The organism is Brevibacterium sp. CT2-23B, assembly GCF_013168765.1.
GTDB lineage: Bacteria > Actinomycetota > Actinomycetes > Actinomycetales > Brevibacteriaceae > Brevibacterium > Brevibacterium sediminis.
Genome location: NZ_JABBYK010000004.1, coordinates 115,343 through 173,013, shown reverse-complemented (window position 1 = coordinate 173,013; position 57,671 = coordinate 115,343). Strand labels below are relative to the sequence as shown.

Annotated in this window: 44 protein-coding genes and 2 riboswitches (1 of these 46 cut by a window edge); of the genes, 27 read left to right on the top strand and 17 right to left on the bottom strand. The window is 65.7% G+C overall.

Translation table 11 applies throughout. The features are described 5' to 3' along the window. Both HIM68_RS11785 and HIM68_RS11780 read left to right on the top strand, forming a co-directional pair. Positions 1-1,135, top strand: the 3' portion of a protein-coding gene (locus tag HIM68_RS11785) for an amidohydrolase (protein WP_172172405.1). The gene continues 740 nt to the left of window position 1, outside the view; 1,135 of the gene's 1,875 nt are visible here — the last part of the coding sequence; its start codon lies beyond the left edge, outside the window; it ends in the stop codon at positions 1,133-1,135. A 99-nt stretch (positions 1,136-1,234) separates the two neighbouring features. After that, positions 1,235-2,548, top strand: a complete 1,314-nt coding sequence (locus HIM68_RS11780) for an acyltransferase family protein (RefSeq protein ID WP_172172403.1) — start codon at positions 1,235-1,237, stop codon at positions 2,546-2,548. A gap of 214 nt (positions 2,549-2,762) precedes the next feature. Here HIM68_RS11780 and fabG read toward each other — a convergent pair whose 3' ends face one another. From fabG to HIM68_RS11765, 3 genes are all read right to left on the bottom strand, one after another. Further along, complete coding sequence (gene fabG, locus HIM68_RS11775; protein WP_172172401.1) at positions 2,763-3,572, bottom strand: 3-oxoacyl-ACP reductase FabG; 810 nt, start codon at positions 3,570-3,572, stop codon at positions 2,763-2,765. A gap of 35 nt (positions 3,573-3,607) precedes the next feature. Beyond that, positions 3,608-4,771, bottom strand: a complete 1,164-nt coding sequence (locus HIM68_RS11770; RefSeq protein ID WP_172172399.1) for an acyl-CoA dehydrogenase family protein — start codon at positions 4,769-4,771, stop codon at positions 3,608-3,610. Positions 4,772-4,863: 92 nt separating this feature from the next. Continuing rightward, on the bottom strand, positions 4,864-6,099 hold the full coding sequence (locus tag HIM68_RS11765; RefSeq protein ID WP_172172397.1) for a CaiB/BaiF CoA-transferase family protein: 1,236 nt from the start codon (positions 6,097-6,099) through the stop codon (positions 4,864-4,866). Positions 6,100-6,316: 217 nt separating this feature from the next. On the opposite strand from HIM68_RS11765, the gene HIM68_RS11760 reads away from it, so the two are divergent. After that, positions 6,317-7,213: a LysR substrate-binding domain-containing protein gene (locus HIM68_RS11760; protein ID WP_172172395.1), complete on the top strand. Its 897-nt coding sequence runs from the start codon at positions 6,317-6,319 to the stop codon at positions 7,211-7,213. An 18-nt stretch (positions 7,214-7,231) separates the two neighbouring features. Here HIM68_RS11760 and HIM68_RS11755 read toward each other — a convergent pair whose 3' ends face one another. Then, entirely contained in the window at positions 7,232-8,530 is a 1,299-nt protein-coding gene (locus tag HIM68_RS11755) for a DUF1990 family protein (RefSeq protein WP_172172393.1), read from the bottom strand. 166 nt (positions 8,531-8,696) lie between these two features. Between HIM68_RS11755 and HIM68_RS11750 the strand changes: the two genes are divergently transcribed. After that, positions 8,697-9,515, top strand: a complete 819-nt coding sequence (locus HIM68_RS11750) for an SDR family oxidoreductase (RefSeq protein ID WP_172172391.1) — start codon at positions 8,697-8,699, stop codon at positions 9,513-9,515. Between the two features lie 193 nt (positions 9,516-9,708). Here the strand turns inward: HIM68_RS11750 and HIM68_RS11745 are convergent, their stop codons facing one another. Next, positions 9,709-10,323 carry a TetR/AcrR family transcriptional regulator gene (locus HIM68_RS11745; RefSeq protein ID WP_367647518.1) on the bottom strand — a complete coding sequence of 205 codons (615 nt, stop codon included), beginning with the start codon at positions 10,321-10,323 and terminating at the stop codon, positions 9,709-9,711. 260 nt (positions 10,324-10,583) lie between these two features. Here HIM68_RS11745 and HIM68_RS11740 point away from each other — a divergent pair, with 260 nt between their 5' ends. From HIM68_RS11740 to HIM68_RS11680, 13 genes are all read left to right on the top strand, one after another. Next, complete coding sequence (locus HIM68_RS11740; RefSeq protein ID WP_172172389.1) at positions 10,584-12,329, top strand: class I adenylate-forming enzyme family protein; 1,746 nt, start codon at positions 10,584-10,586, stop codon at positions 12,327-12,329. Positions 12,330-12,367: 38 nt separating this feature from the next. Continuing rightward, positions 12,368-13,147, top strand: a complete 780-nt coding sequence (locus tag HIM68_RS11735) for an SDR family oxidoreductase (RefSeq protein ID WP_172172387.1) — start codon at positions 12,368-12,370, stop codon at positions 13,145-13,147. Beyond that, positions 13,144-14,403, top strand: a complete 1,260-nt coding sequence (locus HIM68_RS11730) for an acyl-CoA dehydrogenase family protein (protein ID WP_172172386.1) — start codon at positions 13,144-13,146, stop codon at positions 14,401-14,403. Before HIM68_RS11735 ends, HIM68_RS11730 begins: the two co-directional genes overlap by 4 nt. Next, positions 14,400-15,482 carry a phosphotransferase family protein gene (locus HIM68_RS11725; RefSeq protein WP_172172384.1) on the top strand — a complete coding sequence of 361 codons (1,083 nt, stop codon included), beginning with the start codon at positions 14,400-14,402 and terminating at the stop codon, positions 15,480-15,482. Before HIM68_RS11730 ends, HIM68_RS11725 begins: the two co-directional genes overlap by 4 nt. Before the next feature lie 91 nt (positions 15,483-15,573). Then, complete coding sequence (locus HIM68_RS11720; RefSeq protein ID WP_139470402.1) at positions 15,574-16,863, top strand: MFS transporter; 1,290 nt, start codon at positions 15,574-15,576, stop codon at positions 16,861-16,863. 309 nt (positions 16,864-17,172) lie between these two features. Then, positions 17,173-17,288, top strand: a riboswitch (glycine riboswitch). A gap of 129 nt (positions 17,289-17,417) precedes the next feature. After that, a complete protein-coding gene (gcvP, locus tag HIM68_RS11715) occupies positions 17,418-20,351 on the top strand; it encodes an aminomethyl-transferring glycine dehydrogenase (protein WP_172172382.1) in 2,934 nt (977 codons plus the stop codon). Continuing rightward, positions 20,351-21,613, top strand: a complete 1,263-nt coding sequence (locus HIM68_RS11710; protein ID WP_172172380.1) for a glycine cleavage system aminomethyltransferase GcvT — start codon at positions 20,351-20,353, stop codon at positions 21,611-21,613. Before gcvP ends, HIM68_RS11710 begins: the two co-directional genes overlap by 1 nt. A gap of 112 nt (positions 21,614-21,725) precedes the next feature. Then, a complete protein-coding gene (gcvH, locus tag HIM68_RS11705; protein WP_172172378.1) occupies positions 21,726-22,124 on the top strand; it encodes a glycine cleavage system protein GcvH in 399 nt (132 codons plus the stop codon). A gap of 150 nt (positions 22,125-22,274) precedes the next feature. After that, positions 22,275-23,762, top strand: coding sequence for an L-serine ammonia-lyase (locus tag HIM68_RS11700; RefSeq protein ID WP_172172376.1), 1,488 nt, complete (start codon positions 22,275-22,277; stop codon positions 23,760-23,762). Positions 23,763-24,440: 678 nt separating this feature from the next. Continuing rightward, positions 24,441-24,836 (top strand): diaminobutyrate acetyltransferase, encoded by a 396-nt coding sequence (gene ectA, locus HIM68_RS11695; RefSeq protein WP_367647517.1) that lies wholly within the window; start codon positions 24,441-24,443, stop codon positions 24,834-24,836. Between the two features lie 163 nt (positions 24,837-24,999). Beyond that, entirely contained in the window at positions 25,000-26,304 is a 1,305-nt protein-coding gene (ectB, locus tag HIM68_RS11690) for a diaminobutyrate--2-oxoglutarate transaminase (RefSeq protein WP_172172372.1), read from the top strand. Positions 26,305-26,473: 169 nt separating this feature from the next. Further along, positions 26,474-26,881, top strand: a complete 408-nt coding sequence (locus HIM68_RS11685) for an ectoine synthase (protein WP_172172371.1) — start codon at positions 26,474-26,476, stop codon at positions 26,879-26,881. Positions 26,882-27,108: 227 nt separating this feature from the next. Next, positions 27,109-27,822 (top strand): hypothetical protein, encoded by a 714-nt coding sequence (locus HIM68_RS11680; protein WP_172172369.1) that lies wholly within the window; start codon positions 27,109-27,111, stop codon positions 27,820-27,822. 94 nt (positions 27,823-27,916) lie between these two features. Here the strand turns inward: HIM68_RS11680 and HIM68_RS11675 are convergent, their stop codons facing one another. Next, entirely contained in the window at positions 27,917-29,410 is a 1,494-nt protein-coding gene (locus HIM68_RS11675) for a sodium:alanine symporter family protein (protein ID WP_139470342.1), read from the bottom strand. A 338-nt stretch (positions 29,411-29,748) separates the two neighbouring features. Between HIM68_RS11675 and HIM68_RS11670 the strand changes: the two genes are divergently transcribed. Then, entirely contained in the window at positions 29,749-30,609 is an 861-nt protein-coding gene (locus HIM68_RS11670) for a glycerophosphodiester phosphodiesterase family protein (RefSeq protein ID WP_172172367.1), read from the top strand. A gap of 27 nt (positions 30,610-30,636) precedes the next feature. Here HIM68_RS11670 and HIM68_RS11665 read toward each other — a convergent pair whose 3' ends face one another. Genes HIM68_RS11665 through HIM68_RS11655 form a run of 3 tightly spaced genes read right to left on the bottom strand, consistent with a single transcriptional unit; the run spans position 30,637 to position 33,852 of the window. After that, a complete protein-coding gene (locus HIM68_RS11665) occupies positions 30,637-31,857 on the bottom strand; it encodes an amidohydrolase family protein (RefSeq protein WP_172172365.1) in 1,221 nt (406 codons plus the stop codon). A gap of 4 nt (positions 31,858-31,861) precedes the next feature. Continuing rightward, positions 31,862-32,809 carry a hypothetical protein gene (locus HIM68_RS11660; protein WP_172172363.1) on the bottom strand — a complete coding sequence of 316 codons (948 nt, stop codon included), beginning with the start codon at positions 32,807-32,809 and terminating at the stop codon, positions 31,862-31,864. Further along, positions 32,806-33,852 (bottom strand): hypothetical protein, encoded by a 1,047-nt coding sequence (locus HIM68_RS11655; RefSeq protein WP_172172361.1) that lies wholly within the window; start codon positions 33,850-33,852, stop codon positions 32,806-32,808. Before HIM68_RS11655 ends, HIM68_RS11660 begins: the two co-directional genes overlap by 4 nt. 112 nt (positions 33,853-33,964) lie before the next feature. Here HIM68_RS11655 and HIM68_RS11650 point away from each other — a divergent pair, with 112 nt between their 5' ends. Beyond that, a complete protein-coding gene (locus HIM68_RS11650; protein ID WP_172172359.1) occupies positions 33,965-36,421 on the top strand; it encodes a thioredoxin domain-containing protein in 2,457 nt (818 codons plus the stop codon). A 152-nt stretch (positions 36,422-36,573) separates the two neighbouring features. Here the strand turns inward: HIM68_RS11650 and HIM68_RS11645 are convergent, their stop codons facing one another. The 4 genes from HIM68_RS11645 to HIM68_RS11630 all read right to left on the bottom strand — a co-directional run bounded on the left by HIM68_RS11645 (position 36,574) and on the right by HIM68_RS11630 (position 42,665). Then, positions 36,574-38,340: an ABC-ATPase domain-containing protein gene (locus HIM68_RS11645; RefSeq protein WP_172172357.1), complete on the bottom strand. Its 1,767-nt coding sequence runs from the start codon at positions 38,338-38,340 to the stop codon at positions 36,574-36,576. A gap of 31 nt (positions 38,341-38,371) precedes the next feature. Then, positions 38,372-39,163: an amidohydrolase gene (locus tag HIM68_RS11640; protein WP_172172355.1), complete on the bottom strand. Its 792-nt coding sequence runs from the start codon at positions 39,161-39,163 to the stop codon at positions 38,372-38,374. 222 nt (positions 39,164-39,385) lie between these two features. Continuing rightward, positions 39,386-41,194: a phosphomethylpyrimidine synthase ThiC gene (gene thiC / locus HIM68_RS11635; RefSeq protein ID WP_172172353.1), complete on the bottom strand. Its 1,809-nt coding sequence runs from the start codon at positions 41,192-41,194 to the stop codon at positions 39,386-39,388. Continuing rightward, a riboswitch (TPP riboswitch) is annotated at positions 41,192-41,299 on the bottom strand. It overlaps the preceding gene by 3 nt. A gap of 61 nt (positions 41,300-41,360) precedes the next feature. Then, the gene (locus HIM68_RS11630) at positions 41,361-42,665 is read right to left on the bottom strand and encodes a M18 family aminopeptidase (protein WP_172172351.1); all 1,305 of its coding nucleotides are present in this window, start codon (positions 42,663-42,665) and stop codon (positions 41,361-41,363) included. A 135-nt stretch (positions 42,666-42,800) separates the two neighbouring features. On the opposite strand from HIM68_RS11630, the gene HIM68_RS11625 reads away from it, so the two are divergent. Further along, positions 42,801-44,453, top strand: coding sequence for a DUF1684 domain-containing protein (locus HIM68_RS11625; protein WP_367647516.1), 1,653 nt, complete (start codon positions 42,801-42,803; stop codon positions 44,451-44,453). Between the two features lie 104 nt (positions 44,454-44,557). On the opposite strand, the gene HIM68_RS11620 is transcribed toward HIM68_RS11625, so the two are convergent. Next, complete coding sequence (locus HIM68_RS11620) at positions 44,558-46,528, bottom strand: M13 family metallopeptidase (RefSeq protein ID WP_172172349.1); 1,971 nt, start codon at positions 46,526-46,528, stop codon at positions 44,558-44,560. Positions 46,529-46,580: 52 nt separating this feature from the next. Here HIM68_RS11620 and HIM68_RS11615 point away from each other — a divergent pair, with 52 nt between their 5' ends. Together HIM68_RS11615 and HIM68_RS11610 are read left to right on the top strand one after the other, a co-directional pair. After that, entirely contained in the window at positions 46,581-47,096 is a 516-nt protein-coding gene (locus HIM68_RS11615) for a low molecular weight protein-tyrosine-phosphatase (protein ID WP_172172347.1), read from the top strand. 65 nt (positions 47,097-47,161) lie between these two features. Further along, positions 47,162-47,809, top strand: a complete 648-nt coding sequence (locus HIM68_RS11610) for a copper resistance protein CopC (RefSeq protein ID WP_229664247.1) — start codon at positions 47,162-47,164, stop codon at positions 47,807-47,809. A gap of 193 nt (positions 47,810-48,002) precedes the next feature. Here HIM68_RS11610 and HIM68_RS11605 read toward each other — a convergent pair whose 3' ends face one another. Further along, positions 48,003-49,184 (bottom strand): sorbosone dehydrogenase family protein, encoded by a 1,182-nt coding sequence (locus HIM68_RS11605; RefSeq protein ID WP_172172345.1) that lies wholly within the window; start codon positions 49,182-49,184, stop codon positions 48,003-48,005. A gap of 193 nt (positions 49,185-49,377) precedes the next feature. Here HIM68_RS11605 and HIM68_RS11600 point away from each other — a divergent pair, with 193 nt between their 5' ends. Continuing rightward, positions 49,378-50,364: an LLM class flavin-dependent oxidoreductase gene (locus HIM68_RS11600; RefSeq protein WP_172172343.1), complete on the top strand. Its 987-nt coding sequence runs from the start codon at positions 49,378-49,380 to the stop codon at positions 50,362-50,364. Positions 50,365-50,474: 110 nt separating this feature from the next. Further along, positions 50,475-51,044, top strand: a complete 570-nt coding sequence (locus tag HIM68_RS11595) for a GNAT family N-acetyltransferase (protein WP_216657127.1) — start codon at positions 50,475-50,477, stop codon at positions 51,042-51,044. A 29-nt stretch (positions 51,045-51,073) separates the two neighbouring features. On the opposite strand, the gene HIM68_RS11590 is transcribed toward HIM68_RS11595, so the two are convergent. Further along, positions 51,074-52,027 carry a LysR family transcriptional regulator gene (locus HIM68_RS11590; RefSeq protein WP_172172341.1) on the bottom strand — a complete coding sequence of 318 codons (954 nt, stop codon included), beginning with the start codon at positions 52,025-52,027 and terminating at the stop codon, positions 51,074-51,076. Positions 52,028-52,130: 103 nt separating this feature from the next. Here HIM68_RS11590 and HIM68_RS11585 point away from each other — a divergent pair, with 103 nt between their 5' ends. After that, positions 52,131-53,888, top strand: a complete 1,758-nt coding sequence (locus HIM68_RS11585) for an FAD-binding protein (protein ID WP_172172339.1) — start codon at positions 52,131-52,133, stop codon at positions 53,886-53,888. Between the two features lie 215 nt (positions 53,889-54,103). Then, the gene (gene hchA / locus HIM68_RS11580) at positions 54,104-54,970 is read left to right on the top strand and encodes a glyoxalase III HchA (RefSeq protein WP_172172337.1); all 867 of its coding nucleotides are present in this window, start codon (positions 54,104-54,106) and stop codon (positions 54,968-54,970) included. A gap of 178 nt (positions 54,971-55,148) precedes the next feature. On the opposite strand, the gene HIM68_RS11575 is transcribed toward hchA, so the two are convergent. Then, positions 55,149-56,468 (bottom strand): FAD-binding oxidoreductase, encoded by a 1,320-nt coding sequence (locus HIM68_RS11575; RefSeq protein WP_172172335.1) that lies wholly within the window; start codon positions 56,466-56,468, stop codon positions 55,149-55,151. Positions 56,469-56,574: 106 nt separating this feature from the next. Here HIM68_RS11575 and HIM68_RS11570 point away from each other — a divergent pair, with 106 nt between their 5' ends. Next, positions 56,575-57,549 (top strand): sigma-70 family RNA polymerase sigma factor, encoded by a 975-nt coding sequence (locus tag HIM68_RS11570; RefSeq protein ID WP_172172333.1) that lies wholly within the window; start codon positions 56,575-56,577, stop codon positions 57,547-57,549. The last annotated feature ends 122 nt before the right edge of the window (positions 57,550-57,671 follow it).

The following is a 57,671-nucleotide window of genomic DNA, read 5'->3' as shown; positions in this document are numbered from 1 at the left end:
CGACCTCGTCGCCCGCTTCATCCCCGAACCCAGCCGCGAGGATCAGGTCGAACGCCTCGCCGCCACCCAGGAGCTCTTCCTGTCACAGGGGCTGACCGGGATCCATGACTTCGACGGCATCGCCTCGACCTTGGGCTGGAACGACTTGCACGCGGCCGGTCGCCAGGACATGCGCGTGACCTTGTTCCTGCGTTCACCCGAAGTGCCGTGGGCGATCGAAACCGCCTGGCACACTGGTGACGGCGATGATTGGCTGCAGTGCGGCGGGCTGAAGCTGTTCTCGGACGGGGCGCTCGGCTCGCATACCTCGCACATGTCCTCGGCATTTCCCGCGATCGACGGTGAGGACGAGAACTTCGGTGTCGTGCAGATGACCGAGGACGAACTCTTCGACCAGGCACACATCGCCACCGAGGCGGGAATCTCCGTGGCCATCCACGCCATCGGCGACCAGGCGAACCATCATGTGCTCGCTGTCTACGACCGCCTGCGGGAGACGACGAAGGCCGCGGAGGAGAAGTTCGGCCGACCCGTGCGTCACCGCGTCGAACACGCCCAGTTCATCCAGCCGACGGACGTTGCCCGGTTCGCGGAGCTCGGGGTTCTCGCGTCCATGCAGCCGCGCCACTGCATCTCCGACCTGCACCTGCTCCACCTCATCGACGAGTCCGCTCAGCTGGCCGCCTATGCCTGGCCCGACCTGCTCGACGCCGGGGCGCACGTGGTCTTCGGCTCCGACGGTCCGGTCGAGCATGCGAACCCCTTCGCCGCGATCTATGCTGCGATGACCAGGGCGAACATCTCCGGTGACGCGTCGACGACCTTCCAGCCGCACCGTCGCCTGAGTGCCGTCGAGGCGATTCGCCTGCACACTCAGGGACCGGCCTTCGCCGCCGGGCTCGAGGACCGGCGCGGATATCTGGCGCCGGGCATGGACGCCGACTTCATCGTCGTCGACACCGATCCGTGCGCGGCCGAAGGGCTCAACGTTGACCACTCAAGTGTCGCCGCGCCAGAGCGCGACGGCCTCCTCGGCTACGATTCCGAAGAAGCCCTGTTCGCCCACGCCGAGGCGATCCGCGACACCCGAGTCGCGCTCACCGTCGTCGGCGGCGAGGTGAAATACCGGGCCTGAATCGCCGAGGTGGACGACCGCCTCGGCGATGGGCGGGGCCCGCACTGCCCGCTCCCTAGACCAACTGCTCCGTCGATCAACCGACAAGGACGTCCCCGCATGCCCCGCTCGTTTCTGGCCCAGGTCCGCAAGGTCGATGAGGCGACCCCGGACTCCCGCAGCCGCGAGGTCGACTTCCTGCGCGCTGCGGCGATCACCGTGGTCGTGCTCGGCCATTGGACGATCATCGCCGTCAGCGCCACCGGCGGCATCGAACCACACGGACTGCTCGACCAGGCCAGATGGACGCACCCTCTGACCTGGGTGTTCCAGGTGATGCCGATCTTCTTCCTCGTCGGCGGCTATTCCAACGCACTGTCCTGGCGTTCGGCCAGGCGGCGACAGACCGGCTACGCCGAATGGCTGCGGGCGCGCCTGCGCCGCCTCGGGCTTCCGCTCATCCCGCTGCTGCTCGTCTGGCTGGCCACCTGCGTCATCGCCCTGGCCGCCGGCGCCGAACCCGCCTCCGTCCAGCTGGCCTCCCAGATGGCACTCGTGCCGACCTGGTTCCTCGCGGCCTATCTGCTCGTCGTCATCGTCGCGCCGCCGTGCCTGATCCTGTGGGAGAGATGGGGCTGGTGGTCGATCATCGCCGGCATCGGCTTGGCCGGCATCATCGACTTCATCAGCATCGCCACCGAGAGCACGCTCGCCGGCTACCCGAACTACCTGCTCGTCTGGGCGAGCTTCCACCAGTTCGGCTATGCCTGGCTCGACGGCCGACTCTCCAGCATCAGACGCTGCCTGCTGCTCTTCGTCATCGGCGCCGTCGGGCTCGGGTTCCTCGTCGGCTTCGGCCCTTATCCGGTGTCGATGATCACCGCAGGCACCGACACGATCTCGAATTCCGCCCCGACCCGTGTGACCATGGCCTTCCTCGGCATGGCTCAGGCCGGAATCGTGCTCATGCTCCAGCGCCCACTGGCGACACTTCTGCGCAGCCCCGGACTGTGGTTCTTCACGGTGCTCGTCAACCAGCGCATCATGACCTGGTTCCTCTGGCATCTGACCGCACTGACTGTCCTGGCCAACGTCCTCATCGGCCTCGACGCCGATGCCCTGCTGCCGACTCCGCTGACCGGAATCTGGTGGCTCACCCGTCCGCTGTGGGCACTGGTTCTGCTGGCGATCACCGGGGTGCTCGTGGCGATCTTCGGCCGGTTCGAAACTCCGTCCCCCGACGACCGTCCCGCCCCTCCCATCTGGATGCCGATCGCCGCCTCGGCGGCCATCTGCGCGGGCCTGGCCATCATGGCCGACACCGGAATGGTCAACGACAGGGGCGTGACCTGGATCTGGCCGGTGCTGCCGCTCATCGGCATGGTTGCCTTCGGTGTCGTCCGCCTGCCCGGTCGGCGAACTGCCAAGAGCTGACCCTCGCCGAGGCGGCCGGACCGTCACGCTGAAACGTTGCCGCGTCGGACGCGGAGATACGGAACGACAACGGCCCGACGTCCCCGCGGGGACGTCGGGCCGTTGCCCGCGGTGGTCGGTTGACCCGCCTCGGCGAAGGAGTGAGGGGATCGGATGACCCGTCTCGACGAGGTTGGACGCAGCCGTCGGGCCGCCTCGGCGAGGGCGAACTCAATCAGATGTGGCGACCGCCAGAGATCTCGGTGACGGTGCCGGTGAGGTAGCTCGAGAGTCCGGAGGCGAGGAACAGCACCACGGAGGCGACCTCTTCGGGTTCGCCGGCGCGGCCCAGCGGGATGTCGGCGAGCTTCGAATCGATCGCGTGCTGCGGCATGGCCGCGGTCATCGCGGTGTTGATGAAGCCGGGCTGGATCGCATTGATGCGGATGTTCTTGAACGCGACTTCCTTGGCCACGGCCTTCGTCATGCCGACGATGCCCGCCTTCGCAGCAGAGTAGTTCGACTGTCCGGGGTTGCCGACCTTGCCGCTGATCGAGGACACATTGATGATCGAGCCGCCGCGGTCCTGTTCGCGCATGAGGGCGGTCGCGACCTTCAGCCCGTTCCACGTGCCGCGCAGGTGGACGGAGATGACGTCGTCGAACTGCTGCTCGGTCATCTTCCGGATCGTCGCATCGCGGGTGATGCCGGCGTTGTTGACCCAGATGTCGATGCCGCCGAATGCGGTCGTGGCCGCCTCGGCGAGCTTCTCGACGGCCTCGAGGTCGGAGACGTTGCACACTGCGCCCGCGGCGACGCCGTCTCCGCCGAGTTCGGCCACGGCCGCCTGCAGGCTCTCCTCGTTCATGTCGGCGAGGACGACCTTTGCGCCGGAGTGAACGAGGCTGCGCGCCATCGCCAGGCCGAGGCCCTGTCCACCGCCGGTGACGACGGCGACCTTACCGTCCAGCAGGCCGGGGATGGCGGTGACTCCGCCGGTTTCGGTGACGGTGATGCCGGAGTTCGCGATTGTGGATTCAGTCATGGGATTCCTTTCGTTGGTGAGGTCAGAAATGCCGGTCAGAGGTTGAACTGCGGTTTGTGCGCGCCTTTGAGCAGCTGCTTGGCGACGACGACGCGTTGGACCTCGGAGGTGCCTTCGTAGATGCGGAACAGGCGTGCGTGGCGGTAGAAGCGTTCGACCGCGGACTCGCGCATATAGCCCATTCCACCTTGGATCTGCACGCCCTTGTCGGCGATGCGGGCGAGTGCTTCGGAGGCGAAGAGCTTCGCCGAGGAGGGGCCGAGCTTGCGATCGGTCTCGGCGTCCCAGCGCTGTGCGGCTGAGAGGACGAGGGCCTTGGCGGCGGCGACGTCGGTGTAGATGTCCGCGAGCATCGCCTGTACGAGCTGGAATCGGGCGATCGGTTCCCCGCCCTGCTTCGCCTCGGCGGCGAAGCGCACCGATTCGTCAAGGATGCGGATCGACTGGCCGACGCAGATCGCGGCGATGTGCAGGCGTCCCTTGTTGAGTGAGGCCATGGCGGCGTAGAAGCCCTTCTCCTCCTCACCGCCGATGAGGTTGGCGGCAGGCACGCGCACGTCGTCGAAGAAGATCTCCGAGGTCCAGGCGCCGGCCTGACCCATCTTGTGATCGTGCGGGCCGACGGTCACGCCTTCGGACTTCGTGGGCACGAGGAAGACGGAGATGCCCTTGGAGCCCGTGGCATTCGGGTCGGTGCGGGCGAAGACCATGAGGACGTCGGACGCCTCGGCGTTGGTGATGAACCGCTTGGAGCCGTTGATGATGTAGTCATCACCGTCGCGTGTGGCCTTCGTCCGCAGACCTGAGGGGTCGGAACCGGCTTCGGATTCGGTGAGGGCGAAGGAGGCGACGACCTCTCCGGAAGCCAGTCGAGGCAGCCATTCGGACTTCTGCTCATCGGTGCCGTAGTTGACGAGCACCTGTCCGGCGATGCCGTTGTTCGTGCCGAACAGCGAGCGGAACGACGGGGTCGTGTAGCCGAGTTCCATGGCCAGCAGTGCGTCCTGTTCGGCATTGAGGCCGAGGCCGCCGTATTCCTCGGGCAGGGCCCAGCCGAAGAGTCCCATCTCGGCGGATTCTTTAATGATCGCCTCGGGGAAGGCGTCCTCGTCCTCGACCTGGGTCTCGAGGGGGACGACCTTCTCGCGGACGAATTCTCGGACGGCAGACAGGATGTCGTCGAGTTCTGAGTTGTCCATTGCTGTGTCTCCTTCAGGTGGATGCTGTGCAGAAGTCTGCGTGCAAGTGTCGGGATTGCGGTTCGGTCGGGATGAGTCCGAAACGGTGCGATCTAGAGGCTGTCGAGCCAGGCGCGGACCTGATCGGAGTCGGCTCCGAGTTCTGGGGGAGCGAGGTCGTAGGAGACCTGCGACTTCGACAGGGTGATCGGGTTGCGGACGGTCGGGATGATGCGGTCGCCGCTGCCGGTGTCCACGACCGGTTCCAAACCGAGGCTCTTGGCGTGTTCGACGCCTTCGGCGATCGTGTTGATCGGGGCGCAGGGCAGGCCCGCGGCCGAGAGTTTGTCGAACCATTCCTGTGCGGTGTGAGCCTGGAGGGCCTCGAGAAGTTCGGGCTCAAGGGAGTCGCGGTTGGCGTTGCGGTTCTTCGCCTGGGCGAATCGTTCGTCGTCGCACCAATCGGGGCGTCCGACCACCTCGGCGAGGATCCGGAATTGGCCGTCATTGGCCGCGGCGATGATGATCTCACCGGACTTCGCGGCCATCGGCTGGTAGGGGTAGAGGCTCGGGTGGGCGTTGCCCATCCGCGTCGGATTCACCCCTGCGGCCGCGTAGGCACCGGACTGATTGGCCAGGCCGGACATCGCCGAAGACATGAGGTTGGTTTCGACGAGCTGGCCCTCGCCGGTGAGCGTGCGGTGTTGGATCGCGGCGAGGACGCCGATCGTGGTGTGCAGACCGGTCATCACGTCGAAGACGGCGACGCCGGCGCGGTACGGCGAGCCTTCGGGGCTGCCGGTGACCGACATGAAGCCGGACAGCGCCTGCATGAGGAGGTCGTATCCGGGCAGCGGGTTCTGCGGCCCGAACCCGGTCACCGAAGCATAGATGACCGTCGGGTTGGCAGCGGAGACGCTGTCGTAGTCGAGTCCGTACTTCGCCAACCCGCCCGGTTTGAAGTTCTCGACGACGATATCGGCTTCGGCCGCGAGCTTCTGTGCGGTGGCGAGGTCATCGGGGTCGGTAAAGTCGAGGACGATGTCGTATTTGTTGCGGTTGATCGACAGATAGTAGGTGGCATCCTCGTTGCGCACCGGTGGTGCCCAGTGTCGGGTGTCATCGCCTTTGGGGCCTTCGACCTTGATGACGGTGGCGCCGAGGTCGGCGAGCATCATCGTCGAGTACGGTCCGGCCAGCACGCGGGAGAAGTCGACGACGATCTGTCCCGACAAGGGACCCGAGCCGGCGCGGGGGAGGAACTCCTCGAGGCGGTCGTGGGCAGGCGACCGATGGTGATCGCGTCCGGAGCCGCTGTCGTGGTGCTCAGAAGTGGTCGACTGCTTCATCGTCGAATGTCTTCCTCTCGTCGGGCCGCCGGCGCTGCTGTGTGCTGTCGAGCTCGGCATTCTGGGCCCGTGCTTGAGCAGCGGGCGCGTGGTCCGTCCCACCATATAACAGGATCAGCAATAATGTACATGGATTATTATCGGAACAGGTATTGGCTGGGATGTCGGTCGGGGCAACGGCAGAGGCTCCAGCGCGGATTCGGAAAAGGAGCAGTCGATGGAGATTCAGCAGGTCAAAGCGTTCCTCGCAGTCGCCGAAGAGCTGCACTTCGGTCGTGCGGCCGAACGGCTCGGAATGCTGCAGCCGCCGCTCAGCCGCACGATCCGCGCGCTCGAGGACCACCTCGGCGTCGATCTGTTCCGACGCACGACCCGCAATGTGGCGCTGACCGCGGCGGGAGAGGCGCTGGTGGAGCCGGCGCGGAAGATGATCGAGTACCGAACCTTGGCCGCCGAGGCGGTGCGCCGGGCCGCCGATGGGCAGACCGGACACATCGAATTCGGATTCGCCCACTCGTCATCGCGCAGACTGGCCGCGGCGCTCGTGACTGCATCCACCGCGCACAGGCCGGGGGTCAGCTTCGGGCTCCACTCCGATGTCTACGCCGAGGAGGGGATCACCCGCCTCGTCGACGGCTCGCTCGACCTCGCGCTTGTGAGGTGGGCGAAGCAGCCACCCGGGGTCACAGGTCGGCCGGTGATGGTCGAGCGTCTCTCGGCAGCCCTGCCGGTGGGTCATCGTCTGGCGGGACGCGCCTCGGTGCGGGTGGACGAGCTTGCCGACGAGGATTTCATCGCTCTTCCCGAGCATCCTTCCTCGACGTTGCGGGAGGCGACGCTGCGTCTGTGCCACGAAGCGGGATTCGCACCGCGCGTAGTTCAGAGCGCGCCGGATTCGCAGACGATCGGCGCCCTGGTCGCGGCCGGCCTCGGCATCTCGATCACCTTCGACTCGGTGTCCGCCTCCACCCGTGAGGTCGGCACCATGGCCGTGCCCCTCAATATCCCCGAGGAGCCCACGAAGCTCTACCTCGCCCACCGCACCGACCACGGGAAGGCCTCCGTGGAAGCGGTGCTCACCCTCGCCGAGGAGGTCCTGCCGACCGTTGGATGATGGCGGTGGCGGGCCGGTTCACAGCTGCTCGTTCCAGGTGTCGAGGCGGTGGCGAAGATCCTCGGCGGTCATGTCGGTGAGGCCGATCCCGTGGTAGTTCGGCAGCCAGGTCTCGACGCGATCATGGGCACGTGCCGCAGCTTGGACGTCCCATGCGCGGATGTCATGGATGCGGCGGCCGAGGAGTCGTTCGTACTCGTCGAGAAAGTCGGCGGCCGCCTCGGGGGAACCGAGCAGCACGAGATCCTGACGGCACCAAGCGAGGTCGACTCCGCGAGGTCCGCGGCTCGCGCCCGACCAGTCGACGACTCCGGTGAGGCGCCCGCCCGTCCACAAGGCATTGCCTGCCCAGAAATCGGTGTGCGTGAGGACCTCTTCGTCGCGGTCGAGGTTCGCCCACTCCCGCTGGGCGCGAATTGCGATGGCAGAGTCTCCTGGCGGCGGGGACTGCGGAGTCTGAGGCAGGCCGGTACCGTCGAGTTCGTGGACGCGCACCAGTGCCGCGGCCATCTCGCGGGCGATGGTGGTCAGAGGCGTCGCCGGATCCGGTGGTGAGCCCGGGGCACGGGTCGTGACGATGACCGGATCGTTGGTGTCGGCATTGTGGGCGATGAGGTGGGGGACGAGATCACCGAGCGGGCTCAGCCGGTCCAGCAACTCGGCTTCCCTGATCGCCGCATCATGGCCGGCGGGGAATGCGCGGACGACTAGCTCCGCGTCTCCGTCGCGGGCTGCTATGGTCAGCGCGTGCTGACCGCCGGCAAGGGTCTCTTTGTAGCTCAGCTCTCGGCCGATCAGGGCCGAAGCTGTCGTGAGGGCGCGTGCGCGGCGGCTTCGCTCGGCCGTCCTGAGCTGTCTCTTCAGCCCTTCGGCATAGCGCCGGGCCATCAACTCCTGGGCCGCCACGGTCACCGGAGCGCCCAGACGGAGGAGAGGAAGTGCTGGGACGGAATCGGCGCTGATGGTCACGCCGAGGCGGCCGTCAGTGCCGATGGATACGAGGAAAGTCTCCTCACCGTTCTCGAGGTGGCCCGGCAGGGTGCGATAGGTGAAACCGGCGCGATCCTTCTCATCGAACACCCGTGTGACGACGCACGAACCCACGGGCACGAGCAGATCGCGACCGCGCAGCCGCCTCGGTGGGGCGGGCCATGCGGGATTGAGTCCCAGGTCGACGATCTGACCTTCGGATACGCGACGGCTCGGACGGACCACCACGCCGGCGAGTTCCTGCAGCATCCAGGAGAAGATCGCTTCTCGGGCGAGCGGGAACTGGTCGCCCGAGCCGAGGTCGAGATGGAACTCGAGATGATTCATGACTCCATTCTCGTCTAGTTCACTCGTTCGATGGCCGTAGTCCTTGTCTTCCTCCGACGGCTGGGCCTACGATGAGAACTGATCGCTGAACGAACGCTCGCTTCAGGGTGATTCGCCAGGTCAGCGCCGAATGACCATGTCAGAGCACGAACACTGGAGTTCATCTATGTCAGACAGCACCTCCGCCACTCAGTCGGCAGCCACCTCGGCGGCTCCGAAATCCGGTCGCCGCTTCGAAGGACAGGTCGCTGTCATCACCGGCGCCAGCCGTGGCATCGGTCTAGGAATCGCTCGGCGGCTGAACGCGGAGGGGGCCACCGTCGTCCTCACCGCGCGCAAGCCCGAAGCGCTGGGTGAGGCGGTCGCCGAGTTCCCCGAAGGCACGGCGCTCGCCATTGCAGGCAAGGCCGACGACCCGGCTCACAGGGCAGAGGTATTCGACACGGTCGCTGAGAAGTTCGGTCGCCTCGATGTGCTCGTGGCCAACGCCGGAATCAACCCGGTCTACGGCCCGCTCGTCGATATGGAGCTCGACGCTGCGCGGAAGATCTTCGACGTCAACGTCCTCGGCACGCTGGCCTGGGTGCAGGACGCCGTCCACCATGAGGGCCTGAACTTCCGCGAGAACAAGGGCCGCGTCGTCACCCTGTCGTCGGTCGCCGGCCAGATCCCGAGCGAAGGCATCGGCTTCTACGGAATCTCGAAGGCCGCGGTCTCGCATCTGACGAAGACGCTCGCCGTGGAGCTCGGGCCCGATATCCGCGTCAATGCCGTCGCCCCGGCCGTGGTCAAGACGAAGTTCGCCACCGCGCTCTACGAAGGCAGGGAAGAGGAGGTCGCCTCCGCATACCCGGTCAAGCGCCTCGGGACTCCTGAGGACATTGCCGGTGCCGTCGCCTATCTGGCCTCGGACGACGCCGACTGGATCACCGCGCAGGTGCTCACCGCCGATGGGGGAGTCGTCACCGCCGGCGGCAGCGCCTGAAACCGAGACTGAGCCTGCGGCTGAACCTCGGTTGCCGATAACCGGCAGCCCGAAATCAGGTCGCTTTCGGACATCTGCACCTGAAACTAGGTCGCCATCGGACACTTCTCTTGACGGAAAGTATCCGATGGCGACCCAAGTTCTTCTGCTGTGCTGGAGGTGTTTGCGGGCGGCAGCGCCCGAGGTGCCGGCCTTACTTCACCGGAAGGCCGGCGGCGTGCGCGCAGATCTCGCCATAGCGTTCGGCCACACCGGCCGGGTCGAGTTCGCCGCCGGCCCGGTACCACTGCGAGACGCCCGTGCAGATCGTCGTGATCGCTCGTGAGGCGTCCTGCGGGAACTCCGTGGTGAAGCTGCCGTCGGCAACGCACTCCTCGACAACCGCGTCGAGGAGTTTCTGCTGCCGGTCGCGAGCAGCGATATGAGCATCCCGGTGCTGATCCTTCAGCGCTCGGATCTCGCTGAAGGCGATGAAGGCGAGATCGGACTGGTGCGCGTGGAAGAGCAGCAGGCATTCGATGAGTCGGTCGAAGCGTGCGGTCGGCTCCTGCCCGCCGTCGGCGAGTGCCGCGACGCTGCGCTGCCACAGATCCTCCATCGCCAGACGGTCGATCTCGGCGAGAATCGCATGCTTCGACGCGAAGTGGTGATAGAGGCCGGGCACTGACAGCCCGGCTGCGCCGGCCAGCTGGCGGATGCTCGTGCCGTGGAATCCGCCCGTGACGAAGCTGTCGAGAGCGGCCTGGAGGATCGGCGAGAGCAGCGGGGCATCGTAGTCCCGCCAATCGATCATGGGTGCATTGCTCACGAGTTGTCCCTGCCTGCTCCGTCTCACTGTCTTCTCATCCCTAATCTACGGCCATTCGTGCCCCGCGGTTTCATTCGACCCCCGAAGCGTTCCTCCATTTCTGAGTTCGATCGCTTTTCTGCCCGAACGGTTGACAGTCAGGCCCGGCCACCCTTGCGCCCGGTCATCGTGTGACCTACGATACAGAACTAACCGAGCGAGCGCTCGGTCGGCCGAAGCGGAGATGCTCCGGTCCCGACACGATGAGGGGCGACAGTCAGATGGCAGCCGACAGAACTTCCACCACCACGCAGCATGTGTGGACGCGGCTCTACCCTGCCGGAGTCGGTGAGATGCCGGAGATCCACGACGCATCCACGGCCCATGCGTGGAACGCCCGTGTCGAGGCGGCCCCAAGTCAGATTGCCGTGACCTACCGTGGCCGCAGGTTCACCGCCGCCGACATCGACCGTGAAGCCGAGGCGCTCGCCGCCGGGTTCCTCTCCCGCGGCCTGCAGAAGTCGAATATCGTCGGCATCTACCTCCAGAACGTCCCGCAGTTCGCCGTGGCACTGCTTGCGGCCTGGAAGATCGGCGTCGTCCCCCTCGTCCTCAACCCCATGTACCGCGGCCGCGAACTGCGCGCGCTCATCGACGACTCGGCCGCCTCGGCGCTCATCTGCGACGAAGCAGACCTCGGCCAGGTTCGTGAGACCCTCACCGGCGGCTCCCTGACCTGGGTGCTCATCACCGATGACGACGAATACGATCGGGACCCCTCCGACCTCACCGGCGACGCCCAGACCGCAGCTGTCCGTGAGTCAGAAACCACTCCCGCCGAGGCGACCCCCGCCGAGTCCGGGATCGCCGTTTATTCGTGGGGTCCCTTCCTCGCCTCCAAGCGCACCGACGCGCCCGATCACCGCACCGAACTGCTGCCGGGCCTCGACGACGCCGCCCTGCTCACCTACACATCGGGCACGACCGGGCCGGCCAAAGGCGCCGTCGGCACCCACCGCAATGTTCTCGCCGTGGCCCGGTCGTACGGAGATTGGCTGAACCTCGACGAAGGCGACGTCATGCTCGCCATCGCCCCGCTCTTCCACATCACCGGAGCCGTCGCCTGCGCGGCGACCTCGCTGATCTTCCCGATCACGCTCGACTTCATCGGCCGCGTGAACGCGGACAAGATCGTCGCCGCCATCCGTGATGACAAGGTCACCGTGACCATCGGCTCGATCACCGTCTACAACGCACTGCTCGAACACGAGTCCGCCACAGCCGAGGACCTGCAGAGCATTCGCTACCTCTATTCCGGTGGAGCCCCCGTGCCGCCGGCCACGGTCGAGCGTTTCCGGAACCGGTTCGGCCACTACATCCACAACATCTACGGGATGACCGAAACCGCCTCCGCGGTCATCGGAGTCCCGCCGAACACGGAGGCGCCCGTCGACCCGGCCACGGACACCCTGGCCATCGGCGTGCCGTTCCCCGGACTCGAAGCCCGCATCGTCGACATCGCCGACGGGACCGTCATCACCGATTCCAGCGCCGGCGAACTCGAGTTGCGCGGGCCTCAGATCACGCCCGGCTACCTCGGCAAGCCCGAAGCCAACGAGGCGGCCTTCGACGAGGGCTGGTTGCGCACCGGCGATGTCGGAGTCATGGACGCAGCCGGCTGGATCTATCTCGTCGATCGGATCAAGGACCAGATCAACGCCTCCGGCTACAAGGTGTGGCCGCGCGAGGTCGAAGACGTCCTCTATGAACACCCGGCCGTGCTCGAAGCCGCCGTCGTCGGCCAGCCCGACGACTACCGTGGCGAGACCGTCGTCGCCTACGTCTCCCTGCGCACCGGCCAAGACGTCAGCGCCGAGGAGCTCATCGCCTTCGCGAAAGAACGCCTCGCAGCGTACAAGTACCCGCGCACCGTCCACGTCATGTCAGACCTGCCGAAGACGCATACCGGAAAGATCCAACGCAGGCTGCTGCGAGACTCCGGAAGAGAAGCAGCGTCAGATAGATAGGCACCACTGACCGGCAACCATTCAAGACAGGAGAGACATTGAGCGAATCAACGAACGGACGCCGTTTCGAAGGGCAGGTCGCCCTCGTGACGGGATCGAGTCGCGGCATCGGACTCGGCATCGCCAAGCGGCTGCAAGTCGAAGGGGCGACCGTCGTCCTCACCGCCCGCAAGCCCGCACCGCTTGCCGAGACTGTCGCAGAATTCCCCGACGGCACCGTGATCGGCATCGCGGGAAAGGCCGATGACTCGGCTCACCGGGCCGAGGTGTTCGACACGATCGCCGAGAAGTTCGGCCGCCTCGACGTCCTCGTCACGAACGTCGGCATCAACCCGGTCTACGGTGACACTATCGACATCGAGCTCGATGCCGCCCGCAAGATCCTCGAGGTCAACGTTCTCGGCACTCTGGCCTGGATCCAGGGGGCCGTCCATCACGAGGGACTGAAGTTCCGGGAGAACAAGGGTCGGATCCTGTCCATCTCCTCGGTCGCCGGCCAGAATCCGAGCAAGGGCATCGGCCTCTACGGCGTCTCGAAGGCCGCCGTGGCCCACCTCGTGAAGACCCTTGCCGTCGAACTCGGACCCGATATCCGCGTCAACGGAATTGCCCCTGCCGTCGTCAAGACCCGCTTCGCCACCGCGCTATACGAAGGCAGAGAAGCCGAAGTCACCGCCGCCTATCCGGCCGGCCGGCTCGGCACTCCCGAGGACATCGGCGCAGCTGCGGCCTACCTCACGTCGTCCGACTCCGACTGGATCACCGCCCAGATCCTCACCGCCGACGGCGGACTCATCACAGCAGGAGGCACAGCATGAGCCACATTCCAGCAGACGTCGAAGAGCTGCGCCAGCGCACCCGCACCTTCATCCGCGACGTCGTCATACCCGCCGAACCTCATCCCGGGGACTACCTCGACGAAGGGGTTCTGACCGACCTCAAGGCCAAAGCCAAGGAGGCCGGAGTCTTCGCTCCACACGTGCCTGCCGAGTGGGGCGGCCAGGGCGTGCCGATCGAGTTCTGGTCCCCGGTGTTCCAGGAGGCAGGCTACTCGCCGATCGGGCCCGCCGTGCTCAATTGCATGGCACCCGATGAGGGCAATATGCACATGCTCGCCCAGATCGCCACGCGGGAGCAGAAGGAGCGGTTCCTCGCCCCGCTGGCCGCCGGCGACGTCCGCTCCTCCTTCGCCATGACCGAACCACATCCAGGCACCGGCTCCGACCCGTCGGCGCTGGCGACCCGCGCGGTCAAGGACGGTGACGAGTGGGTCATCACCGGTGACAAGCGCTTCATCTCCGGAGCTGAGCTGTGCAGCTTCTTCGTCGTCATGGCCGCCACCGACGCCGAGGAGTCGGCCGCTGCGACCGAGGGCTCGGGTTCCGCACAGGCGAAGATGGGCCAGGCGGCCACGATGTTCCTCGTGCCAAAGGACACCCCGGGTGTCAGCGTCGGGCGGCCGATCCACACCGTCGATCGCACGATCGCCGGCGGCCATCCCTACGTCCACTTCGACGATGTTCGCGTCCCCACCTCGGCGATCCTCGGCGAACCCGGCAAGGGATTCGCCTACGCCCAGGTTCGCCTGGCACCCGCCCGCCTCACGCACTGCATGCGGTGGCTGGGACTGGCCCGCCGGGCGCTGGACACGGCTCTCGACCGTGCCGAACATCGCGAGGCATTCGGCGACGTCCTCGCACGTCAGGGCCTCGCGCAGGAGCTCATCGCGCAGTCGGTCATCGACATCGAAACCTCTGACGCGATGATCACGAAGACCTCCGAAGTGCTCGCCACCGACGCGAAGGAAGCGAACTCCAGATCTTCGATCGCGAAGGTCTACTGCTCCGAAGCCGTCTACCGTGTCATCGATCGGGCCATCCAGCTCACCGGCGGAGACGGCGTCTCCGACCAGCTGCCACTCGTCCAGTACCTCAACGACGTCCGTCCGTTCCGCATCTACGACGGCGCCACCGAGACGCACAAGTTCGCGATCTCCCGTCGTGCCTCATCGAAGCGGCGCAAGGAAGTCGCCGCGGGAGCTCCCCGCCTCGACATCGTGAGGGAGGCGCGTTGACCGAGAAGCTCATCGACGTCGTCGACACCGCGGCCGAGGCGCAGGCACTGTCCGTACCGCCGTTGCTCATCGTCGACGTCCTCACCGACTACCTCGACACGCATGGCCTCGGGTCCGGTCCCGTCCGCTGGGATCGCATCGGCGAGGGCCAGTCGAACGTCACCTTCCGGATCCGGCGTGATGACCTCGATGTGGTGCTGCGCCGCGGACCGCGCCCGCCGATCCCGAAATCGACTCACGACATGGTCCGGGAGGCGAAGATCCAGAAGGTCCTCGGCGCTCAGGGAGTGGCCGTGCCCACGATCCTCCACGTCTGCGAGGACGAATCGGTCCTCGGCGTGCCGTTCTACATCATGGATTTCGTGCCGGGCACCGTCGTCACCGACACACTGCCCGATTTCCTCGCCGAGGCGGCCGACCGTCGAGCTCTCAGCGAAGCCCTCGTCGACCGCCTCGTCGACCTCCACTCGGTCGACGTCGCAGTTCCCGAGGTGGCCGCGCTCGGTCGTCCGGACGGGTACCTGGAGCGCCAGGTGAAGTTGTTCGCCTCCCTCTGGGGGAAGAACACTCAGCGGTCGCTGCCCCAGGTCAGCCGCCTCGGTGAGTGGTTGGCTGCGAGCATTCCGGCCACTCAGCGGCACGCGGTCGTCCATGGCGACTACCGTGCCGGCAACGCGATGATCGCGTCCTCGACGCCGGTCGAGGTCGCAGCGATCCTCGACTGGGAGATGTCGACCCTCGGCGATCCGCTCGCCGACCTCGGCTACTTCCTCGTCACCTACACCGACCGCGAGAATCCGCGCACGGTCATGGACCTCACCCCGGTCACTGCGGGGGAGGGGTTCCTCACCCGTTCCGACCTCGCCGAGCGCTACCAGCAGAAGACGGGCCTCGACCTGTCCGTATTGCCTTGGTACGAGGCCTTCGCGCTGTGGAAGGCCGCGATCTTCAGCGAAGCCATCTACACCAGATGGCTCAACGGAGAGGCGCCGTCGGCCGGTAACTTCACCGGCAGCCTCGAGACCGGGGTCCCCGAACTCATCGCAGCCGCCGAAGCCGTCGCCTCCACCGTCGTGTGACGGCGAGCGAGATAGGAGTATCCGCACCACCGAACACCACCACAGAGATATACAGCATCACCACCTCCAATGAAGCAGTGGAAAGGAAGCCATGACCGATACGATCGCAGAGACAAAGGTGCCTCTGCAGCTGAAACGGCGATCCGTCGTCGCGAGCACCATCGGCAATATCCTCGAATGGTACGAGTGGAGCGCCTACGCGGTGTTCACGCCCTTCATCGCCGCCGCGATGTTCAACAGCGAGGACACAGTCTCCTCCGTCCTCGCGACCCTCGGCGTCTTCGCCGTCGGGTTCCTCATGAGACCCCTGGGCGGCATCGTGTTCGGGAAGATCGCCGATGTGAAGGGGCGCAAGTTCGTTCTCATCGTCACGATGCTCATCATGGCAGGCGGTTCGTTCCTCATCGCCGTCCTGCCGACCTATGGTCAGATCGGCGTCTTCGCCTCACTCATCCTCCTTCTCATCCGAGTGGCACAGGGCTTCGCCCACGGAGGGGAGTCGGCAACGGCGAACTCCTATATCGCTGAGATCGCTCCGGCTCACAAGCGCGGTTTCTGGGGCTCAATCGTCTTCGTCGCCATCTTCGGCGGTTCGGTCGTCGCTTACACGATTGGGGGCGTGATCACGAACGTCTTCTCCGAGGCGGCAGTTTCCGACTGGGCATGGAGGATTCCGTTCGCGCTCGGCGGTCTGCTCGCGCTCGTCGCGCTGTGGATGCGGCGCGGAATGGTCGAAAGCGATGTCTTCGAAGCCGATGAAGCGGAAGAAGTTGTCGACCCGACCCCGCTGGATCGCGGCCGCGTGGCCCGTGCGATCGTCCTCGTCGTGCTCATGACCTCCGGTATCACCGCGGCTCACTACACCTGGACGTCGTACGCGTCGACCTTGGCGATCACCGAGCGCGGTATGGATGCGCAGACCGCTTACTGGGCGACCGTCGGTGCGCAGATCATCGCACTCGCGTCGCTGCCCTTCTGGGGATTCCTCTCCGACCGGATCGGTCGTCGGCCGGTGCTCATCGGCTTCGGAGTGCTCATGGCGATCCTGCAGTATCCGCTCATGGGCATGATCACGGACACCGGCTGGACGTTGTTCGTTGCGTCGACGCTGGCACTGCTCGTGGTCTCGATGGCAGGAGCCTTGTTGTCGGCAGTCCTGTCCGAGGCCTTCCCGACGAAGGTCCGCACCCAGGGAATCGGCTTCGCCTACTCGGTCTCTGTGGCTGTGTTCGGCGGAACGGCACCATATCTCAATGGACTGTTCAACTCGCTCGACCTCAGCTGGCTCTCCAGCGGCTGGGTGGTCCTGCTCTGCTTGGCAACGATCGTCGCCGTGGTCAAGCTGCCCGAGACCAAGGGCAAGGACCTCAACGCGATCTGAACATCGCGGCGGGACCGCAGCGCCGCCTCGGCGAATCTAGGTCGCTAACGGGCTTCGGCGCCCGAATCTAGGTCGCTATCGGATACTTCTGAGCAAGGAAAGTATCCGATAGCGACCTATTTCTGCATTGGAGTCACAGAGGATCTGCCTTGGGGAGCTGGTCCTCGCGGCGGTTGGAAGAGTGGCCACAGCGAGGGGGCCAGCAGGGGGTTTGTCGGGGGTGATTTCATTCACTAGAATCGGAGGCGCAGTCTCAGCCGGGGGCTTCAGAGGCCCAACTGGTTCTGCACATAACTTCATACGCCGCTAAGACAAGACGTGGGAGAGCTGCCGCAGTCGGGCCGAATCGAGCCGGACTTCCGGGCAGCGCCGTAGGTGCAATTCCCTCCCCGGGAAACTCTCAGGCCCAGTACCACCGATTGCAGGCATATCTGAAGGACGCGAGTTCGCCGCACACGTGCGGTGCGACCACACATCCGACAGATCGGGGAGGACACTCAGCGATCGCTGCGTCCTCCAATTCGGTGGGCGCGACACCGACCCAAGGACGGCAATTGACCAGTTCACTCGCCCATACGACGCAGGCAACAGGGGACACCGCACGCCCCTTCTCCGACCGCCATATCGGCCCCCGCGCCGACGACGTGCAGGCCATGCTCGCCGAACTCGGCTATGACTCCCTGGAAGCGCTCTCTTCCGCTGCCGTCCCGGAATCCATCCAGAACGAAGAGCTCAACCTGCCCGCCGGGCGCTCCGAATTCGATGTGCTGAACGACCTGCGCGACCTCGCCGACCAGAACGTCATGCGCACCCAGCTCATCGGCCAGGGCTACTACGACACGATCACCCCGGCCGTCATCCGCCGCAACCTCGTCGAGAACCCCGCCTGGTACACCGCCTACACCCCGTACCAGCCCGAGATCTCCCAGGGCCGGCTCGAAGCGCTGCTGAACTTCCAGCAGGTCGTCCAGGACCTCACCGGCCTCGACATCGCCAATGCCTCCCTCCTCGATGAGGCCACCGCCGTCGCCGAGGCGGTCCTGCTCATGCGTCGAGCCGTGAAGAAGGGGACAACCGTCGTCCTCGACTCCGAACTCCACCCGCAGACCATCGCCGTCGTCCGCGCCCGGGCGAAGGCTATGGACTTCCGCGTCACCGTCGCCGACCTCGCCGAGGGCCTCGTCGGCGAAGACATCTTCGGCATCGTCTGCGCCCAGCCCGGCACCACCGGAGCCATCCGCGACTTCACCGAAGCCGTCGACGGAGCACACGACCGCGGTGCGCTCGTCACCTTCGACGCCGACCTGCTGGCCCTGACTCTGCTCAAGGACTGCGCCTCCCAGGGTGCGGACATCGCCGTCGGCTCGGCCCAGCGCTTCGGTGTGCCCCTGTTCTTCGGCGGCCCCCACGCCGGCTTCATGGCCGTGAAGTCCGGACTCCAGCGCCAGCTGCCCGGCCGCCTCGTCGGAGTGTCCAAGGACGCCCAGGGCAAGCCTGGCTACCGCCTGGCCCTGCAGACTCGCGAACAGCACATCCGCCGCCAGAAGGCGACATCGAACATCTGCACCGCGCAGGCCCTGCTCGCCAACGTCGCCTCGATGTACGCCGTTTACCACGGCCCGGTCGGCCTGACCCGCATCGCCTCCCGCGTCCACCGCCTCGCCCACGCGTTCGCAGGTGCCGCGGACACCGCCCCCGGCGCCGAGGTGCTCACCTGGGAATTCTTCGACACCGTGGCCCTGCGCGTGGCCGATGCCGAAGCCGCCCGCTACGTCGCCGACCAGGCCGGATACAACATCCGCGTCATCGACAACACCACTGTCGGCGTCTCCTTCGGCGAACCCCACACCGTCGCCGATGCCAACGGCCTGCTCGAGGCCCTCGGCATCCTTGCCCGGGTCGACGCGGACGACTTCGAAGCCGCCTCGGCGGGAACCTTCGGAGCCAACGCCGTGCCGGAACCCGCATTCGCGGCGTCGTTCCACCGGGACACCGAATTCCTCACCCACCCCGTCTTCAGCGCCCACGGCTCCGAGACCTCGATGATGCGCTACCTGCGCACCCTGGCCGACCGTGACCTCGCACTCGACCGGACGATGATTCCGCTGGGTTCGTGCACGATGAAGCTCAACGCCGCCGCCGAGATGGAACCCATCACCTGGCCGGAATTCGCCTCCATCCACCCCTTCGCCCCCGTCGAACAGACCAAAGGTTGGCGCGCGCTCATCGGTCGCCTCGAGGACTCCCTCGTCGAGGTCACCGGCTACGACCGTGTGTCCCTGCAGCCCAACGCCGGCTCGCAGGGTGAGCTGGCCGGACTGCTCGCCATCCGCGCCTACCATGTGGCCAATGGGGACGATGCCCGCACCGTCGTACTCATCCCGCAGTCCGCGCACGGCACGAACGCCGCCTCCGCGGTGCTCGCCGGACTCCAGGTGCAGGTCGTCGCGACGGCCGATGACGGCTCCGTGGACATGGGCGACCTCGATGCGAAGATCGCCAAGCACGAAGGCAAGATCGCCGGCATCATGATCACTTACCCGTCGACCCACGGAGTCTTCGAACTGCAGATCCGCGAGGTCTGCGACAAGGTCCATGCCGCCGGCGGGCAGGTCTACGTCGACGGTGCGAACCTCAACGCCATGGTCGGACTCGCCAAGCCCGGCGAATTCGGCGGCGACGTCTCCCATCTCAACCTGCACAAGACCTTCTGCATCCCCCACGGAGGAGGCGGCCCTGGAGTCGGCCCTGTGGCGGTTCGCGAACACCTCGCTCCGTACCTGCCCGGCGATGCCACGCTGCCGGAGCTCGTCGCCGGTGACCCGGATGCCAAGGAGCTGCCGATCTCCGCATCGATGTTCGGCTCCGCAGGAGTCCTGCCCATCAGCTTCGCCTACCTCGAACTCATGGGTGCCGAAGGACTGCGCGAAGCCTCGCGCTCGGCTCTGCTCGGTGCGAACTACCTGGCGAAGAAGCTCGGCGACGTCTACCCGATCCTCTACTCGGGTGAGAACGGACTCGTCGGCCACGAAACGATCCTCGACCTCCGCGCGATCACCTCGGCGACGGGCGTCACCGCCGAAGATGTCTGCAAGCGCCTCGTCGACTTCGGCTTCCACGCCCCGACCCTGGCCTTCCCGGTGCCCGGCACCCTCATGGTCGAACCCACCGAATCCGAGGACAAGGACGAGCTCGACCGCTTCATCGAGGCCATGCGCACCATCCGCGCCGAGATCGACGAGATCGGCAAGTCGTATACCTACGAAGAGTCGCCGCTGGCCCTCGCGCCGCACCCGGCGACCGCGGTGATGGACGACTGGGACGGCAAGTACAGCCGCGAGACCGCGGTGTTCCCCGTTCCCGGGCTGCGCCTCACGAAGTACTTCCCGCCGGTCAGCCGCATCGACGGAGCCTACGGCGACCGCAACCTGGTGTGCTCCTGCCCGCCGCCAGAGGCCTTCGAAGAGTTCGAGGAAGAGGACAAGTGATGACCGATAAGACCGCGAACACCCCCAAAGAGACCCCGCTGCACAGCATCCACGCCGAGCTCGGTGCCTCGTTCACCGACTTCGGCGGCTGGGACATGCCGCTGAAGTACGGTTCGGAACTCGCCGAACACCGTGCCGTGCGTGAGGCCGCAGGCCTCTTCGACCTCTCCCACATGGGAGAGGTGCGTATCAGCGGAACCGACGCCGCAGCCTTCCTCGACTACGCGCTCGTCGCGAAGTACTCGAAGATGAAGATCGGCAAGGCCAAGTACGGAGTCATCGTCAACGAGTCAGGCGGCCTGCTCGACGACCTCATCACCTACCGCATCGGCGACGAAGAGTTCCTCATCGTCCCCAACGCCTCGAACACGCCCACCGTGGTCGCCGCGCTCAAGGAACGCGTGCACCAGTTCGTGCAGACCGTCGCACCCGGCTCCGATGTGCACCTGACAGACGAATCCGACGCCACCGCGCTCATCGCAGTGCAGGGACCGAACTCGGAGGCGATCATCCTGCGCGCCCTCGACGAGTCCGGCCACGGCGAATTCGGACCCCGCACCGGCGCCGGTGACCAGGCGAAGGCCCAGGTCACCGACGATGCCAACGGGGGAGCCACCTCGGCGGGGGATGCGAAGATCACCATCGGTCAGGCGGTGCGCGAACTCAAGTACTACGCGTGGATGCCGCTGACGATCGCCGGGATCGACCTTATGCTCGCCCGCACCGGATACACCGGTGAGGACGGGTTCGAGCTCTACGTCCCCAACATCGGCGCCTCCCGCCTGTGGAACACGCTCGTGACTTCGGGTGCGGACTACGGACTCGTTCCCTGCGGTCTGGCTGCACGCGATTCGCTGCGTCTCGAAGCCGGAATGCCGCTCTTCGGCAACGAACTCGATCAGAACACCACCCCGTACGATGCGGGAATGGGCCGGATGATCGGGTTCAACACGAAGGATGACTTCTTCGCCCGTGAGGCGCTGGCGAAGCTCGGAGAGACCGAACCGCCGCGCGTGCTCGTCGGCCTGAGCTCGGAGGGACGCCGTGCCGCCCGTTCCGGTGCCGCCGTGTCGATCGACGGCGCTGAGGTCGGCACCGTCACCTCCGGTCAGCCTTCGCCGACGCTCGGCCACCCGATCGCCTTGGCCTACATCGATCGGGACCGCGCCGAGGTGGGCACCGCCGTGACCGTGGACATCCGCGGCAAGGCACACGACTTCACCGTCACACAGCTGCCGTTCTACAAGCGCCAGGCCGACTGAAGCTCTCACCCACAATTCATCCTGGTGGGGCCGGCGACTCGTAGACTGGTCCCACCTGGCACAACAACGTCGTGACCGCCCCTTCCGGCGGCAGTCACAGTAAGGAAGACATATGGCACAGCTGCCCCCGCTCCCGCAGAACTTCACCTACTCCGCCGAACACGAATGGGTCGACGGCGCTGCCGATGAGCTCGTCGGCAAGACCGTCAAGGTCGGCATCACCGCCGTCGCCGCCGATGCCCTCGGCGAGGTCGTCTACGTCGACCTGCCAGCGGTCGGCGACACCGTCACCGCAGGTGAGACCTGCGGTGAGGTCGAATCCACGAAGTCTGTGTCCGACCTCTACACCCCGGTCACCGGCGAGGTCGTCACCATCAACGAGGCGGCCGTGGACTCACCCGGACTGCTCAACTCCGACCCCTACGGTGAGGGCTGGCTGTTCGAGGTCGCCGTGACCGAGGTCGGCGAAGTCATGGACGCCGCCGGCTACGCCGAGGCGAACTCCCTCTGAGCCTCATCCTCCGGGCGGAGGATATAAACCCTGAAGCGGGGTCGGTCGAGGTCGGTGCCGACACATCGTCGGCATCGGCTCGCCATGCACGTGAGTGCACGGCTGTTCGGTCGGCCCCGTCGTCATCTCATCAGAAACGAAGTGATTGCCATGCCATTGAGTGTCTTCGACCTCTTCACGGTCGGCATCGGACCGTCGAGCTCCCACACCGTCGGACCGATGCGTGCCGGCGCGAGCTTCATCGACCTCCTTAGCGATTCGCTGAGCTCCGTGGCGGATCTGCGCGTCGACGTGTTCGGTTCCCTGGCTGCCACCGGCGCCGGTCACGGGACCTTCGACGCCATCCTCATCGGTCTCGAGGGTTGCCGCCCCGATCTCATCGAAGCCAACGAACTCACCGCCCGGCGGACACGGATGTCCGAGACCGGGACGATCATCCTCGGCGACTCGACCGGCAACGGCGTCGAACTCAAGTTCACCGAGGATGACATGGTCAAACGACCGCTGACCGTCCTCCCGCGCCATACGAACGCCATGACCGTGACCGCCTACGACGCTGCCGGGGAGACTCTCGCCGAGGAGACCTATTACTCCGTCGGCGGCGGATTCGTGACTTCGGAGACCGAATTCCTCGAGAAAGAGAAGACCGCCGAGGATGGTGCAGCTGCCGACGGCGGCGGTGCAGGCGCGGGTGTCGAGTTCGCGGTCGCGGATTCTGTCGTCGACGCCGAACTCGAGTCCTACGACGAAGAGCTGCCCTACCCCTTCCACTCCGGAGTCGAGCTGCTTCAGCGCTGCCGCGAGAACGATCTGTCCATCGCCGAGATCATGCACGCCAACGAACTGTCGATGCGCGACGAGGATGAGATCCGGCACGGACTGCTCCACATCTACTCGGTGATGGAGGAATGCGCTTCGGCGTCCCTGGACCGCTCCGGTTATCTGCCCGGAGGGCTCAAGGTCCGCCGCCGCGCACACGACTGGTACCTCAAACTCAAGGCCGAGGACCCCGGCCGGGATCCCGGCTACTACCTCGAATGGGTCAACCTCATCGCGATGGCCGTGAACGAGGAGAACGCCTCGGGAGGCCGCGTCGTCACCGCGCCGACGAATGGGGCGGCCGGCATCATCCCCGCCGTGCTGCACTATGCGCTCAACTACGTCCCCGCAGTCAAGGAAGGCGGCGAGTCCGCGAAGCATCGAGCCATCGTCGACTTCCTGCTCACCGCGGCAGCCATCGGAGTCCTCTACAAGGAGCGGGCGTCGATCTCCGGCGCCGAGGTGGGCTGTCAGGGAGAGGTCGGATCCGCCTCGTCGATGGCCGCCGGGGGACTGGCCGCCGTGATGGGCGGAACACCCGAACAGGTGGAGAACGCTGCCGAGATCGCGATGGAGCACAACCTCGGCCTGACCTGCGACCCGATCTCCGGACTCGTGCAGGTCCCCTGCATCGAACGCAATGCGATCGCCGCCGGCAAGGCCATCAACGCCTCCCGCATGGCGCTGTGGGGCGATGGCCAGCACCGGGTCAGCCTCGACGAGGTGATCGAGACGATGCGTCAGACCGGCGCGGACATGTCCTCGAAGTACAAGGAGACGGCGATGGGCGGCCTCGCCGTCAACGTCGTCGAGTGCTGAGGTCAGTGCGTCTGAGGTTCGGAGCCAGTCAAGCGGCGCTCACCTGAGTCGCGGCCTCTCGAGCCGGCTTTGCGCACTCATCTACTTCCGTACCTCTGCAGCGGCCTGAAGCAGCGGGGAGAAAGAGTTAAGTGTGCGAAGAATGCCGAAAATCGGCCTCAAGGCGACATTCTTCGCACACTTAACTCGTGTCGGCGGCGGCAGGCGCGCAGCATCCGGCTGATGGCGGCGCTGCGCGAACACCTTCGCGCCTGCGCGAACTACCTCGCAGCCGCCTCGAACCCGCCCGCAGAGCCTCAGACGGCAACCTCGGGCAACAGGACACCTTGCTATCCAAATTCAAGCGAAGTGACATGGAACACGTGGAACCCTTGTTCCAACTCCAGTCAAATGTAACGAAACGATAACGAACCTCTGGCGCGGTATGAGCGCGAAGGAGCGCCCCGTCACATCCCAGAGATGCCATGGGGAAAGCCGGGTCCGTTACATGTCGGTAGCTCGGGAGGATCGTTGCGGAAGTACCCCGGAATCGGCACTTTCGAGGTTGACGCTCGATCTCAGCCCGTTAGGTTTGTTGGCGTGATTAACGCACTCGCTGAACCGAAGACGCAAATCGACGTCCGGACTCCAGAACTGGAGGACGGACAACATCTATGGCGGCTCGCGAAAGACACAGCCGTGCTCGACCTGAACTCCTCGTACTCGTACCTGCTGTGGTGCCGCGACTTCGCGGACACCTCGGTGATCGCACGAATCGACGGAGAACCCGCCGGCTTCATCACCGGGTACACCCGTCCGGAGAATCCGGACACCCTGATGATCTGGCAGGTCGCCGTCAACGAGAACTTCCGTGGACACGGACTCGCATCGACCATGCTCCATGAACTGGCCGACCGGACCGGCGCTCTCCGCATGGAGACGACGATCACCGACGACAATGCGGCGTCCAACCGCCTGTTCCAGGCGTTCGCTGAGAAGCGCGGCGCCGGATTCGACCGTCGCCCGCTGTTCACCCGGGACCTCTACCCGGACGGCCACGACACCGAGTACCTCTACGAGATCGCACCCCTATAACGAGCCTCACCCCGGCGCCGCGCGGCCCCCTGTTCCAAGGGCGTGGACGCGCCAGGTGCCAGGAGGCGGAAGAGATCGCTCGCACTGAGCGGCAGTGGCCACCGCCTCGGCGACTGCATCCGATGCAGACGCAGAACTTAAAGAAGTCGAAAGGACTTAAGTCATGACTGAAAGCGCTAAGCCCACACCCACTGACAAGCCCGACATCTTCGAAACTCGCGAGTCTGCCGTGCGCAGCTACTGCCGTTCCTGGCCCGCGACCTTCGCCCGTTCGCAGGGCGCAAAGCAGTGGGACGAGGACGGCAACGAGTACCTCGACTTCTTCTCCGGAGCCGGTGCCCTCAACTACGGCCACAACAACCCGGCCGTGATGGGCCCGCTCATCGAGTACCTGCAATCGGGCGCCGTTCTGCACTCGATGGATATGAAGACCCCGGCCAAGCGTGAGTTCCTGCAGACCTTCCAGGACCTCATCCTCAAGCCGCGCGGGCTCGACTACTCCGTCATGTTCCCCGGGCCGACGGGAACCAACACCGTCGAGGCGGCTCTCAAGCTCGCTCGCAAGGTGACCGGCCGTCAGCACATGCTCTCGTTCACCAACGCGTTCCACGGCATGACGCTGGGATCGCTGTCGGTGACCGGCAACTCGATGAAGCGCGAAGGCGCAGGCATCCCGCTGACCAACAGCTCGAAGATCCCGTACGACGACTACTTCGACGGAGAGGTCCCGGATTTCCTGTGGCTGGAGAAGGTCCTCGAGGACTCCGGCTCGGGCGTTGATAAGCCCGCCGCTGTCATCGTCGAGACCGTGCAGGGCGAGGGCGGACTGCGTGCCGCTCGCGCCGAATGGCTGCGCGCACTGTCCGACCTGTGCAAGAAGCACGACATCCTCCTCATCGTCGATGACGTGCAGGCAGGCTGCGGCCGTACCGGTTCGTTCTTCAGCTTCGAAGAGGCTGGTATCGAGCCCGACATCGTCTGCCTGTCGAAGTCGATCTCCGGTTCGGGTCTGCCGCTGGCGCTGACCCTGTTCCGTCCCGAGCTCGACGTCTGGGAGCCCGGCGAGCACAACGGCACCTTCCGCGGAAACAACCCCGCGTTCGTGACCGCGACCGCCGCCATCAAGACCTTCTGGGCCGACAACGAGTTCCAGAACCAGCTCGCCGACACCATTGCCGAGCTGCACCAGCGCCTCGACACGATCGTCGAAAAGGCCGAAGGCGCTTCGATCCGCGGACGGGGCCTGCTGGCCGGCGTCTGCTTCGAGGACCTCGAGGTGGCCGAGAAGGTTGCCGCCTATGCCTTCGAGAACGGTCTCCTGCTCGAGACCTCGGGCGCCGATGACGAAGTCATCAAGATCATGCCCCCGCTGACGATCGACTCGCGCGATCTGCAGGCGGGCCTGGACATCATCGAGGCCGGAGTGCTCAAGTTCGCTCCCGCCGCTGCGAAGGCCGCACTGGCCTGACCCACCTCTGCCGGGCCGGCGTCGCAACTGTGGCGCCGGCCCGAGCTTTGGGCGGATTCGAGCTCACCTGTTCGATCGCCCAACCGGGCCGACGGTAGCCGTTGAAGTGAGACGGAGACCCGCGGTCCACCCTGAACACTTTCACCGACCTTCTGCGAAAGGACCACAGATGTACGTAGTCAACCGCGATGACCTCAACGACACCAACCGCGATGTGAAGTCCGAGACCTGGCGCTCACGCCGAATGGTGCTCGGCAAGGAACGCGTCGGATTTTCGTTCCACGACACCGTGATCTACGCCGGAACCACCTCGACGTTCCACTACCAGAATCACGTCGAAGCCGTGTACTGCGTGCAGGGCAAGGGGACGCTGACCGACGAGGAGACCGGCAAGGTCTACCCGCTCCACGACGGCGTCATGTATCTGCTTGACGGAAATGAGAAGCACACCGTCGTGGCCGAGGAAGAGCTGCGCATGGCCTGCGTGTTCAATCCGCCGGTCACCGGCCGTGAGGTCCACGACGAGAACGGCGTGTACCCGCTCATCCTCGAGGATGAAGCGGCACCCGCGAACTGAATCAGTTCCCCTCGCCGAGGCGGCCCGAGCATTGCGCTCGGGCCGCCTTTTTCGTGTGGTTGAGTTGTGCGCTTGGACGGCAAAGTTGAGCCGAAGCCGGTCGCACTGCAGGTGTGATAATCTTCGGTCATACAACTTTCAAGCTTCGTGACTTCTCGTTGCCGACTGCACATTCGTTGACTCCGACTCAGGCATCCTCTTTCATCCCATCTTCAGTTGGAGTCTCCATGAAGTTCCTCAAGCGCGCCCTCGTCGCGTCCGTTGCCGCTCTTGCTCTCGCCATCGGTCCTGCCGTTTCCACCGAGGCGGCGAGTTCATCATTCGACGTCACAAAGCTCTGGGGAGACAGCGTCGTTGTGTCCGACTGGAACTGCAAATATACAAACGTCTACATGAAGCATAAGAAGTCCAGGATTGATGACTGGGACGTTGACACTGATGTCCGGGGTCGTCACGGCTGGGCCGATACTGCGTGGTTCTCGGACTACAGCGGCTCCAAGAAGGATCGGATCATGATCTGCCCATCTTCAGATGGCCTGGGTAAGTACACCCTCGGACCTTCAGAAGTTCGGGCATATTACTACGGTGGCTCAAGCTATAACGGCTACGGCGAAGTCGAGCGTGCCGACTACACGAAGGGCTCCTTCTACGTCCGTGGCAAGTCCTACGCTTCGCTTTCTACAAAGCGCAAGGGAAGCACGGTCACGCTGACTTCGTCGTCGAAGGTCTATCACCCGGAGCACTACGGGAAGATCAACTACAACCCGAAGGTGAAGTTCCAGGTCAAGTCCGGCAGCAAATGGAAGACCCTGAAGACGGTCACCGCGAAGAAGGGCAAGGCCGTCTACAAGGTGAAGTCGAAGAGCAAGAAGACCTACCGCGTCACCTTCGGCCAGGTCAGCTGGGCAACCGGAGCGACCTCGAAGTCGGTCAAGCGCTGAGCAGTCCCCAATACGAAAGGCGCCTTCGGTACAATCCCGTGAACGGGAATCGTGCCGAAGGCGCCCTTTGTTTGTGCGGCCAGTGGCGGCAGCCTCACTCGTTGTCGGAGCGAACCTTCTTGCCGCGGTCATGCCAGAACTTCGTTGTGGTCACCTCGTCGGTGCCGTCCCAGGCATCGACTTCGGTGTTGATGCGCCGATAAGTCGGCAGATCGCCGCGTCGGAACACCGGTTCGAAGCCGGCTTTGCGCTGCTGCTGGTAGTTCTTCAGCAACGAGAACACCAGCGGCGAGAGCATCAGCAGAGCGAAGAGGTTGATGAGAGCCATGATCGCCATGAAGATATCGGCCGCGGTCCACACCAGGTCGAGGGCCGCGATCGCTCCGATGAACACCGAGACCATGACGATGACCTGATACACGCGCAGCGCGACGCGGTTCGTCGTCAGGTGCTCGATATTCGCTTCGCCGTAGTAGTAGTTGCCGAGGATCGACGAGAACGCGAAGAGGAAGATAGCCAGCGTGAGGAAGTGGATCGCCCACTGTCCGAGCTGACCGCTCAGCGCCGTCTGCGTGAGCTGGATGCCCTCGGCAGAGCTGCCGTACTCCGGATTCGACAGCAGGATGATGAACGCGGTGATCGAGCAGACGAGGATCGTATCGAAGTACACGCCCAGCGCCTGCACGAAGCCCTGCTTGGCCGGGTGCGACGCCGAGGCGGTCGCTGCCGCGTTCGGCACCGAACCGATACCGGCCTCATTGGAGAACAGGCCGCGCTGAACACCGATGAGCATGATCGATCCCAGCGTTCCGCCGGCGATCGAATCCATGCTGAACGCGTCGGTGACGATCGTGGCGATCATCGACGGCACGGCACCGATGTTCATCACCACGACGATGATGCCGACGATGAGGTAGAGGCCGGCCATGATCGGCACCAGGTACGCCGAGATGTTCGAGATGCGCTTGGCGCCGCCGGCGAAGATCGCGAAGGCGGCGACAGCGATGATCGCACCGGCCACGGCAGCGAAGACGCCGTCCGAACTCTCGACTCCGAAGGAGGCCCCGACGGCGTCGACAATGGAGTTCGACTGCACCGAGTTGAACACGATGCCGTAGGTGATGGCGACGATCACGGCGAAGACCAGTCCGAGCCACTTCATGTTCAGCCCGTGCTTGATGTAGTACGCCGGGCCGCCGCGGAAGTTCGGGCCGTCCTTGAGCTTGTACAGCTGTCCGAGAGCCGATTCGGCGAAGGCCGTGGCACCGCCGACGATGGCCGTCAGCCACATCCAGAACATCGCACCCGGTCCACCGAGCGAGATCGCCAAAGCGACACCGGCGATGTTCGCCGTTCCCACCCGCGAGGCCGCGGAGATCGAGAAGGCGCGGAACGGCGAGATGTTCCGGTTGCCCTCGGAATCCCGTCCGCCCGGCTCCACCAGGGTGCGGAACATCTCGGGCAGCAGGCGGACCTGCACCGCTCCCGTGCGGATGGTGAAATACAGACCAGTGGGGATGAGAACAGCCACGAGGATGTACGACGATACGGTGCTGACACTGTCGAAAGCACTCTGGAGCATCTCCATCGAACTGCGCCTCCTTCGGCAATTGTGCTGGAGAGGATCGGAGGTGCGGAACGCGAGGACTCCGTCCGTGGTTACTCCCAGTCTGCCACCTCCGTCTCTGCAGCTGTGGCAGTGGCCCCTGCTTGAAGGTCACCGTCGGCCTGCGGCCGAGTCAGCATCGGCCCAGGCGACGGCCAGTGTCGACACCGTCAGGATTCATGTCCCGTCCACTCGCGCATCACCCGGAACTTGCTCGGGCCCCCTAGTCTGGGCGGCCTAGTACTCATCGTTCGGCCTCCGCGCAGCAGTTGGATCCGGCGCCCGAACGCCACCCGCAGTCTCCGTGGAGGAGTTCTGAAATGCCCATCACCCTCGCCACCCCCACCTCCGATCACTCGCCCCGCGACCTCAGCGCCGGCGCGGCCGGCACCGTGATCGACCCCGCCCGCGTTCGGGTCCCGCCCCTGGTCATCGCACACCGAGGTGCGTCCGCCGATTGGCCGGAGAACACGATCCCCGCGTTCATCGCCGGCATCGACCAGGGCGCAGACATGATCGAAACCGACGTCCACATGAGCGCCGACGGTGAGCTCGTGATCATGCACGACACCACCGTCGATCGCACCACCGACGCCCGCACCCTGTACCCGAATCGTCAAGACCGCAGCATCGCCGGCATGAACGCCGCCCAGATCGCCACACTCGACGCCGGAAGCTGGAAGGGCGAGGAATTCGCCGGTGTCCGCGTGCCCCGCCTCGCCGAGGTGCTCACCCTCGCACACGACACCCGCACCGGCCTGCTGCTCGAGGTCAAGCACCCCGAGCTCTATCCCGGAATCGCCGAGGCGGTCCTGTCCGCCCTGCGCACCTTGCCGAACTATCTCGACCGGGCTTTGGCCGCCGGTATGCTCGTCGTCCAGTCCGCGAACTGGGCATTCGTCGAAGAGTTCCACGCGCTCGCCCCGGAGATCCCGGTCGGCGTGCTCGGCCGACCCTGCCCGGACGAGCTCCAGGACTTCGCCGACTGGGTCGACCAGGTCAACCCCGAATTCTGCGCGGCCGACGAACACTTCCTCACCGCCATCCACGAGCTCGGAATGACCAGCTTGGTGTGGACCGTCGACGATCTCGGCGAGATGGAACGAGCCATCGACGTCGGCGCCGACGGCATCATCACCAACGCTCCCGACCGCCTCGTCGAGGTCGTCGAAGCTCTCTAGCGGAGGCTCAATAGGCCCCGCGTCGGCTCAGGCGTGGACGGGCCGACGGATGATGCGGCCGCGGGACATGACGAAGTCGACGTCACCGGTGGCCGAGATATCGGTGAGCGGATCGCCGGGCATAGCGACGATATCGGCACAGGCGCCGGTGCGCAGCCGTCCGAGGTCCTCACGCTGGAGCATCCGCGCGGCGGTCGAGGTTGCGGCCTTGAGCGCACGCAGCGGGGATAGTCCGGCGTCGACGAGGGCGACGAATTCCTTGACCCCGTGGTCGAAGGGGAACATTCCGCAGTCGGTGCCGAACACCACCTCGGCGTCGCCTGAGGCGACGAGCCGCTGGGAGGCCAGGATCTGTTCGGAATCGCGGGAGAACTTCCAGACCGCCTGATCGGGCAGGGTGCCGTCATTCAGCTGCTGGAGGTCTTCTTGGGTCATCTGCATCGTGGGCACGATGAACACCCCCGCCTCGGCGGCCATGGCCACGCCCTCTTCGTCGATGAGGTACGCGTGCTCGAGGCTTCGGACTCCGGCGCGGATGGCCTGCTTGCAGGCATCGGCGGCTCCGGTGTGCACGGCCACGGGCATGCCCAGTTGGGCGGCGGTGGCGCACAGGGCTTCCATTTCGTCGTCGAACCAGGTGCACACGGCGGGGTCGTCGCCGGGGCTGAAGTAGCCGCCGGCGTTGACCGTCTTGATCCAGTCCGAGCCGATGGCGTGTTCGCGGCGGACGGCGGCACGGATCTCGGCACGATCATCGGCCTTGGCGGAGACGGGGATGTCCCAGCGGGTGGGGTAGAAGCCGCCGATGTCGCCGTGTCCGCCGGTCGGGGAGATGATGTGGGCGGCCGCGAGGATCCGGGGTCCGGTGACGAGGTCGGAGTCGATGGCGTTGCGCAGGTCGAGCGTCGGGGTCTCGGGGTCCATCGCGCCCAGGTCGCGCACCGTGGTGAACCCCGATTCGAGGTAGCCCTGGGCGATGGACAGCCCGGTCAGGGCTTTCGTCGCGGTCGATCCGAGCGTCTGCATCGGCAGGTGAGATGCGTCCATGGTCAGGTGGACGTGAGTGTCGATGAAGCCTGGCGAGACGGTCCGGTCGCTCAGGTCGACGACCTCGGCGTCGGTGGGGTGATCGACAGCGGGGCCGATGTCCGTGATGAGTCCGTCTTCGACGAGGATCTCCTGGTTATCGAGGAGCTCGCCGGATTCGCCGTCGAAGAGTTTTCCGCACTTGAGCACTGACGCAGTCATGCTGTCATCGTTTCACAGAGCGGATGATGAGGACAGAGAGCAGCACGCTGGACATGATCGTTCCGCCCATCCCGACCGGTCCGGCGATCGGGCCGAAATAGAGGGAGGCTACGTCGCCGAACATCCTCGCCGCAGAGACCATGAACGCGGCCATACCGCAGACCACGGTGACTGCAGTCAGAACCTGGGCGATCCTCGGCGGGGGAGGGGATCCCGGTGCTGAGTCGGCGATGCAGTTTCGCGTCAGGGAGTACAAGCTGTAAAGGCCGGCGGTCGATGCTGTGAGACTCGCGCAGGCGGTGAGGAAGGCGCTCGAGGCAGGGACGTCGGCGAAACTGCCCCCGGACGGTTCGAAGGCGAAGGTCACCGCAATGATGAGAGCAGAGACGATGAGGACGATGGCTGTGACCAAGGAGGCGTGGCGATGGCGTGGGAGATGTGGAGTCGGTTCGGCCGCCTCCGTGTGGGGATTTGCAAGGCCGGCGGATTCTGGGACTCGACCGAGGATCGTCGCCAGCACACCGGCAACGATGAGCGGATAGGCCACGATCGTCAGCGGGCGCAGGAGCCACAGGTACGCGGTGATCATTTGCCCGACATCCGAGTCTCCAGCGGCAGTGGAGACGAGCGAAGCCAGGCCAGATGGGACGAACAGCAGCACGGTGATCACGCTGAGCACAATGCGCGGATGAAGGGGCAGGGTCCGGAGAAGGACGATCCCCGATGCGCCGGCGACGAGCAGGGTGCCGAGCTGGGTCCACGCGCGGACCGGACTCGTCGTGAAGTACACATCATCGGCGCTGATGAGAAGCGCGGCGCCCGCCCACGACAGGCAATGGACGAGAAATGCCACGACCGTCAGTGAGAAGGCTCCAGGCCTCAGTGGTGCAGGTCGTTCGGCAGAGTCTCCGTCGGCGACGGCCTCAGCACCTTGCCGTGCGGCGGTGCTCATGACCCGTTGCTGGGATTGCTGCCGCTGCCGCCGACCTCAGTGCTGTCGTTGGCCACATTGCTGTCGTCCGCCTGGGTGGTGTCGTCGGGCTGGGCACGGTCACCGGGTTGGGTGACGTCGTGGGTCGGAGCGCAGTTGAGTGTGCGGACCGCGAGCACGAGGCTGCCGAGGACGAGGCCGAACATGGAGACGACCCAGCCCGTGTATCCCAGGCTCGAGACCGGTGGATAACCGACGGCGAGCAAGGTCGATTCCAGGCACAGAAGCAGTCCGCAGGCGACGATTACGAAGGCCAGAGTGCGAGCAGATCGCGGTGTGGTGCCGGAAGAAGATGAGCCGAGGGCCGGCTCATCGGCCGGCAGCGACCGAGACTCGGCGACGACCCGCAGGGCGGCGATGGCGGAGACGAACCCGACCGCTGCGCCCAGAGCATTGAACGCATCACCGTACTCGAACAGGAACATGGCGTCGACGAACATGGTTCGCAGCAGCCAGACGAGGAGCACGATCCCGGTCGCAGCGAACAATCCGAAGGCGGCGGCACGTGAACGGCGGCAGAGGACTGCTGGAGCGGCCGCCTCGGCGACGGGAACAAGTTGGGCCGTGACTGCGGCCAGGGCGAGTGCCACAACGATCGGGAAAGCCACCGCCACGATGAGGCTCACGGTGACCAGGGCTGTGGTGAGCGCGGGATTGTCGGCCAATACGCCGGTGTCGGCGCCGAACGTGTCGATGGTGAAGATCGACTTGAGCGCTTCGACGGCGCAGAGGAACACAGTGATGACGATGAACACGTTGCGGGGGATCGGGCGAAGTCCGCGGGCGATCGTGATCGCGGCGGCGCCGGAGACCGCGATGAGCGCGAGGCGCAGGAGGCTCGGACCGGGTGACGACACGTAGGAGTCTTGAGCCTTGACTTCGAGGAGCCCGGTGCCGATCCACGTGACGAGGAAGGTGACGGCGGCAACGATGGTGATGGCCATTCTGCGGCTGTCGAGGCCGATTCTCGGGTCATGGGCGTCCGTGTTCGGTGCGGTGGTCATGGCCCCATGCTCCCATAAAAACCAGCCTCCTTGTCGGTTCGTGTGAGAAGAACTCGGTCGGCCGACGGGAGATGACCTCGCACGCGATCGCTCGAAGTGAGACGCTGGGGGCATGCCGAACGAACTCGCCGACTCGACCAGCCCCTACCTGCGCGCGCATGCCGACAATCCCGTGGACTGGCGGATGTGGACGAAGGAAACTCTCGCCGAGGCGGCCCGCCGTGACGTCCCCCTCCTCATCTCGATCGGCTACTCCACCTGTCATTGGTGCCACGTCATGGCCCACGAATCCTTCGAGGACGAAGCGGTCGCGGCGATGATGAACGACCGGTTCGTGCCCGTGAAGATCGACCGGGAAGAACTGCCGGACATCGACGCCTACTACATGAATGCCCTGCAGGCGATGACCGGCCAAGGTGGTTGGCCGATGACGATCTTCGCCACACCTGCCGGCAGTCCCTTCTATGCCGGCACTTACTTCCCGCCCGCGCCGCGGGGCAATCTGCCTGCGTTCACGCAGGTGCTCTCGGCCGTATCGGCGACGTGGACTGAACGCCGCGACGAGGTCAACCAGATGACGGCCCGGATGGACCGCGGGCTGGCCGAGATGGCCGATGCCGTGACCAGTGCGCTCCCCGCCGAGGCGGCCGCGGAGTCCCTGACCCCCGACGAGCTCGATTCCGCCGCCGCAGCGCTGCTCGATTCGTACGATCCGGCCTGGGGTGGGTTCGGAGGTGCCCCGAAGTTCCCGCCGATGATGAACGTCCTCCAGCTCCTCGCGGCGTTCGTGCGCTTGGGTGGGACCGCCTCGGCGGGTGAGGGAGCGAACGACGGCGCTTCGGCGCGCCCGGGAACGGGCGGGACCGCCTCGGCGAACGGGGGAGGGGCCGGGGAGCGCCCGATGGATCGGGTCCGGGCCGAGGGGCGGCTCGGCTGGCTCGGCGCCGACGGGCACCTGACCGGCGAACTCGTCCTCGATTGCCTCATCGCCGTGCGTTCGACGCTGGCGCGGATCGCTTCCGGTGGCATGCGCGACCAGGTTCGCGGCGGGATCGCCCGCTACAGCGTCGACCGGCAGTGGTTCGTGCCGCACTTCGAGAAGATGCTCTACGACAACGCCCTCTATCTGCGCGCTGTCGTCGCCTGGGCGAAAGTCGAACGCGCCCTGGATTCGGGGTCGAAGTGGCTCGCCCTGGCCGAACGTGAGATCGCCGATACCGCGAACTTCCTGATCAGGGACCTGTCGACCGATGACGGATTCATCGCCGCCCTCGATGCGGATTCGCTCAACTCGGCGGGAGTCTCCGAGGAGGGCGCGGCCTATGTGTTCACTCCCGAAGAATTCGCGGAGGCGGGGCAGGCTGGTCTTCTCGGACTCGTCGATTCGCCGGCAGGGGGAGAGCTGTCCGGCCAGGTGGTCGCGGCCGTGCGCATCATCGACTGGCTCGGTATGGAGGACGTGCCCTTCGATGCCGAGCACCCCGCGCCGTGGGATATCGAGGCGACGAGGCATCAGCGCGAGGTGCTCGAGCAGCTGCGCGCTCGCCGTTCCCAGCCGGCCCGCGATACGAAGATCATCACCGAATGGAATTCCTTGGCCGTCACCGCCCTCGCTGAGGCAGCCTTGTACTCCGGCGCGGGAGCTGAGGATTCGGGTGGTGCAGATTCGACGGGAAGTGCGGACCCGACTGGTGGTGCGATTACAGGGAACGCCGAATCTGCAGATTCGGCGCGGTGGGCAGAAACCGCCGTGCGATTCTGGACGGCGATGCATGACCGACTCAAGCCGGGCGGTGCACCCTCTTCGGGGGACTCGTCCGACTCGGCTGCGCTCGATGTGCGGCGCTCCTTCACCGGCGGAGTTGCCGGCCCCGGGCGAGGCGGGCTCGCCGATTGGGCTCAACTCGTCACCGCTGGGATCACGGTCCGACAGCTCCCGGACGGAGCCGCCTCGGTGAAGGTGGAGGACCTGGCCGATCTCGGTGCGACGATGCTTGACCTCTTCACCTCCGAACGGGGAGACGGGGTCCTCGAAGCGGTCGATTCGCTCGGTGACGGGATCATCGACGTGAAGTCGGCGGACCCCGTCGACAACACCGTGCCGTCGGGACGATCGGCGGCTGCCGAGGCAGCGCTGCTGCTCGCCGAGCTCGGCGTCGAGGCTGCGACATCTGGCGGGTCGGAATTCGGTGGCTGGGAGCCATCCGGTGAAGCGGCGTCCCCGGGTAGGGGCGCCGAGCTGGATACGGGACGGCTGTTGGAGGTTCGGGATCGGCTGCTCGGGGTCTATCGGGCGCTGGCCGGGCAGGCTCCGCGCGGGTGCGCACACGCGCTGTGGCAGGCCGAGCGGGCCCTGTCTCCCGTGCGGGTGGCCACCGTCGACGATGCGCTGCGAAACATCGCGGCCAGGCATCCGTCGCTCACTCTGCTCACGGCCTCGACAGGCGTCCCGGGACCGGACGGTCGGGAGGTCGACGTCCCCGCGGGGACGGCGATTGTGTGCCGGGGAACGCAGTGCTCCCTGCCGGTCGGCACGGCCACGGAGCTTGTTGGGGTGCTGGACGGGTAGGACTGTTGGACCGTTCGGGCGCGCACGTCAGCGGTGGTGTTGGGCCGCCTCGGCGGCAGATCGGGAACTGTTCGGGAAATCACCACATTCCATCGGCGACGGAATATTGAGTTGTCCCGGATAGTCATGGTGGCAAGTCACTTCACGGAAATTCAGCATTCGAGGCTCAAGCCCCGGTAGCGGTTGAGTGCGGCGGCGATCTCCTGCCGTCGCGGCCGGGTCAGGTGGCCCGGATGGTCGCGGTGCCCCGTGATTCCGTCGAGGCCCTCAGTATCGAGCATGTCCACGACCTCGGTCAGCGCCTCTGTCAGGGAGGTGCGTCCGTCGAAGATCTCCGCGAGGTATTCGAGAGCTTCGGCCACTCCCGACGCCTGCTGAGCGTCGACGAGCTGAGCGATGGCGATGAGGTCGATGAAGTCGCGGCCGAATTGGATCCGGTCGGATCCCTTCGCCCGAGCGGTCTTCGTCTTCGACGCCGGCCGCAGCGACTTCGCCGTCGGCACACGCGGTGCGGCGGCGAAAGCGGGGGAGGCGAGGGAGTCCGAACCGGTGTCCGGGTCGCTGCCGGTTGGAGCCGTTTCGAGGTCGGCGGCGGTGACGCCGACGAGGTCATGCGCCTGGTCCGTGACTTCCTTGGGCACATAGGCGTCGAGCGCGATGACGTGATCGGCGACTTCGAAGAACGCACTCGACCCGCCGGCGACGAGCACCGTGGACACGCCCTGCTCGGTCAGCAGCGGACGCACGCGGTCGACGAACGGGGTGATCGGTTCCCGCTCGGCGGGGATGAGCGCACGCATGCGTTCGTCGCGGATCATGAAGTTCGTCGCCGACGTGTCCTCGTCGATGAGCAGGGTGTTCGCGCCCGCCTCGATCGCTTCGACGAGATTGGCCGCCTGCGAGGTCGACCCGCTGGCGTTCGTCGTGGAGAAGAATCTCGTGTCAGAGCCCGAGGGTAGGTTGTTGATGAACGCCGAGATGTCGTCGCCGGTGACGGCGCGACCGTCCTCGGCTCGAATGGAGGCGGCAGTCGGGTCGCTGATGACCCATTCGCGCCCGTCGCCGGCGATATGCGGGTAGACGCCGCGTTCGAGCGCGCGCAGAATCGTCGACTTCCCGTGATAGCCGCCGCCGACGATGACGGTGACCCCGCGAGGGATGCCCATGCCGGTGACGGTGCGGCCGCTGGAGAGTTCGACAGTGTGCTCAAGTTCGGGAGGGGAGGTGAAGGCAACCGCATCGGAGGACTTCATCGGCAGGTCCGAATCCCCGGACGTCCGCGGGAGAATCGCACCATTTCCGACGAGACCGATGAGTCCTGCTTCGCCGAGGTGGCTGCGCAGTTCCAGCTGATCCCGGTGCAGTTGGACGTGGTCGGCGAGCCCCTCGGCCGATGGGCCGTGAGTGTTCCCTCCTCTGCCTGCTGGGGCGTCTGACCAACGGTCGAAGAGGAAGAGCCGTTCGGCGAAATCCGGCAGATCACGGGTGAGGATGTCCGCTGCCTGATGGCCGAGGATGCGGCGGCCGCGTGCAGGCAGATTGACGAGCAGTCGTGCCTCGACCCCGGCGTCATCGATGAGGATGTTCGTCCGCTCGAGGACCTCCTGCCCGGGACGGCCGAGGATGAGTGCGCGCTGACCGAGCTTCGCAAGCACCTCGTTGCCGGCCCGGAGCAGATAGTCGGCGGCGGCGATGCGATCGGCCCGATCAGTGGTGAGGTCGAGCGGGAACTTCGCATCGGCACGGTCGACGCGCACCCGAACCTTCGACGGTGAGGCGAACGGATCGGCCTGGACTCGGTCGATGAACACGGTGACCGGTCCGAAGCTGTAGCGGCCGCGGATCTGCTTGAGATTGCCGTAGCTGCGACCGTCGAGGCTATGCAGAGTGGAGGCGAGATTCGACTGACGTGAACTCATTTCACTCATGCTAGTGGCCGGAGATGAACGTCTACTCAGCGGATGCGGACTCGACGCCGTAGAACCGGGCCGCATTGGACCAGAACACGGCGTCCGCCTCGGCGGGGGTGAGTACTTGACGAAGGAGTGCGAAATCAGCATCGGCGAAGGGGCGACGTGCCCGCGTCGACGGCAGGTCCGTCCCCACCATCAGCGCGGTCGGGTCGGTGTCGACGATGCGACGGACCGCCTCGGCGGGATCGAGCTCCACACGGCCGAAACCGGTGGCTTTGACCTTCACTCCTGCCTCGACGAGGCGCAGCAGGGTGGACAGCCCGTCCTCGTGCATGCCCAGATGATCGATGCTCACCGCCGGCAGTGAGACGATGCGTGCGGCGAGATCCTCATCGATGGAGCGGGCGTCGATATAGAGCTCGGCGTGCCATCCGGCGAGGTCATGGACCCGTCGGGCAAAGCTGTCGAGGGCATCGAGGGTGGCCGAACCGCCGCGGGCGATATTGAATCGCAGTGCCTTGATGCCGGCCTCGTCGAGGCGTCGGATCTGATCATCGGTGGTCTCATCCGGCAGCTGGGTGACGCCGACATAGTTGTCGCCGAGCTGGCGCAGCGCCTCGATGAGGTACCCCTGGTCGAAGCCCTGGAACGAACCGGACACGACGGCTCCTCCGGCAACCTCGACTCCCATATCGGGGAGGCTCTGCAGTCGCGCGCGATAGTCGGCGACCGTGAACGGATCGGGCAGATAACCGTTGTTCTCGATCAGCGGATGGCTCGGATCGATGATGTGCAGGTGCGCGTCGAAGGCACGCTGGAGTTCGCTCATACCGTCAACCTACATCGTCTCCGAACTGCTCATTCAAGGCGTGGCGCGTCTGTCGATCTGTGTACAGTCCAGTAGGCGCGCTCCGCCTTGATCGACGCTGACGAGGAGCGGAGCTCCACGCTTCGCATGGCGGGCAGCGCGGCCCGCGGCCAGGATTCTCCGGGGCCCCCGTTCCTCAGTTGTTCTGAGGGCCGACGGGCGGGATCCGGCCCGGAGCCGGACTCAGCCTTCCCGCAGGCCGACGGTCGGATCGGGCAGGCAGACCTCTCCGCCCGATGTGAGGAACTCGCGGCTCTTCTGCTGCATTCCCGCCAGGGCCTCCTGCGCCTCGGCGCTGCCGTAGGTGTCGCGGATGTCCTGGGAGATGCGCATCGAGCAGAACTTCGGACCGCACATCGAACAGAAGTGCGCGGTCTTCGCCGGTTCCGCCGGCAGCGTCTCGTCGTGGAACGCCTCGGCGGTCTCCGGATCGAGGCCGAGGGCGAACTGGTCCCGCCACCGGAATTCGAATCGAGCCTTCGACAGCGCATCATCGCGGGCCGTCGCCCCCGGGTGGCCCTTCGCGATATCGGCGGCATGCGCGGCGATCTTGTACGTGATCACCCCGGTCTTGACGTCGTCACGGTCGGGCAGCCCGAGATGCTCCTTTGGGGTGACGTAGCAGAGCATCGCCGTGCCGTAGCGGGCGATCTCCGTCGCCCCGATCGCCGAGGTGATGTGGTCGTATCCGGGCGCGATATCCGTAACCAGCGGACCCAAGGTGTAGAACGGCGCACCGTGACAGAGCTCCTGCTGACGTTCGACGTTCTCCCGCACGAGGTGGAGCGGAATGTGCCCGGGCCCTTCGACCATCACCTGGACGTCGTGGGCCCAAGCGCGTTCGGTGAGTTCGGCGAGAGTGTCGAGCTCGGCGAACTGGGCGGCATCATTGGCATCGGCGATAGAACCCGGCCGCAGTCCGTCGCCGAGCGAGAAAGCAACATCGTAGCGAGCGAAGATCTCGCAGAGTTCATCGAAGTGGGTGTAGAGGAAGTTCTCCTCGTGGTGGGCAAGGCACCAGCCGGCCATGATGGACCCGCCGCGTGAGACCATCCCGGTGACCCGGTCAGCCGTGAGAGGAACGTAGCGCAGCAGCACACCCGCGTGCACGGTCATGTAGTCGACACCCTGCTCGCACTGCTCGATGACCGTGTCGCGATAGATCTCCCAGGTCAGTGCGTTCGCATCGCCGTCGACCTTCTCCAGCGCCTGATAGATCGGGACGGTGCCGATGGGGATCGGCGAATTGCGGATGATCCACTCCCTGGTGGTGTGGATGTCATTGCCGGTCGACAGATCCATGAGGGTGTCGGCACCCCACTTCGCGGCCCACCGCAGCTTCTGCACCTCCTCGGCGATGGAGCTGGTGACCGCGGAATTGCCGATGTTCGCGTTGATCTTGACGAGGAACGCCTTGCCGATGATCATCGGCTCGGATTCGGGGTGATTGATGTTGTTCGGAATGATCGCGCGACCGGCGGCGAGCTCGGCGCGCACGAGTTCGACATCGCACTGCTCGCGAAGCGCCACTAACCGCATCTCCGGGGTGATGATGCCCTGCCTTGCGTAGTGCATCTGGGTCACCGTGCGGCCGGACTTGGCCCTTCGCGGAACCGGTTTGCGTCCCTTCCACTGCTGTGACGGGGCACCTCGGCGAACGGCGGCACGACCGTCATCGGCGATGCGGTGGCCGCGGGCGTCATACGTCTCAGTGTCGAGACGATTCTCGATCCACGGGAATCGCAGAGCGGGCAGTCCCTCCTCCGGAATGCTGCCCGGTCCGACAGTGCGGTACACGTCGACGGGATCGTTGTCCCGACCGTTCGCGTCCTCGAGCTCGATGCGGGTCACGGGAACGCGGATGCCGTGTTCCTCGTCCTCGACCCACGCCGGCGAATGCGTCGGATACTGCTTGAGGGTGAACTGGTCGTGCGAATCTGCGTCAGACGAAGTCGTGGCAGGGGCAGGTGTTTCAGGGGTGAATGCAGTCATCTGCAGTCCTCACTTCCTACGCCGGTATCAACCGGATCAGGTTCTACGGTCTCGGACGATCCAGTCCGATCTCAGCCCTTGCAGCGGGCTCCCGTGGCGTCGTGCCGTTCGTATCACGAATGACGCAGTGAGGACAACTGCGGCTCCTCGAGCGACAGGTTGGGGGTCAGCTGCCCTGGAGGAACGCCTTCGCTGCCGCACCGAGGGCGACGACGTCGGAGACCGCGACCATTTCGCGCGCCGAGTGCATCGAGTACAGAGCCGGACCCACATCGACGGTCGTCATGCCCAGTCGGGTTGCGGTCAGCGGTCCGATCGTCGACCCGCAGGGCATCGCATTGTTCGACACGAAATCCTGGTACTCGACCCCGGCGGCCGCGCACGCCTGCGACCATACGGCGGCGCCTACCGCATCCGTGGCGTAGCGCTGCTGAGCGTTGAGCTTGAGCAGCGGTCCTCCGCCGAGGCTGGGGCGGACATGCGGATCGTGCCGTTCCGGATAGTTCGGGTGGGCAGCATGCCCGGCATCGGAGGAGACGCACACCGAGGTGGCCATCGACGCGAGATAATCGCTGCGCGTCGACTGCGGCAGCAAGGAGGCGACGATGCGCTCGGTGACATCGGCGAGGAACGGACCGCACGCGCCCGAACGCGAATTCGACCCGATCTCCTCATGATCGAACGCCGCGAACAGAGGGATGCCGTCGAGCCCGTCGGCATCGAGCTGGGTGAGCGCGGTGACGCCGGCATGGACGGACAGGAGGTTGTCCAGCCTCGGCGAGGCGAAGAACTCTTCGGCGGCACCGAAGAGGGCCGGCTCCTGAACGGGAATGGTGTAGACATCGTGGCCGACGACGGACTCGGCATCGACCCCGGCAGAGGCGGCGAGCAGTTCGATGATGTCCGCCTCGGCGAGGTCGGCCAGACCGATGACGGGAGCGGTGTGACGCTGCTTGTCCAGGGCCAGGCCCTCATTGACCTGCCGGTCGAGGTGGATCGCGAGCTGCGGGATGCGGGCGATCGGCCCGGTGCGGGCGAGCACGATGCTGCCGTCGGCGAGACTGAGTCGACCCGCGAAGGCGAGCTCACGATCGAGCCACGAATTCAGCAGCGGCCCGCCGTAGATCTCCACCCCGACCTGGCGGGTGCCTTCGGCGGTGAACTCGCCGCCGGGTTTAAGTTTGAACGCAGGGGAATCGGTGTGGGAGCCGAACACACGGAACCGGGGAGCCACCTCGGTGACGGTGGGATTCATCCACGCGATGAGCGCGCCGTCGCGGATGACGTAGTGCCCGGTTCCGGGCGTCAGCACCCAGGGAACGGACTCGTCGAGGCGGGAGAAACCGGCCTCTTCCAGGCGTTTCGCTGCCGTGTCCACCGCGTGGTAGGAGCTGGGAGATGCGCTGACGAAGTCGCCGAGGTCAGCCGCTGTCGTCGCGGCCACATCCGGTCTCGGGAGTGATTCATTCATTTCCCCAGCCTATCGTTTGCGGTAGTTTGGAGGTGAAGAAGATCAGGTCTCAGACGCCGGGTTGCCACCGGGTCCGAGAATCAGGCGGGGGCAGCGACCCTGCGACCGCACCAGCGACGGCAAGGAGTGTTCGACGTGAACCAGTTCGTGACGGAGTGGAACACCTGGCGCGACTCACGGAACTCAGCCCTTGCGAAACCGTTCGGCTGGCTCAGTGTCGTCGGACTCCACTGGCTCGACGCCGAATCGACCTGGACCGACGCCCCCGGCACGTTCACCGTCGACGACGGCTGGGTGACCGTATCCCTGAAGACCGGAATCAAGGCCGGCCCCGCAGCCGAGACATTCGACCTGCTCAGCAAGGTCGGCAACGGTGAGTCGGCTGGTGCCGTTGCTGCTTCTGGCGTGAACGGCGGAGGACCGACCCGTGCGACCAGCCCGGCCGTGCCCAGCGACACCTCGACTCTGCCGAGGGTGATGGACCAGTCCGGTGCGGGCGCGGCTGCGGCAGACGCTGCGGGTGCCGACTCTTCTGCCGGAACGGATGCCGGATCCGATGCGGGGTCCGACGGCGGATCCGACTGGCACGCAGCAGCGCCCGCCAAGCCACAGGTCCGCGTGGAAGAGAATGGGTTCAGCGCGAAGCTTCCGAACGGCGGCTCGCTCAACTGGTTCACCGTCGGCAACGTCCTCTACGAACTCATCGATCGGGGCGGCCGCCTCGGCGTGCGTGTGCGCAATTCGAAGTCCCCGCTGCTCGGGAAGTTCTTCGAGGTTCCGGTCTTCGACCCGGACCCGGACTTCGTCTTCCTCGCCCGGTTCACCAGGTTCGACCCGTTCAAGACCTACACCATCGAAACCGCCCAAGAGGACCTGCAGCTGCAGACACAGGCGGCGGGAACCGTCACCTTCGAGACCTCGCACGGTGAGGTGAGCCTGCTCGCCACCGGGTGCCCGAAGACCGGACTCCAACTGGACTTCCACGATTCGACGAACGGGAGCACCACCGCTGCGTGGCGGACCATCGACCTCGGAGTGCCGAATCAGGACGGGTCGCTCGTCATCGATTTCAACCGTGCGGTGAACTACCCGTTCGCGTTCACCTCATTCGCCACCTGCCCGGCCCCGATCGAGGGAAACGTCGTTCCCTTCGACGTCACCGCAGGTGAGCGGCGTCCCCCGTTCTTCTACTCGGAGGCCGGGATCAACGTGCCGTTCCTCTTCTACGTGTGGTGGGACGAAGAGAGCGCCGAGGTGACGCGCCCCTGGTATTCGCGTTTCGGCCTCGACATCACCATCCTCAACCCCAACCACGACGACGGGCGGATCTCCCTCGTCGGCTTCGACGGGGTCGCGATGTCCGGCGGAGATCTGTCGCCGCTGGGGCGCAAGGCCCGGTCGCGGCTCATCGATGTCGCCACCGAAGCGCTGACTTCACGGATTCCGGTCATCGGCATCGGCGCGTACTCGGCGTTCGTCATCCAGGCCCAGCGTGAGCTGCGTTCGCAGCAGGGCTATGTCGATGGCATCGAGACCGAATACGAGGCGCCGGCGGACCGTCTGCTCATCGTGATGAACAACGAACTCGACCCGAAGCAGGCCGGTTTCGACATCGTCCACACCGACGCCAGTGGGCTGATCTACGTGGAGATGCCCTTCGACATTCCGCTCGAATCCGATCGCACCGAGGTTGAGGACTTCCAGGCGGCCATGGAGTCCGGTGCCTCGATCACGAGCTGGCAGGAATTCGACTACCGCATGGTCGCCCTCATCCGCCACCACCGCTGACGGCCGGCTCCCAGCCTCAGTCCCAGCGCCCGTTTCCTCCCAGAACTACCTAACGGCGGCCCAGCAACCTCGCGCGAGGTTGCTGGGCCGCCGTCAGGTAGTAATTACCAGATGGTGACTCGCTGGTCGGGGGCTAAGTACATGCCGTCGCCCTCTGCAACGCCGTAGGTGTCGTGGAAGGCGGACATGTTTTTCACGACCTGGTTGCAGCGGAACTCCTCCGGCGAATGCGGGTCGATCGACAGCCTGCGCACGCGCTCCTCGGTGCGCATCTTCGACCGCCATGCCTTCGCCCATGCCTCGAAGAACGCCTTCGCCTGCTCGGCCGACGGCGCCACCGGCACGCCCGGGGTGCCCGCGCGTTCGCCGAGTTCGAGCTCGAGCGCCTTCCACCCGATCGACAGACCGCCGAGGTCGCCGATGTTCTCACCGACCGTCAGCGCCCCGTTGACGTGCTGATTCAGTTCGAGACCTGTCGGGACCAGCTCTTCGTACTGGGCGATGAGCGCATTCGTGCGCTCCTCGAACAGGGTCCGATCCGATTCGGTCCACCAGTCGACGAGGTTGCCGTCACCGTCGTAGCGCGATCCCTGATCGTCGAACCCGTGACCGATCTCGTGGCCGATGACCGCGCCGATCGCTCCGAAGTTCGCGGCCACCTCACCGGAGGCGTCGAAGAACGGCGGCTGGAGGATCGCTGCCGGGAAGACGATCTCGTTCATCACCGGGTGGTAGTAGGCGTTGACCGTCTGCGGGGTCATCAGCCATTCCGTGCGGTCGATGGGCCCGCCGATCCGCTTCACCTGCCGCACATGCTCGGCCTGCGAGCAGCGACGCACGTTGCCCACCAGGTCGGAGGCGTCGATCGCGGCCGGGTACTCCCGCCACACCTCCGGGTAGCCGACCTTCGGAGTGAACTTCGAGAGCTTGACCAGGGCGCGTTCCTTCGTCTCCTCGCTCATCCAGTCGAGCTCGCGGATCGACTTGTCATAGGCCTTGATGAGCATGCCCACGAGATGGTCGATCGCGTCCTTGGACGACGGCGGGAACTCAGCTGAGACGTAGAGTTTGCCCACGGCCTCACCGAGGTAGCCCTCGACGAGGCTGACCCCGCGCTTCCAGCGCTCCCGCAGGGCAGGAGTGCCCGAGAGAGTGCGGGAGTTGAAGTCGAAGTTCTCCTCGACGAACTCATCGGAGAGCAGCGAGGCGGTGTCGGAGACGACGACGAAGCGCAGCCACGTCTTGATGGTCTCGATGTCGGTCTCCGCCCACACCTTCGCCATGCCCGTGACGAACGAGGGCTGGGAGACCACGAGGTATTTGAGATCAGACGCATCGGCGGTGAGGATCCCCAGGTAGGAGTCGAAGTCGAACTCGGGACCGAGGTCGCGCAGCTCGGAGATCGAATACTTGTTGTACGTCTTCTCGGCATCACGGCAGGCCACGCGGTCCCAGTGGTGGCGGGCGAGCTCGGTCTCGAACGTCATCACCTTGGCGGCCACCTCGGCGTCGGAGATCCCGGACTTCTCACCGAGGCCGGCCAGGGCCGCGATCTTCTGCACGTGTGCGAGGAACTTCGCGCGCACCTCGGCGTGGTCGTCATTGAAGTAGTAGTCCTCGTCGGGCAGGGAGATGCCGGCCTGGACGAGATAGAGGGCGTAGACGTCGGAGTCCTTCGCATCGGCGGTGACGTATCCGCCGAGGAGACCGCCGATGCCTTCGGTCTCGATCCGGGCGAGCAGGGCGGCGAGTTCTGACTTGTCCTCGGCGGCGTCGATGGCTGCGAACGTCGAGGTCAGAGGGGCGACACCGAGTTCGTTGATGCGATCGACGTCCATGAATGAGGTGAACAGATCGGCGACCTTCTGCCCTTCGGAGCCGGGCTCCTGCGGGGTGTCGGTCACGGAGGTGATGATGTCGCGGACCTTGGTCTCGGCGGTGTCGAAGAGCTCACGCATGGCTCCGTCGCCGGCCCGGTCGTCGGGGATCGTGAACGAGTCGATCCACTCGCCGTTGATGTGCTGGTACAGGTCATCCTGAGGCCTGATCGAGGTCAGTGAGGTTTCAGAAGTCATGGCCCCACAGTATCGTGATCAGAGCCCCGCACGCCCTGCCCGAGGAGGAGATATGAGTCTGGCATCCGTCGTTTTCGTGTGCACCGGCAACATCTGCCGATCCGTCACCGCCGAACGTGTGCTCTTACATCACCTGGCCGATACCGGCGCCGAGGCGGTCGTCGACTCCGCCGGGATCAGCGACGAGGAGGCCGGCAACCCCATCGACCCACGTCAGGCGCGTGTGCTCGCCGCGGCCGGCTACCGCACCGACGATCACGTCGCCCGACAGATCACCCCCGATTGGTTGGCCGACCGCGATCTGGCGGTGGCGATGACCGCCCGCCACTATCGTGCCCTGGAGCGGATGATCTCAGGTCTTCCCGCCGAGGCGGCCCCGGAGCTGCGGATGCTCCGCGAGTTCGATCCGCGGGTGGCCGGGGTCGAGGGCGACGGTGTTCCGGCGCCGGATGTCGAGGATCCCTGGTACGGCGAATTCAAGGATTTCGAAGAAACTCTTGAGACAATTGAAGTGTCCGTGCCGGGAATCACGGATCGTCTGCGCGCGCTGGCCGCGAAAACTCAGTGATACTAGTAGGCACAAGCTTGCTGACACGACCGACATCGCAGGTACGCCTCGAAGGAGAAACTCTCATGACTCGTCTCATGACACGACAGAACTGGTCCGCTCTCAGGCTGGGCTTCGCCGCCCTGCTGGTGGCCGCGATGAGCGTGTTCGCATTCGCCCCCGCCGCCAGTGCCCATGATCAGCTGGTGTCGTCGAATCCCGAGGACGGTGCCGAACTCGATCAGCAGCCCAAATGGCTCGAGATGACCTTCTCCGGCGACATCCAGGAAGTCGGCTCCGAGGTCAAGGTCGTCGTCGACGGCAAGGATGTCTCCGCAGGTGAGCTGACCGTTGAGGGCAAGAAACTCAGCGTCGCTCTGCCCGATGATCTCAAACCCGGCGACTACAAGGTCACCTGGCGCGTGGTGTCGCAGGACGGCCACCCGATCTCCGGTGACTACTCGTTCGCGATCAAGGATGCCGAGGGCGCCGGCGGTGATGTCAAGGAATCGTCCGGAGAGTCGACGAAGGCCGGACTCGGCGGCGGAGTCGTCGACGAACCCGGCAAGGACACCGAGGATCGCGGCGAGATCGGCGAGTCCACCGGCAGCGACTCCGGAATGTCGACGCCGATGATCGTGCTGCTGTCTGTCGGCGGCCTGGCCATCATCGTCATCGTCGTTCTGCTCATGCGTCGCAAGTCCCAGGGCCTGCCCGGCACCAAGGACAACTGAGCGAGAACTCCCACACAGCACGTCTGACACGAGGCCCCGAACGCGAAGAGCGTTCGGGGCCTCGGTGTATCCGGTCCGTGGTGGAATCGGCGGCGATCTCGTTCAAGCGTCAGCGCGGTTATGGCGAGGTGCACCGGCTGATAAGTGTGCTTCGCCTTGAAGGAGAGGCTAGGGAGGCGGTCGGGCCAGCACCTCAGGGTGTGAAACGCAGGAGACGGTCGTCGTCCGGGCCGGGTTCTCCGCGACCGTCGGTGTTGTTCGTCAGCACGAGCAGCGACCCGTCGGGCGCTTCGACCACATCGCGCAGTCGCCCATGCTCGCCGGTCCACAGCTCTGACGACGACTTCAGATCGTCGAGCGGAACCTGATGCAGGCGCTCGCCGCGCAGTCCGGCGATGAGGATGCTGTCATCGGTGATGGCCAGTCCGCTGGGGCTCGCTTGGTCGGGGGACCACTGCTGCACCGGGTCGATGAAATCACCGTCCCCGTCACCGGAGCCGCCGTCACTCGCACCGTCACCCTGGGCGATGCCTTCGACCTCGGGCCACCCGTAATTGCCGCCGGCTTCGATGACGTTGAGTTCGTCCCACGTGTCCTGCCCGAACTCCGAGGCGTACATCGTGCCCTCGTCGTCCCACCCGATGCCCTGCGGATTCCGGTGCCCCATGCTGAAGACGAGCGAATCGCCGAAAGGATTGTCATCGGGAACGTCGCCGTCGGGCGTCATGCGCAGAATCTTTCCCGACAGCGCATCCTCGTCCTGCGCACTGTCGCGATCACCCGTATCGCCGAGCGTGGCATAGAGCATCCCGTCGGGCCCGAACGCGAGCCGCCCGCCGTTGTGGAAGTTCGCGGTCGGCAGTCCGTCGAGGATCGTCTCCTCCTCGCCCAGGGACAGATCCCCGGCCTCGCCGAGGAGGGCGAACCGCACGATCCGGTTCTCCGTCCCAGCGGCGAAGAAGGCATAGAGACGGTCATCGTCGACGGCGAGACCGTGGAGGCCGGCCTCTCCCGAGGCCGAGGCATCATCGATCCGGCCGACCTCGCGAGCGTCTCCACCTGCGGAGACTTCGAGGATGCGACCCGAGTCGCGTTCGCTGACCAGCATGGTCTGCCCGTGGAAGGCGATCGACCACGGGGATTCGAGGCCGGTCGCGACGACCTCGGGAGAGTCCGCGCCCGGTGTTGACGATGTGGACCCGGTGTCGGATGATCCGGAACCACTGCTCGCCGAGGCGGCCCCCGCCGCTGACTCGTCCCGACCGTCGGTCTCGCCGGAGTGCGAATCGGAGGAGCAGGCGCTGAGGACGACGGCCAGGGACATGGCGGCACCGGTGAGGAGCCGCCGGGTGCGAAAGTGTGCTGAGGTGCTCATGATCTCGCCTTCATCGGGGAGTCCGGTGGCACAAGACTATCCGTCGGCCGCTCAAGAACTGAACCGCTTGCCGCTGAATGGGACCGTCTGCACAGGAATAGAACCGTCTGCTCGGACTGTTGCCTCAAGTGACTGAAATTCTGCGACTGCATCCCGCAACCGCACCGTGCGCCCACCGAAGGAGCCTTCCGCCTTGTCCGTTCCGTTGAACATCCTCGATCTCGTCTCCATTCGGGAAGGAGCCACCGCGCGCGAGGGCATCGCCGAATCGATGACGAACGCGAAACTCGCTGACGAACTGGGATACAAGCGCCTGTGGTTCGCCGAGCACCACAACACGATGGGCCTGGCCGCCAGCGCCACAGCACTGCTCATCTCTCAGGCCGCCTCGGTGACGGAGAAGATCCGGGTCGGATCCGGCGGTGTCATGTTGCCCAACCACGCCCCGCTCATGGTGGCCGAACAGTACGGAACGCTCGCGAACATCCACGGTGATCGCATCGACTTGGGCCTCGGGCGCGCACCAGGCACGGACGGGATGACCGCGCAGGCGCTAGCCCGATCCTCGGCCGAACCACAGGACTTCGCGCAGAACATCTATGACATGCAGGGCTGGTTCTCCGAGATGGGGCAGGCGCACACGATGCCGATCAAGTCCGCGGTCTCGGCGGGGATGAACGTGCCCATCTGGGTGCTCGGGTCGACGATGAACGGCGCCTCGATCGCCGGTCAGCTGGGCCTCCCGTTCTCCCTGGCCTCGCACTTCGCACCCGACCAGATCGACATCGCGATCAAGACCTACCGCGATTCGTTCACCGCCGATGCGCCGACCGCCCAGATCGACGAACCCTACGTCATGGCCGGGATCAACGTCATGGTCGCCGATACCGACGCCGAGGCGGCCCGCCAGTTCACCTCAGTCCAGCAGATGTTCAACGACATGCGCACCGGCCGCCGCCGCAATCTGCAGCCCCCGGTCGACCCGGCCGAGATCTATGCGCAGGGCGGAACCAGCCCGATGCTGTCCATCAGCGCCGTCGGCTCACCGGATACTGCGACCGCGCAGATGGCCGAGTTCGTCGAACGCACCGGCGCCGACGAACTCATCACCGTCACCTACGCCTACGATCCAGAGGTGCAGCGCCAGTCGCTGAAACTGCTCGCCGACGCCTGGTTCTGAGGCGACGACTGAGCGGACCCCAGGCTGGGGCGCGAGCCGCCGTTCGGCCATTGGCTGTGGACATCGACGGTGTCGGCGAACCCGTCGAACCGCGGTAGATTGGTATCGTGATGATTGCCGTGCGTGAGGCGACTGCCGCCGATGTCCCCGCCGCCGCAGGAGTGCTCTCCAGAGCCTTTGATGAATACTCCTGGACGCGGTGGTCGGTGCCGGCCGACCGCTATCGCGCGCGGCTGGAGGAGCTGCAGGCGATTTATCTCGCCCACGCGGTCGAGTGCGGGCTGGTGATCGTCGAGGAGAAGTACCGGGGCGTGGCGGCCTTCGTGCCCCCGGAAGCTCCCGACCTTAACTCCGAGCGACAGAACCGCGTGAGCGAGTTGCTCGGTGATCGCCTCGAGGTGCTGATGGCCACACACCTGCCCTCGCGGCCCCACGCCGCGTGGGATCTCGCCACCATCGGTGTGGAACCCGACAGCTGGGGGTCGGGCATCGCGTCGGCGATCCTCGCCGAAGGTCTGCGCCGGATGGACACGATCGGCTCCCTGGTGTCGCTGGAGACGTCGGATCCGCGCAATGTCGCTCTCTACGTCCGATTCGGTTTCAGTACCATCGCCGAGACGCAGGTGCCGAACGGTCCGAAGGTCTCGACCATGGTCCGCACGCTTTCGACTGAAGCATAGAGGCACTCCGTCCTCACCGAGGCTCGACCTCACCCCACCAGGCGCACATGCGCCGCCAGTCCGGGTTCGGTGTCGGCGAGCGTGCGGGCGGTGGACAGGACCGTCGACTCCATCGCCGAGGCGGCCCTCGTCGCCCGCACGTCCGCGCGCGTCGCGAGGCTGACCGTCCGCGTCAGCTGCGGATCGGCCAGGGGCGCCGAGGTCAGCAGGGGCCGGTCGACGAGGACCATCGCCGGGACGATCGCGACCCCGAGGCCGCGCTCGACGAACCGCAGCGCCGCATCCATCTCCACGCCCTCGACGACGACTCGGGGGCTCAGCCCGGCCGTCTCGAACGCTGCGGAGGTCGCCTCCCTGAGGTCGTAGCCATGATGGAACAGGACTTGGGGACGGTCGGCCACCTCGGCGAGGGTGATCCGATCGGACGTCGCACGGCCTGAGGTGAGCAGATCGGAACCGGCGGCGGCGATGACGACGAGATCCTCGGCGAGGATCCCGCGCAGGCTGAGCCTCGGCATCTGCGGGGCGAGGTCGAAGGTGCGGGTGATGAGCGCGAGGTCGAGTTCGCCGCCGGCCAGTGACTCGATGAGCTCACGAGAGCCTTTTTCGACGAGCTCGAGTTCGACGCCGGGATGGGCCGTGTGGAACCGGCTGATCGCCTCGGCCACGAGGCTCACGCACAGGGTCGGGGTCGCACCGAGCCGGACGCGACCGCGCCGCAGACCGGCGAGCTCGTCCATGTCGCGGCGGACCGCCTCGGCATCGGCGAGCATGCGTTTCGCCGTCGGCAGCAGGGTCTGGCCGGCGTCAGTGAGTGTGATGTGTCCGTGCGCGCGGTGGAAGAGCTCGGCCCCGAGTTCCTTCTCCAACGTCGAGATCTGCCTTGACAGCGAGGGCTGGGCCAAGTGGAGCGTCGCGGCGGCTTTCGTGAAATGGCCGGTGGCGGCCACCTCGGCGAAGCTTCTCAGCTGTTCGAGGTTCATCGTGGGTCTCCGTGCAGGTCAGACATAGCAATAGTCTATCGCTATCGACTTGACTCAAACAATGCATTGGACGTATGGAGTGGGTGGTTCCATAGTGGAATCCATGCACACCACACAGGGCGGACCCCGCCGAAAAGAACACTCCATCTCCACCTCGGTGCTGGTCATCGGAACCGGCGGATCGGGCCTGCGGGCCGCGATCGAGGTCGCCGAAGCCGGCGCCGATGTCCTCGCGGTCGGCAAACGGCCGAAGGAAGACGCGCACACCTCGCTGGCCGCCGGCGGCATCAACGCGGCCCTGGCGACGATGGACCCGGACGACACGTGGCAGCAGCATGCTGCCGATACGATCAAGGAATCCTATGACCTCGCCAACCCCCGGACCGTCGAAATCGTCACCCAGGGAGCAGCCGAAGGCATCGCTGACCTGGAGCGATATGGAATGGACTTCGCGAAGGAGGACGACGGTCGGATCTCTCAGCGCTTCTTCGGCGCCCACACCTGGCGTCGCACCGCTTTCGCCGGCGACTACACGGGGCTGGAAATCCAGCGCACCCTCATTCGTCGCGCCGAAGCCTTAGACATCCCGATCCTCGACCGCGTCTACATCACGAAGCTGCTCGTCGCCGACGGCCGCATCTTCGGCGCCTTCGGCTTCGACGTCATCGACGGCACCGGCTACCGGATCTACGCCGACGCCGTCATCCTCGCCGCCGGCGGACACAACCGGATCTGGAGGCGGACCTCTTCGCGTCGGGACGAGAATACCGGTGACTCCTTCCGTCTGGCCGTCGAGGCCGGTGCCCGGCTGCGCGATGCCGAGCTCGTCCAGTTCCACCCCTCGGGCATCATCGAACCCGAGAACGCCGCCGGCACGCTGGTCTCCGAGGCGGCCCGCGGTGAAGGTGGGATCCTGCGCAACGGTCTGGGGGAGCGGTTCATGGAACGCTACGACCCGCAGCGCATGGAGCTCTCCACCCGTGACCGGGTGGCGCTCGCCGCCTACACGGAGATCGCCGAGGGGCGCGGCACCGAGAACGGCGGCGTGTGGCTCGACGTGTCCCATCTGCCGCGCGAAACCATCATGAACCGGCTGCCCCGAGTGTTCCAGACGCTCATGGAGACCCAGATGCTCGACATCACGGCATCGCCGATCGAGATCGCGCCGACCGCGCACTACTCGATGGGCGGAGTGTGGGTCGACCCGGTCGATCACAGTACCGACGTCGAAGGTCTGTGGGCCATCGGTGAGGCCTCGTCCGGTCTGCACGGGGCGAACCGGTTGGGCGGGAACTCGCTCATCGAGCTGCTCGTCTTCGGCCGGATCGTCGGTCGGTCCGCCGTTGCGTACTCCGATTCGTTGGAGGCGCAGGTGCGGTCGCATGCCGCGGTCGACGAGGCCAGAGCGGAGATCTCCGATCTGCTGGCCTCCGAAGGCACGGAGAACGTGCGTGCGCTGCAGCGGGAGGTCCGCAACCTCATGACCGAGCACGCCGGAGTCGTTCGCGACGAGGCCGGACTGCTCGCCGGGCTGGAGAAGCTCGCCGGCATCGAAGCGCGGATGGCCGACGTCGGCATCCACCCGGACATCGCCGGATTCGCCGATCTCTCCCATGCCTTCGACCTGCGGTCCTCGGTGCTCGCGGCCCGCGCGACGCTCGAATGTGCGCTGGAGCGGCGAGAGACCCGCGGCTGCCACAACCGCAGCGACTACCCGGAACAGGACCCGAACCTGCAGGTCAACTTGGTCTGGTCTCCGTCGGCCGGAGTCGTCCGCGAGTCGATCCCCGAAGTTTCGGCGGATGTCGCGGCTCTCATGCACACCGGCGAAATCAGCCAAGAAGGCAAACTAGTCGAATAATTGCTACCTGACGGCGGCCCAGCAACCTCGCGCGAGGTTGCTGGGCCGCCGTCAGGTAGTACTAGGAGGGGTGGGGTCCAGCGATCGGCTTATCCTCCTGCGCCCGTTGGTCCGAGTCGTTGGCGGCGTCTCTCCGTGTGTCGTATGCTGACAGGTCAGTCGATGCACCGACGACACCGACATGCAAGTAAGCCACACGAGCGAAAGGTGAAGACATGACTGACAGCGACAAATCTCAGGACCGGAGCCCAGCGCCCGACCAGGCGGAGGCCAACGCCTTCTTCCCAAGCTCGTACTCGCTCTCCCAGTACACGTCGAGCAGGACCGATTTCGACGGCCCCGTCACCGAGGAGACATACACGGGCGGGAAGTGGAAGATCCTCACGATCGCCACCGACGAGCGGTACATGCTCATGAAGAATGGCACGTTCTTCTCCACCGGCAACCATCCCGTCGAGACGCTCCTGCCACTCCACCACATGGCCGAGGCTGGCTACGAGATCGATGTGGCCACCGTCAGCGGCGGACCCGGAAAATTCGAATGGTGGGCCTACCCCGGGCAGGACGAGGCCATCGCGTCGGCATGGTCGAGCGCCGAGGCGAAATTCAAGGCTCCGCTGAGGCTCTCCGACGTCATCGCGAACGGCCTCGACGACTACGCCGCGATCTTCATCCCGGGCGGTCACGGTGCCATGAACGTCATCCCCTTCGACCAGGACGTGCAGGCTGCCCTGGACTTCTTCCTGGACAACGACAGGCTCATCATCACCCTCTGTCATGGTCCGGCGGCATTGTTGGCCGCGGGCCTCGGTCGCTCCACGAATCCCTTTGCCGGCTACCGTGTCACCGCGTTTCCGGACGCACTCGACTTCGGGGCGAACCTCGACATCGGCTATCTGCCTGGCGAGATGCCATGGGCTCTCGGCGAGACGTTGAAGAAGGATGGCATCGAGATCATCAACGATGAGATGACCGGAGCCACCACACGCGACCGCAACCTCCTGACCGGAGACAGTCCGCTCGCGGCGAATCAGCTCGGAAAAGAGTCTGTGATCGCGCTCTTGGAGAGTTTCGGCGGCTGAGACCTTCGCCGTTCAGCGATCTGCCAGACGACCGCGACGTCACTGAATACGTACTGCTCTGGGCGCATTCAGCGACGTCACGGTGATTCAGAGACGCGGCCGACGGCGGCCCAGCAACCTCGCGCGAGGTTGCTGGGCCGCCGTCAGGTTGTTCGGGGGCATCGGGCGGGGAGAGCGGTCAGTCGGCGATGCTGAAGTTGCCGCGGAAGACCCGACCCGGGTCCCGTTCCTCTTTGAGTCGGCGTAGCCGTGTGAGGGACTCCTCGGGCAAAGCGTCGGCGAGGCCCTCGTGTGGATTGAGGAACGTGACGGGTTTGCGTCCACTGGCAGGCAATGCCCGCGCCAGATCGGCCTGCTTTTGCTCGATCGACTCTGCGGCCGCCTCGGTGACGGGAAGACCGAACATATAGACGCTGTACGGCTCGTCCAGGGCGCCTTGCGGGTTGTCGGTCGGCTGCGCCAACGCGCCGCCGAGGTGCCTGACCTGCACCGACAGAAGCGGGTCAATGGGCGAATCGAGGAGCGTGTCCAGGGTGTCATCGTCAAGGGACGTGAGCAGCTCGGCGCGGGAGCTGCCGACTCCGGGGTCGGTCGATTCGGCCGTAATCGCACCCAATTCGGCGACGCTCATCTGCGCCCGGGTATCCGACAGCGGCGTCGGCAGGGTCTCGAGTGGGCGCATAAGCTCACGTGCTTCCTCCCCTCCGCCGAGGTACGTCGAGTCGATGGCGACCATCGGCTCCGAGCCTGGGAAATGGAGGAGTTCCAACCACAGGGTCAGCCCCTCGGGAGCGGTGTGAGTCATCGTGCGGAACACCTCGGCGACCTGCCTGGCGTGATCGCCGGACCAGAGCACACGCCCGCCGAAGACATCAGGGGCGGCCTGCAGTCCGACCTCAAGACCGGTCACGATGGCGAGCTCGCTTCCACCTCCGCGCAACGCCCAGAACAGGTCCGGGTCCTCAACCGACGAGACGCGGCGAGCCCGACCGTCGGCGTCGACGACGTCGAATGCACGGATGCTGTCGCCGACCCATCCGAAGGATCGGCCGAACCAGCTCAGGCCGCCGCCCAGGGCGACCCCGGCCACGGTCACCACCGGGGAGCTGCCCGGCAGGCCGGTCAGCCCGTGTTCTGCCGCCGCTCTCTGCAGTTCGCCCGATTTCACACCCGCGCCGATCGTCGCCGTGCGCTGTGCGGGGGTGACGTCAATGCGGTCGAGGCGGGTCGTACGCAACAAGATCGTGTCGTCGGCCCGCCCGGTCGCTCCGTGGCCGGTCGGCTGGGTGGCGATCGGCAGGCTTCGTTCGCGGGCCCAGTTCACGAGGGTGACGACGTCGGTGACGTCGGCGGCTTCGACGACGGCGAGGACGTTCTGGCCGACGGCCCGGTTCCACGGGCGGTGGACCTCGTCGAATTCCGAGTCGCCGGGAAACCAGGTGCGACCCTGGACAGTGGCGCGAAGCTCGTCAAGAATGGTGATCGGCAGAACAGTCATGATGACTCCTTGGCTGGTGTTGGTGATCAGGCCGACGTGTGCCGGACTCAATGATGAGTCGCAGCTCGGCCCGAAAACGTGACAAGCCTTCGTCGTCAGGATCCCAATGTCATCGGAGACATCACCGCAGACCCTCGCCGAGGTGGCCGACCAGTTCTCCTCGCATCGACCGAAGATGTTCGCCATCGCCCACCGCACCCTCGGTTCCCCGTGGGCTGCCGACGATGCCGTGCAGGAGGCGTGGATCCGTTTGCAGCGAGCCGATTTCGCGGCCATCGACAACCTCGAGGCGTGGCTGACGACGGTCATCTCGCGAGTCTGCATCGACGCCATTCGCCGTGATGCCGCAAGACGTGAGGATCTGCACTGGGAAGCGCCGGACGACGACGCCGTCCCGGACCATGACTCGACGGGCGAAGCACCCGACACGGCCGGCACTCCCGGAGGTGGTGGGGGAGGAAGCGGCGTCCGCACCGATCGACCGGAGGACAGCGCCCTGCTCCGAGACGATCTCACGGTGGCGCTGCACGTCATCCTCGACACTCTCGGTCCCTTGGAACGATTGGCGTTGGTGCTTCATGACATCTTCGCCCTGTCCTATGACGACATCGCCCCGATCGTCGACCGCAGCCCGGTCGCTGCACGTCAGCTCGCATCCCGGGCCCGCGCACGCCTGCGCAAAGTGGATGCGGAGGAGGTCCGACACCGGCAGGAAACCGCCATCACGTCCTTCCTCGAAGCGGCTCGCGGAGGAGACTTCGGCGGCCTCCTCCAGCTGCTTGACCCGGAGATCGAAGTGCGCAGCGACCCCGCTGCCGTGAGTCTCGCCCAGGCTGGCGCCGAATTCGGTGCCCCACTCATCCGCCCCGAGGTCGTCGGCCGTGATGCTGTGGCCCGGGTGTTCAACGGGCGAGCGAAGGCCACCGAACTGGTCAGCATCGACGGAGTTCCCGCGGCCGCCTATATCTCCGACGGTGTCGCCCGGGCACTCTATCTGTTCCACTTCGCCGACGGCCGAGTCGCGTCCGTCGACGTCATCGCCGACGACGAGACCCTCCGGCACCTCCTCATCACCCAATAACCACTCCCAGGACTACCTGACGGCGGCCCAGCAACCTCGCGCGAGGTTGCTGGGCCGCCGTCAGGTAGCAATTGGGGTGTTGGGGTTGTGTTGGGAGGTGTGAAGATCGCGTTAAGATCGCC

What these genes read in the sequence shown, in the direction of transcription:
- HIM68_RS11780 (WP_172172403.1), top strand. Translation starts at nt 1,235, where the DNA reads ATGCCCCGCTCGTTTCTGGCCCAGGTCCGCAAGGTCGATGAGGCGACC.
- fabG (WP_172172401.1), bottom strand. Translation starts at nt 3,572, where the DNA reads ATGACTGAATCCACAATCGCGAACTCCGGCATCACCGTCACCGAAACC.
- HIM68_RS11770 (WP_172172399.1), bottom strand. Translation starts at nt 4,771, where the DNA reads ATGGACAACTCAGAACTCGACGACATCCTGTCTGCCGTCCGAGAATTC.
- HIM68_RS11765 (WP_172172397.1), bottom strand. Translation starts at nt 6,099, where the DNA reads ATGAAGCAGTCGACCACTTCTGAGCACCACGACAGCGGCTCCGGACGC.
- HIM68_RS11760 (WP_172172395.1), top strand. Translation starts at nt 6,317, where the DNA reads ATGGAGATTCAGCAGGTCAAAGCGTTCCTCGCAGTCGCCGAAGAGCTG.
- HIM68_RS11755 (WP_172172393.1), bottom strand. Translation starts at nt 8,530, where the DNA reads ATGAATCATCTCGAGTTCCATCTCGACCTCGGCTCGGGCGACCAGTTC.
- HIM68_RS11750 (WP_172172391.1), top strand. Translation starts at nt 8,697, where the DNA reads ATGTCAGACAGCACCTCCGCCACTCAGTCGGCAGCCACCTCGGCGGCT.
- HIM68_RS11740 (WP_172172389.1), top strand. Translation starts at nt 10,584, where the DNA reads ATGGCAGCCGACAGAACTTCCACCACCACGCAGCATGTGTGGACGCGG.
- HIM68_RS11730 (WP_172172386.1), top strand. Translation starts at nt 13,144, where the DNA reads ATGAGCCACATTCCAGCAGACGTCGAAGAGCTGCGCCAGCGCACCCGC.
- HIM68_RS11720 (WP_139470402.1), top strand. Translation starts at nt 15,574, where the DNA reads ATGACCGATACGATCGCAGAGACAAAGGTGCCTCTGCAGCTGAAACGG.
- HIM68_RS11710 (WP_172172380.1), top strand. Translation starts at nt 20,351, where the DNA reads ATGACCGATAAGACCGCGAACACCCCCAAAGAGACCCCGCTGCACAGC.
- gcvH (WP_172172378.1), top strand. Translation starts at nt 21,726, where the DNA reads ATGGCACAGCTGCCCCCGCTCCCGCAGAACTTCACCTACTCCGCCGAA.
- HIM68_RS11700 (WP_172172376.1), top strand. Translation starts at nt 22,275, where the DNA reads ATGCCATTGAGTGTCTTCGACCTCTTCACGGTCGGCATCGGACCGTCG.
- ectB (WP_172172372.1), top strand. Translation starts at nt 25,000, where the DNA reads ATGACTGAAAGCGCTAAGCCCACACCCACTGACAAGCCCGACATCTTC.
- HIM68_RS11685 (WP_172172371.1), top strand. Translation starts at nt 26,474, where the DNA reads ATGTACGTAGTCAACCGCGATGACCTCAACGACACCAACCGCGATGTG.
- HIM68_RS11680 (WP_172172369.1), top strand. Translation starts at nt 27,109, where the DNA reads ATGAAGTTCCTCAAGCGCGCCCTCGTCGCGTCCGTTGCCGCTCTTGCT.
- HIM68_RS11675 (WP_139470342.1), bottom strand. Translation starts at nt 29,410, where the DNA reads ATGGAGATGCTCCAGAGTGCTTTCGACAGTGTCAGCACCGTATCGTCG.
- HIM68_RS11670 (WP_172172367.1), top strand. Translation starts at nt 29,749, where the DNA reads ATGCCCATCACCCTCGCCACCCCCACCTCCGATCACTCGCCCCGCGAC.
- HIM68_RS11665 (WP_172172365.1), bottom strand. Translation starts at nt 31,857, where the DNA reads ATGACTGCGTCAGTGCTCAAGTGCGGAAAACTCTTCGACGGCGAATCC.
- HIM68_RS11660 (WP_172172363.1), bottom strand. Translation starts at nt 32,809, where the DNA reads ATGAGCACCGCCGCACGGCAAGGTGCTGAGGCCGTCGCCGACGGAGAC.
- HIM68_RS11655 (WP_172172361.1), bottom strand. Translation starts at nt 33,852, where the DNA reads ATGACCACCGCACCGAACACGGACGCCCATGACCCGAGAATCGGCCTC.
- HIM68_RS11650 (WP_172172359.1), top strand. Translation starts at nt 33,965, where the DNA reads ATGCCGAACGAACTCGCCGACTCGACCAGCCCCTACCTGCGCGCGCAT.
- HIM68_RS11645 (WP_172172357.1), bottom strand. Translation starts at nt 38,340, where the DNA reads ATGAGTTCACGTCAGTCGAATCTCGCCTCCACTCTGCATAGCCTCGAC.
- HIM68_RS11640 (WP_172172355.1), bottom strand. Translation starts at nt 39,163, where the DNA reads ATGAGCGAACTCCAGCGTGCCTTCGACGCGCACCTGCACATCATCGAT.
- thiC (WP_172172353.1), bottom strand. Translation starts at nt 41,194, where the DNA reads ATGACTGCATTCACCCCTGAAACACCTGCCCCTGCCACGACTTCGTCT.
- HIM68_RS11630 (WP_172172351.1), bottom strand. Translation starts at nt 42,665, where the DNA reads ATGAATGAATCACTCCCGAGACCGGATGTGGCCGCGACGACAGCGGCT.
- HIM68_RS11620 (WP_172172349.1), bottom strand. Translation starts at nt 46,528, where the DNA reads ATGACTTCTGAAACCTCACTGACCTCGATCAGGCCTCAGGATGACCTG.
- HIM68_RS11615 (WP_172172347.1), top strand. Translation starts at nt 46,581, where the DNA reads ATGAGTCTGGCATCCGTCGTTTTCGTGTGCACCGGCAACATCTGCCGA.
- HIM68_RS11610 (WP_229664247.1), top strand. Translation starts at nt 47,162, where the DNA reads ATGACTCGTCTCATGACACGACAGAACTGGTCCGCTCTCAGGCTGGGC.
- HIM68_RS11605 (WP_172172345.1), bottom strand. Translation starts at nt 49,184, where the DNA reads ATGAGCACCTCAGCACACTTTCGCACCCGGCGGCTCCTCACCGGTGCC.
- HIM68_RS11595 (WP_216657127.1), top strand. Translation starts at nt 50,475, where the DNA reads ATGATTGCCGTGCGTGAGGCGACTGCCGCCGATGTCCCCGCCGCCGCA.
- HIM68_RS11590 (WP_172172341.1), bottom strand. Translation starts at nt 52,027, where the DNA reads ATGAACCTCGAACAGCTGAGAAGCTTCGCCGAGGTGGCCGCCACCGGC.
- HIM68_RS11585 (WP_172172339.1), top strand. Translation starts at nt 52,131, where the DNA reads ATGCACACCACACAGGGCGGACCCCGCCGAAAAGAACACTCCATCTCC.
- hchA (WP_172172337.1), top strand. Translation starts at nt 54,104, where the DNA reads ATGACTGACAGCGACAAATCTCAGGACCGGAGCCCAGCGCCCGACCAG.
- HIM68_RS11575 (WP_172172335.1), bottom strand. Translation starts at nt 56,468, where the DNA reads ATGACTGTTCTGCCGATCACCATTCTTGACGAGCTTCGCGCCACTGTC.
- HIM68_RS11570 (WP_172172333.1), top strand. Translation starts at nt 56,575, where the DNA reads ATGTCATCGGAGACATCACCGCAGACCCTCGCCGAGGTGGCCGACCAG.